Below are 57,337 nucleotides of genomic sequence, written 5' to 3'. Positions count from 1 at the left end.
GCGCAATCCATGCCGAAAGACAATATTGAACGCGCCATTAAAAAGGCTGCGGGCAATGATGGCGAGAACTATGATGAAGTACGCTATGAAGGTCGTGGTCCGGGTGGTGTATCGGTTATCGTCGAAGCGCTGACCGACAACCGCAACCGCACCGCTTCCAATGTGCGTGCAGCTTTCACCAAATCGGGTGGTGCTTTGGGTGAAACCGGCTCGGTTTCCTTCATGTTCGACCGCGTTGGTGAAATCATTTACAAGCCGGAAGTAGGCGACGCGGATGCGATCATGGAAGCTGCCATTGAGGCAGGCGCCGACGACGTTCAGTCAAGTGAAGAAGAGCATGTGATCATCTGTGCATTCGAAGACATTGGAGAGGTCTCCAAGGCGCTGGAAACAGCACTTGGTGAAGCCGAATCTATCAAGACCGTCTGGAAGCCGCAGAACAACACCAATGTGGATGAAGAAAAGGCGCGTTCCGTGCTCAAGCTCATCAACACATTGGAAGACGACGATGACGTGCAGAACGTTTATGCCAACTTCGAAGTATCTGATGAAGTGATGGCGAAACTCAGTGCTGAGTGATTCTTCATATAATTGATCAATTGAAAAAGTCCGGCTCAAACGAGCCGGACTTTTTTTATTGGTGGGTGCGCGCAAAATCAGCGCATAAAAAACCTCGCCGGAGCGAGGTTTTTTAAACTTTTGCAATTTCGGTTTTTGATCAGCGAAGCTGTAATGCCGAAGCTGCCCGAGGCATTTGAAATTAAATACCCAGATTGCCGAAGCGATTCTTGAACTTGGACAGACGGCCACCGCGGTCAAGCAAGGTCTGAGCATTACCGGTCCATGCTGGATGGGTGGTCGGATCGATATCGAGGTTCATCGTATCGCCTGCTTTGCCCCATGTTGAACGGGTCTGGTATTCTGTGCCATCGGTCATCACGACCTTGATGGTGTGGTAGTCGGGATGGATATTGGCTTTCATCGATATATTCCTGAAAGATTGATAGACGATCATGCTTCAATCCAGTATCAGACTGTAGCACTTTCGCCCAATGGCAGTTATGAAGGCGCACGCCAGAAGGCGACGGCTTCCAAAAGGGTTGGCGAGCCTATACATCAGCCATACGATAATAACAAGGCGCAATCGCAATAATGGTCGCAAAGCATCCGGAAAAAGTCAAGAAAATGTCAGAAGAAGTTAACAATAAGCCTAAGAGATCAGTAAAACCCCTGCGGCGTATGTTGCCATTTTTAGCCCGTTACAAGCTTCTGGTTTTGGGTGCACTGGTTTCTCTGGTTGCTGCTGCCACCACAACGCTGATGGTGCCGATAGCCGTGCGCCGTATGGTGGATAATGGTTTTTCGACCGATAATACCACTTTCATCAATAATTATTTCGGCATGTTGGTGGTGCTGGCGCTGATGTTGGCACTGGCCTCGGGCATGCGTTATTTTTTCGTGATTACGCTTGGTGAGCGTGTTGTGGCCGATTTGCGCAATGCAGTTTTTGATCATGTGACGAGATTGTCGCAGGATTTCTTTGATCGTTCCAATTCCGGCGAAATTGTCTCGCGTCTTTCTGCCGATACGACTCAGATCAAATCGGCAGTTGGCGCCACAGCATCGGTTGCGCTTCGCAATATTATCATGGGGCTTGGTGCGGTCGGCATGATGGTGGTAACGAGCCCGAAACTGTCGGCGTTGGTGATTGGTGCGATTCCATTGATCGTGTTGCCGCTGATTGCTTTTGGCCGCTCGGTGCGCCGTCGTTCACGTGCAGCGCAGGATATGCTGGCTCATGCCAATAGCTATGCCAGTGAACAGATCAGCGCCATGCGCACATTGCAGGCTTTCACCAACGAAAAAATGGTGATTGGCCGTTTTGCCAAGGCAGTGGAAAATGCCTTTGCAGCGGCACGTTCTTCCGTTTTTGCGCGCGCGATTCTCACTTCTTTTGCCATTTTTATGGTTTTTTCAAGCGTTGTCGGGGTGTTGTGGTTCGGCTCCAATGATGTGTTATCCGGCACGATGAGCGCTGGACAATTGGGGCAGTTTTTGCTTTATGCTGTCTTTGCTGCGAGTTCCTTGGGGCAATTGTCGGAAGTTTGGGGTGAGTTGGCGCAAGCTGCCGGTGCGACCGAGCGTCTGACCGAAATTCTGGACGAAGTGCCCGCTATTGCAGCCCCTCGTAACCCGGTTGCGCTGCCTGTTCCAGCCCTTGGTGAAATCAGCTTTGAAAATGTGGTTTTCCATTATCCGGCGCGTCCTGAAAAGGCAGCGCTCAGTGGCCTTAATTTCAGCGTGAAGTCTGGCGAAAGTGTTGCGATTGTAGGGCCATCGGGTGCTGGTAAAAGCACGATTTTCTCGCTTCTACTGCGTTATTATGATCCGCAATCGGGTGTTATTTGTGTTGATGGCGTGGCGCTTCCTGAAGCAGATCCGCTGGCGATCCGTGGCCGCATGGCGGTGGTGCCGCAGGATGTGGCAATCTTTGCCAGTACTTTGCGTGAGAATATCGCTTTTGGACGACCTGACGCTTTGGAAAAAGATATTATTGCTGCTGCCAAAGCAGCCTTGGCGCATGATTTCATCATGGCGTTGGAAAAAGGCTATGACACAATGGTGGGCGAGCGCGGCATGACCCTTTCCGGTGGTCAGCGTCAGAGAATCGCTATTGCGCGCGCTATCCTGCGTGATGCACCCATTCTGTTGCTGGATGAAGCGACTTCGGCGTTGGATGCTCAAAGCGAAATGCTGGTGCAGAAGGGCCTGGAGCATTTGATGTCAGGCCGCACCACTTTAGTGGTGGCGCATCGTTTGGCGACGGTGTTGAAAGCCGATCGCATTCTGGTGGTGGATGATGGCCGCATCATTGAAGAAGGCACCCATGCTTCACTGGTGCAAAAAGATGGCGTTTATGCCCGCCTTGCCAAGCTTCAGTTTGAAGCTGGTGCTGGCGTCTTCTCCAAGGAAAGTATTTTTGTCAAAGAAGATGCTGCCGTATAGTATAGTGCCTAAGCATTGCTGAAATAAAAAAAGCCTTGGGAGGTCACAACATTCCCAAGGCTTTTTTCATGTTCATCGTTCGGTGAGTTTCAATTCGATACGCCTGTTTCTGGCACGTGCATCACTATCATTCGAATCATCCAGTGGCTGATATTCGCCAAAACCAGCTGCAACCAACCGGTTGGCCGGAACACCATTGGCGATCAGATATTTGACCACCGATGTGGCGCGCGCTGAGGATAGCTCCCAATTGTCGCGGAAACGTCCGGTGCCGGAGAGCGGAATATTATCGGTGTGGCCGTCTACACGTAAAATCCAGTTGATGTCATCCGGAATTTCATTGTTGAGCGTGATCACCGCATCGGCAAGCTTTTTCATCTCAATGAGACCTGCCGGATTGATATCGGACGAACCCGTCGGGAAGAGCACTTCGGATTGGAACACAAAGCGGTCGCCAACAATGCGGATATTTTCTTTGTCGGAGAGAATCTCGCGCAACCGCCCGAAGAAATCAGAGCGGTAGCGGTTCAATTCCTGCACCCGTTGGGCTAGCGCCACATTCAACCGTTTGCCCAGATCTGCAATCTTGGCATTTGATTCTTTGTCGCGTGCTTCAGAGGCATTGAGTGCTTCTTCCAATGCACCGATCTGGCGTCTGAGTGCGGCAATCTGCTGGTTGAGAAGTTCTACCTGTGAGAGTGCGCGGGCGCTGATCTGCTTTTCCTGATCAAGATTGGCGTTCAAATCTCCAATTTTCTTGTCTGCTGCTGCCCCTGCACCGCTACCTTCATTGAGCAGGCTTTGCAAACGTGAGCGTTCGCTTTCAGCTGAAGAAAGGGAGGCTTGCAGATTGGCGATTGTGTCTTGCAAATCTTGGGCGTTGCCGCGTTCCAGGGACAAAAGCTGTGTCAACTCGTTGATCTGGCTGTTGAGGCGCGCCAATACATCATCTTTGTCACTGACTTCGCGGCTGAGCAAAAATTGCGCCAGCACAAAAACCGTGAGCAAAAACATGATCGCCAGCAGCAATGTTGATAGAGCATCAACAAAGCCCGGCCAGTAATCGACTTGCCGGTTTTGCCGGCGGTTGCGTGAAAGAGCCATCTTTAACGGCTCCCGCCCGAAGGATTACGGTTGGTTTCATTGAGCGCTTTGTTAAGCTTGTCTAATGTTTGGCGGATTGCCTGCTGGTCTTCCGCTTGACGTTCTGCCCAATCGCGCATCAATTGTTGTTCACTGCGCATATTTTTTACCAAAGCGTGGATGCCTTCAGCCAAGTTGGCAAGGGCCGCAGTGGTGCGCTGGTTCGGGCTGCCATTTTCCTGCATCGATTGCAGGCGGCTGGCAATGTCGCGGATGTCTTCGGTTGAACCTTGTGCATAAGCGCCACCTTGGTTCAAATCGGAACCTAAATCAGTGACCGAAGACAGCCAGTTTTCCAGTTCGGTATAGAAACGGTTTTGCGCGCGTCCTGCCTGCAAATCGAGAAAGCCCAAAATCAGCGAGCCGGAAAGGCCAAACAGCGATGAGGAAAAGGCGGTGCCCATGCCGCTCAAAGGTGCCTGCAAGCCTGCCTTCAATGCGTCCAGCACATCGCTGGTGCTGCCTGAAGCCGGATCAAGGGTTTGGATCGTATTGCCGATAGAGCCGATGGTTTCCAGCAAGCCCCAGAATGTACCAAGCAGGCCTAAGAATACCAGCAATCCGATGAAATAGCGGGAAATATCGCGGCTTTCATCAAGACGGGTGGCAATCGAATCAAGAATGGAGCGCATCGAGGTGGTGGAAAGCGCCATGGATTGCTGATGACTGAGCAATGCGCGCATCGGTGCGAGTAAAACCGGCGGTCGCGAAGTGTTGCCATCATCACCGCGGCGCAGTGAGTTGACCCAGCGGATTTCCGGCATCAGGCGAATGACTTGTCCGAAGGCCAGCAAAATGCCTGCGAGCAAAACGCCTAAGATCAGGCCGTTCAGGCCTGGATTGGTGACAAAGAACGTATGGATCTGGCGGGAGAGAACTGCTGCCAGAAATGCCACGATGATCAGGAAGATGATCATGGTAATCATCACCATCCGCGGCGTCGACATGGGGATGGATATATAATCCGCGTTGAAATTTCTGGTGAAACTTTGGGCCTGCTGGTCGCGCTTTTCAGCCTGCATCACTTATCTTCTCCACTGCCGTCCGATTCATTTATCTTGAAGCTAGCTTATAATTTATAGACTGTGAAATAGGGTAATCTTTTGTCGGCAATTATAAATGCCGGAAAATCAACATATGCATTTAATTTTTAAAAGAATATGGGCATTTAATTTGTCACAATTTTAAAATGCAAAATTGGGATTTCGCCGCAAACAAAAATCGTGTCTCTTAATCATATTCGCAATGAACAATGACTATAGGAAACTATGATTGACGGCTGTTGGTTTTCAGACAGCATGATGGCTGTAAATGCAGATCATCAAATCGTAGCTTTTAAATTTAAATTTTTATATCAAATTTTTAGCATTAAAAATGCCGGCCTCTCACGAAGCCGGCATTTTTAAACGACAAACTGACGTTGAAATCAGATTGGTTTTTTCAATGTGGCCATCAGTGCTTTATGAATGGCTTCATTACCTGCAACAATGCCTTTGGTGGCAAACATATCTTGTCCGCCGTTTTTGTCGGAGACAAAACCACCGGCTTCACGGATCATGAGAATACCTGCGGCCATATCCCAAGGCTGCAAATCATCTTCCCAGAAACCATCAAGACGACCGGCGGCAACATAAGCCAGATCAAGCGCTGCCGCGCCCATACGGCGGATACCGGCGGAATCCGCCATGATATTGCGCAGTTCCACCAGATAGTGGCCATGATGGCCGCGGCCGATATGCGGAATGCCGGTGCCGATCACGGCATCAACCATTTTACCACGCGCTGCGACACGCAAACGACGGTCGTTGAGGAAAACCCCGCCGCCACGTTCTGCGGTGTATAATTCGTCCATTGCCGGATTGTAAATCACGCCGGCAACGATCTGCCCCTGACGTTCAAGAGCAATCGAGACGGCAAACATCGGAATCCCGTGCAGGAAATTGGTGGTACCGTCAAGCGGGTCAATGATCCAGCGATGCTGGGCGTCACTGCCTTCAACTGCGCCGGTTTCTTCCATCAGGAAGCTGTAATCCGGCCGCGCTTTTTTCAGCTCGGTGAAGATGATCTGTTCTGCCTTGCGGTCTGCCTGACTGACATAGTCGCCAGGGCCTTTAAGCGAGACCTGAAGGTTCTGTACCTCACCGAAGTCACGGGCGAGTGAGCGTCCGGCCTTCATCGCGGCCTGAACCATAACATTGAGTACGGCTGAACGCGCCATGCCTAATCCGTCCTAATTTTCTGTTCTGATCAGTTTTGCGATCAGCGTGGCTGACTTAAGTCAGCTGGCTCGCTGATTATGCGCGGCTGATATAGGTTAATTCGTTGGTATCGACGATAACGCGTTCACCTGATTCAATAAAGGGAGGAACGAGAATACGGATGCCGTTTTCAAGAATTGCAGGCTTGTAGGAAGAAGCCGCAGTCTGACCTTTAACAACAGGATCAGCTTCGGTAATGGCCAGAGTGACCTGATCCGGAAGGCGGATACCGATCGGACGCTCTTCGTGCAATTCAACGGTGACCATCATGCCATCCTGCAAAAATGCAGCGCGGTCGCCAACGAAATCTTTAAGCAGTTCGAGCTGTTCATAGGATTCGGTGTCCATGAAAATCAGCGCTTCGCCTTGCTCGTACAAGAAGGAGAAGTCCTTTTGTTCAAGACGGACGCGTTCAACAGTTTCAGCCGCGCGGAAACGTTCGTTCAGCTTGGTGCCGTTGATGAGGTTCTTCAGTTCAACCTGATTATACGCGCCGCCTTTACCAGGCTTAACCGCATTGGTTTTAACTGCTACCCAAAGACCGCCGGCATGTTCAATAACATTGCCTGGGCGGATTTCATTACCATTGATCTTCATAAAATTGATCCGGAAATAGCGTGAAAGGGAAGTGCGGATTGCTAGGATAGGCCAATACCGCAATAATCGACTTTCCAAGACCACAAAAAGCGGATTTTGGCAAGCTTAAAGCATGTTTTAGCCAATTTGCCCCGCTTTTCGTGTGCTGGAAGGCTGGGTTTAAATCACGCAGCACAGAGGCTTATGCTTACTGGCGCAGGCCCTGGCTTAGCGTTCGGGCGCGTTCAATCTGTTCATCTTCCAAGCCATCCAGCATGGAATCAAGATCAAAGGCTGTGAGGCCTGAGCGGCGGGCAACAAAATACCAAGCCGCTGCCATCACCGTATTGCCATCGGTTCCCAGACCATCACGATAAAGGCGGGCAAGGCGCGCTTGGGCCGCGACATTGCCGTTGCGTGCCGCCTGCAGCATCCATTTGAAGCCTGCATCAAAATCGCGCTCGCCGCCACGTCCTTCCACCAACCATGTGGCCAGATCAAGCTGGGCCGTGTCGTAGTTTTTTTGTGCCGCACGCAACAAATAAACGCGCGCTTCTGCTTCATTCTGTTTGATAGCAGCGGTGCCATTCGCTAAAATCTGGCTAACAGCATATTCGGCATCCGACAGATTGTTTTGTGCGGCTTTTTGGAACCACGGATAGGCAGCTTCAATGCCCTTCTCACCGGGGTTATTCTGCATCAGAATTTGCGCATAATTAAATTGCGCCATGGCATTACCGGCAATTGCTGCCTTTTTCATCAATGCTTCAGCCTGTGTACGGTCAGCTTTCACATGTTTGCCATCAAGCAGCAGCACTGCATATTGAAATTGTGCATGCACATTATCTTGTGCAGCGGCTTTGCCATACCATTGGGCTGCCAGTTTCGGGTCAACCGGTACGCCCAGCCCGCGGGCATAAATTTCGCCAAGGAGTGTTTGTGCCGCAGCATCACCGGCTTCTGCACGGGGTTTGGCAAGGCTTAAAGCAGTAAGGTAAAGCCCGCGTTGATAGGCACCAAAAGCCGGATCAGCAGGACGCGCACCAAAGCGGCTCGGATCAATCTCAATCAGTTCATCGGTGGTTGCCGGTTGCGGCAGCATATTTGGGCGGTGGGTTTTTCCGTCCGCTTTTGCTGTTTTTGCAGGCATTGATGGTTCAACTGCGGCAAGGGACGGCACAGCCGCCATTGCCGCGACACTGATGAAGCTTAAAAGAAATGACCCGAATATCTTCATGTAATCAGCTCTCAAATTGAGGAGCGTGTTCATCCAGCAGGCGGTTGGCTTCTGCCACGGCTTCTGCCGGATTGTCTGCCTGAAACACGCAAGCGCCAAGAGCTACAAATTCAGCACCTGTTTCTGCGGCGGGAATAATGCTCTGCAAATCGCTGCCTGCCTGCACAATGGCTGGAATCTCAACCATTTGCGCCCACCATTCGCCAAGGCTCAGATTGCGGGGATGGGCATCCGGTTTGTTGTCGGCGCCGATCTTACCAAAGAAGACAAAGTCAGGCTGCAATTCGCCAATGGCCAAACAAGAATGGCGATCACGTAAATTGCCGGTACCGACAATGAGCTTTGGTGTGTAGCGCTCAATGGCTTCGGCAACGGTTTCCTTATTGCCTTCAATATGAAGACCATCGGCACCCACGCGCCCCGCAATACGGGTGTCATTGAGAATAAGTGCTGCCGCACCTGCTGTTTGAATAAGCGGCACAGTTTTTTCAGCAAAAGCCTGAAACTGTGTTTCATCCGCATTGGTGGTATCGAGAATAACACTGGCAACATCGCCGCCTGACAAAGCCTGTTCCAGCTGTGCGGTTAGTTTGGCAGCGTCGTTCAATGGTGGTGTCACCAGAACAACACGACAGCGGTTCTCAATAAGGTGGGTAGGGGCGTTATTTTTACTCATGGAACCAGCTTAAATCCTTAAATTTTGATCGAATTCGGGCATAGAGCAAGTCAATCCTATTGAACAGCCCCGATCATGTCTGTTGTCACTTTGTTATAATGTGGAAGGAAAGTTGATTTTCATAAACCCTAAACTGCCCCAATCCTGCGCTATATTAAAGTCACTGATATGTCTGCGATACCTGAATAATCAATGTTGTGCAAAGCAGTACGGCTTTTTTCAGGTGAAATTAATATTCGGATTGTCGTCACGCTTTCTGATTTTTGATGCGGGTGGAAAAAGTACGGTGGGTTTCACCGGTCTGACGATGACAATTTGAATTGATGGGGTAGGGATAATATGACTAATACTATTACCGGAAAACGGGACAGTCGTATTGATGTCTTCAGAGCGTTGGCATTGCTGACTATTTTCATCAATCATGTGCCCGGCACAGTTTATGAAAATTTTACGCATAAGAATCTCGGTTTTTCCGACGCGACCGAAGCCTTTGTGCTGATTTCCGGTATGGCCGTAGCCCTTGCATATGGCAATAAATTCATCTCCGGTAATCGTTTGCTGTTAAGTATCAAAATGTGGCGTCGTGCGGGTGTGCTTTATGTTTCGCATATGATGACCACTATGGTGACAATTGCGATTTTTGCCGGTGCCGCCATCCTTTTCTCGCGCCCTGAATTTTTAAATCAGATCAATATCGGCCCGTTGATGGAAAAACCGGCAGAAGCAATGACAGGTCTGGTTATTCTCGGTCACCAGCTTGGCTATAATAATATTCTGTCGATGTATGGGGTATTGTTGCTGATGACGCCTGTTTTATTAATTCTGGCGCGTATCAGTCTGCCGCTTTTGCTGGCTGTGTCGGGTGCTGTTTGGTTGGCTGCCGGTGTTTATCATATCGCGCCGCCAAACTTTCCTAATGATGGTGTTTGGTTTCTTAATCCGTTTTCATGGCAGTTTCTGTTTTCAATCGGTATTGCCGGAACCATCCATGTGCGTAATGGCGGTGAAATTCCGCTGCGCGGCTGGATGATCGTGTTGGCCGCAGCCTATCTGGTTTTGGCGCTGGTTTGGGTGCGCTGGCCTTTATGGGGCGTGGATGTGTCTTACGGCCTGCCGGCTGTACTCACCGGTTTCGACAAGACTTTCCTTTCATTGCCGCGTTTGTTGCATATTCTTTCCATCGTCTATTTGCTTGCGGCGATTCCGGCGCTCGCCAATCTGGCACGTACTGCCCATGATCATCCGCTGGCAATTATGGGCCGCCATTCGCTGCCGATCTTTATCGCCGGAACTTTGCTGGCAATGGTGGCGCAGGTGATGAAGCTGGTTAATCCGGGTGGTTTTTGGGATGACACCCTGCTGATTGCTGCTGGTATCGTGGCGCAATTTGCTTTTGCCTATTATCTGGAATGGCTCTCTTCACTGAAGCATAAGGCCAAAACCAATGCTGCACCCGCGATGGCGCAGCCTGTCAAGGTGAAGCCGGAGCTAAATGCAGAGCCAAACCCAAAGCCTGCCTTCGGAACGGTATGATAATGTTTTTCAGATGTTACTAATCGCTAAAATGAACGAATAAATTAACCCTCCGTTAATCTTAACGCGGTTTAATCACTGATATCCGGTTTGGCCGGATTTTGACTGAAGTGGTTTTACCACTTTGTCTGACGCCTCCCTGTTAAAACTTCAAGGGCCGCTTATGCGGCTCTTTTTTTATGTTTTTCATAGCATTAGCGAAATAGAATCGTTTTTTAACGATTGGTTACTTTTTTCGTCAAAATTTCTCTCCCTGTGGTTATTAACCCAAAATTAAACATATTGTTGCGCGACCGTGTATGAGTGTGCAGTTTGTGGTGGAGTTTCGTGTTGCAGCGGTTTCATCCGCATCCGCAACATGATCGAACAGCAGCTCAGACATTGGTTTTCGTGTCCGTCAGACGGTTTGGTTATGCTGAGTCGACATTGGTGGGCACTCATAAATATGGGCTTGGGCGCATTTTTTGATGCGAGCAGGTCGCGGGATGGTGGAAAAGTGATCACAGAGCAGCAATCATTGCATCAATCGTTGCCGGGCAATACAATCCGGTTGGCGGATCGCAAAGTCTATTCGGATTCTTTTCTGCCGTTTTACCGTGAAGGTATGGATTTGGTGGAAGAGGCGGCAAGCTATCTGGACGGAGATGGTCGTGAAGAATCACGCGGTCTTTCCAATGAAGCGGCTGCACTTTACGCCTCCGAATCCATGCGACTGACCAGCCGGTTGATGCAGATCGCTTCCTGGCTTTTATTGCAGCGTGCTGCGCGCAATGGTGAAATGTCGCGCGCTCAAGTGACTGCTGAAAAAAACAAGTTGCGCCTCAACACACCTTCCGCAGAACAAAGCATTGCGGGCTGGAGCGAAATGCCGGATCGTTTTGTCGATCTGATCGAGCATTCATTGCGCTTGCAGGAACGCGTGCGTAAAATCGATCAGGAAGTTTACGGTGAGCTTTTGTGTTTTCGTCCGCCTGCTCAGCAAAATCCGGTGTCGCAGCAGCTGGTTTTATTAAAAACAGCTTTTGGCGCTTCTTGATATTTTCAGATAGTTTGAGCGATCTTCGGTAATTTGTTTCTCTTTTGTTCACATTTGTGCTGTTAACTGAGTGCAATAGAGCTAGAGTGAACATATGAAACAGGCGATTCGCATCATTGGCATTGATCCGGGCTTGCGCAATACCGGTTGGGGTATTGTCGAGTCACTGGGTAATTCTTTGCATTTTATTGCATCCGGCACGATTAAATCCGATGCAAAGCTCGATCTGGCCTCGCGCTTGTGCCAGTTGCATGAAGGCTTGGCCAAAGTTCTGCACGAGCATTGCCCGCATGAGGCAGCCGTTGAACATACATTCGTCAATAAAGATGCGACTGCGACCTTGAAATTGGGGCAGGCGCGCGGCATTGCGCTGCTGGCACCGGCGCAGGCCGGATTGCCTGTGGCCGAATATGCGCCCAATGCCGTTAAAAAGGCGGTGATCGGCGTTGGTCACGGCGAAAAACAGCAAATTCACATGATGGTCAAAGTTTTAATGCCGCGCGCCCGTTTTGATACAAGCGATGCAGCGGATGCCTTGGCAATTGCCATTTGTCATGCGCATCATCGTGAAAGTCTGATTGGAAGCCTGCGGATAGCCGCAAGCGCTTGATTAAGGATTGTTGAATGATTGGCAAGCTTAAGGGCGTTGTGGATGAAATTGCCGAAGATCACGCCATCATTGATGTGCATGGGGTCGGCTATGTGGTTTTTTGCTCGGCGCGCACATTGGGCAATCTGCCCTCAACCGGTGAAGCAACCATTTTGCTGATTGAAACCTATGTGCGTGAAGATGCTTTGCGCTTGTTTGGTTTTGGCACTGCCTTGGAGCGTGAATGGTTTCGCTTGTTGCAAAGCGTGCAAGGGGTGGGGGCGAAGGTGGCGCTTGCGGTTCTTGGTGCTTTGACCCCGTCTGAACTTGCCAATGCGATTGCGCTGCGTGATCTGGCGATGTTGAGCCGTGCACCGGGGGTTGGCAAAAAAGTGGCCGAACGTCTGGTAACAGAATTGAAGAATAAAGCGCCGGCTTTTGCAGGTGAGGCATCCGGCTCGATGGGACTGAAACAAGAAATTGGCGAAGGCGTTGCATCCAGTGCAGTGAGGGATGCGGTGTCTGCCCTTGCCAATCTTGGCTATTCGCGCGAGCAGGCAGCCAATGCTGTGGCGGCAGCCATCAAACAGGTTGGTGATGATGCCGATTCGGCCAAACTGATCCGGTTGGGCTTGAAGGAATTGTCGCAGTGAGTGTTGATTTGATTTTCACTTCACGTGTAAGGCGTTAAGTATGGATGATACAGATCGTTTGATTTCGCCGGATAAACGTGGTGAGGACACTGACGTGGCCATGCGCCCGCAATCGCTTGACGATTTTGTCGGCCAAGCAGCGGCGCGTGCCAATTTGAAAGTGTTTATCGAAGCGGCGAAAGTGCGTGGCGAAGCACTTGACCATGTGCTGTTTGTCGGCCCTCCCGGATTGGGTAAAACGACGCTGGCACAAATCATGTCGAAAGAGCTTGGCGTGAATTTTCGCTCAACATCGGGGCCAGTGATTGCCAAGGCTGGCGATCTGGCAGCACTTTTGACCAATCTGGAAGACCGTGATGTTTTGTTTATTGACGAAATTCATCGCTTGAGCCCTGCGGTTGAAGAAATTCTCTATCCGGCAATGGAAGATTATCAGCTTGATCTGATCATCGGCGAGGGGCCGGCGGCACGGTCGGTTAAAATTGATCTCGCCAAGTTTACACTTGTTGCGGCAACCACGCGTTTAGGGCTGTTGACCACGCCTTTGCGTGATCGTTTCGGTATTCCGGTGCGGCTTAATTTCTATACGGTGGAAGAGCTGGAATATATTGTGCGCCGTGGTGCGCGCTTAATGCAAATGCCGATTGCCGATGATGGCGCGCGTGAAATTGCACGCCGCGCACGCGGCACACCGCGTATTGCCGGTCGTTTGTTGCGGCGTGTGCGTGACTTTGCGCTGGTGGCAAAAGTGGATGTCATCGACCATAAAATTGCCGATGAAGCTTTGTTGCGCTTGGAAGTTGATGAGCGCGGGCTCGACCAGCTTGACCGCCGTTATCTTGATATGATCGCGCGCAATTTTGGTGGCGGACCGGTCGGTATTGAAACCATTGCGGCGGGTTTGTCAGAGCCACGTGATGCGATTGAAGATATTATTGAGCCATATTTGATCCAGCAGGGCTTTTTGCAGCGCACTCCGCGTGGTCGTGTTTTGACTCATATTGCCTGGGAGCATATGGGCTTGCCGACACCAACGGATATGGCGCAGTCGCAATTCGGACTATTCCAGGAAGACTAAGCATGACCGAGACAAAATCAGCCAGTGAAACAATCAGTGAGGCGATTGCCGGTGAATTGCATGCAAACGGGCATCGTCTGTTGGCACGGGTTTATTATGCCGATACAGATTTTTCCGGCGTGGTTTATCATGGTCGTTATCTGGAATTTTTCGAGCGTGGGCGTACCGACTTCTTGCGTTTGAAAGGTGTGCATCACACCGAGCTTGCGGCAGGTTCGTTGGGTGAAGAACTGGTCTGGGTTGTGCGACGGATGGAGATTGACTTTAAATCTCCGGCAAAAATTGATGATCTGTTGCTGATTGAAACCAAAGTCGCCGATGTTAGTGGCGCGCGTATTCATATGCAGCAGAAAATCACTTGCGAGGGCAGGCTGTTATGCGCGGCTTTGGTTGAAGCGGTGATGATTACGAAACAGGGCAAGCCGCGCCGCTTTCCGGCAGAATGGCGAGACGCGTTTTTGGTATCCCAATAAGCGCAATTCGCGGTGCTGTATAAGCAAAACTTGCAAAGTGCTGGCTTCAGGCGACGATTTTAGAGTCAAAATGATTCAAAAATCACGGTTTTTTTCAAGTTAATGCGAATCGTAACCCATCTTTAACCATAATAATTCATTATTCATGCTGACGGAATCGGTTGGAATGAAGGTTTTTGCGTAACGCCTTCGTTTCACCAAAATTAACCGTAACAAGGCAATGGGTCAGTGAGGCTGTAGTGATGATGCGACAGTGGTCAGAAGTTGCTGCGGACGATGTTGGTTTTGCGTGCGGCGACTGCATACTGATTGTTTAAAGTTTGCGCAAAAAGAATTCTCACCCGTTTGATGCGGGATGAAACGAAGATGATTTTGCGAGCCGCCCGGTCAGATAAAGCCGGGCGTTTGGATTCGAGGACGGTGTACTTATGGAAAATGTAGCGCTCGCAGCTCCCACTGCTGATGTTACACTTTGGGGCCTGTTTATGCAGGCAAACTGGGTCGTAAAATTTGTGATGCTTGGTCTTCTGGCAGCTTCTGTCTGGACCTGGGCGATCATTATTGACAAGTCCCTCAGCTACACCCGCGCGCGCCGTGCGCTGGATCGTTTTGAGCAGGCTTTCTGGTCTGGTCAGTCACTGGAAGAGCTTTATCGCAATTTGGGCGAGCGAACGACCACGGGCATGAGCGCAATTTTTATGGCGGCCATGCGGGAGTGGAAGAAATCCTTTGAAAAAGGCGCCCGTTCCCCAATTGCATTGCAGATGCGTATTGATAAAGCCATGGATGTGGCGCTGGCGCGTGAAAACGACATTTTGGAATCCCGCTTGGGCTTTTTGGCAACCATTGGTTCGGCCGCACCATTTATCGGTCTGTTCGGTACGGTTGTTGGTATTATGAGCTCGTTCCAGGCGATTGCAGCTTCTAAAAACACAAACCTCGCAGTTGTTGCACCTGGTATTGCTGAAGCGCTGCTTGCAACAGCTATTGGTCTTCTTGCAGCTATTCCGGCGGTTATTGCCTACAATAAACTGTCGGGCGATGCGGCAAAAATCACCGGTAGGCTCGAAGGCTTCGCTGATGAGTTTTCTGCCATACTATCGCGCCAAATTGATGAAAAGCTCACACCTCGCAATTGAGGTTTTGTGAAAGCTTTCATGTGAAGACGTATTTGAAGTTCAGGAAATAATCATGGGCATGTCGGTTGGTAATCAGGGAATGTCAGGCGGGCGCCGCCGGCGCGGACGTAAGAAAGCTCTTATGAGCGAAATCAACGTCACGCCGTTTGTTGACGTGATGCTGGTGCTGTTGATCATCTTCATGATTTCGGCGCCATTGCTGACGGTTGGTGTGCCTATTGATCTGCCTGACACACAGGCTAAAGCCATGAATGCAGATACGCAGCCGATCACTGTTTCGGTTAATGATAAAGGCGAGATTTATTTGCAGGAAACTGAAGTAGCAATGGATGAAGTTGTTGCCAAATTGGAGGCAATTTCCAAGACCGGTTACGATGAGAGAATTTTTGTGCGCGGTGATAAATCCGCCGATTACGGCACCGTGATGAAGGTCATGGCACGTATTTCCGCCGCCGGTTTTAAAAATATCGGCTTGGTCACCCTCCAGGAGCAGGATAGCTGACGGTATCATGAAGGCCGGGCTCACATCCTCCGTGGTTATCCACGTTGCAATTATCGGTATGGGATTGGTTACATTCTCATCGCCGCGGGCGTTTGACGTCTCTGATTCAGAAGCTTTTCCTGTCGATATCGTGCCGATTGAATCGATTACGCAGGTTCAGCAAGGTGAGAAATCAGCACCTAAGAAAGAATTTTCTGCGCCAAAGCCTACCACGAAACCGCAAGCCGTTGATCAGGCTGAAAATGTCGGTGATCAGGACATTGATCTGAAAACGCCGCCACGACCAGATGAAAAACCGAAAAACGTGGAAACGGCAGATGCGGCAAAAGCCGAACCTAAACCTGCCGATAAACCGGAACTAAAACCTGAGCCGAAGCCTGATCCGGCACCAGAAACAAAACCACAGCCGGTGCCAGCCACTGAAGTGCAGCAAAAGCCTGAGCCGAAGCAGGAGGTTAAACCTGATCCGGTAGCAGAAGCCATTGACAAGCAGGCGGAAATCGCGCTCGACAATACGCCGAAACTGCCGGAAAATGTGCCGACCCCTCAGGCCAAGCCGCAGCCACCGCAGGCACAGACTGCCAAAACACCGGATCGTAAACCGGTTGAGGAACCTAAGAAGACTGCAAATAACAGCGCATCGTCACAGGAAAAAGACGCAATCGCTGATGAAGTGGCAGCCCTTTTGAACCGTGAAAAAGCAGCCGGTGGCGGTGCTAAACGCTCAACCGATCAGGCGTCGCTCGGTGCTAAAAAGACCACTGGTGGCTCGAAGCTGAGCCAGAGCGAAATGGATGCATTGCGCGGCCAGATCCAGCGTTGCTGGAACGTGCCTGCCGGTGTGGCCGATGCGCACGGTCTGGTCGTGACAGTGAAAATGCGTCTGACCGAAAGTGGCGAGATTGAAGGGGCACCTGTGGTGACTTCAGGCGGCGCTGATAGTGGTGTCGGGCGAGTGGCTGCTGAAAGCGCCAAACGTGCAGTGATGCGTTGCGCACCATATAATCTGCCACGCGATAAATATGATTCATGGGCCGATGTGATTGTGAACTTCGACCCGAGCGAGATGTTCTAAGTAAGCATAATGTGCTGCCGTTTTTGAAGAATGGCAGCAGATAGCGAATAACTGAGCAGTTGAAACGATTTTTGAAATAAGACAGATGAGGCCCCGGTCATCATGAAAAACAAGATCATGAAGATAAAAATACGGACGATCTTTGCAGCTGTCGCTGTAATGGTCACCGCCAGTATGGCCGCGACTTTGCCGGCACGCGCGGTTGTTGAGATCAATATTAACAAAGGTAATGTGGAGCCGCTGCCGATTGCTGTGACTGACTTTCTCTCCGGAGATCAGTTGGGTGCCAATATTTCGGCAGTGATTGCTGCTGATCTGGAGCGATCAGGTCTCTTTTTGCCAATCGATAAAAAAGCTTTTATCGAAAAAATTTCCAACCCGGATGCCGCTCCACGCTTTGAAGACTGGAAGGTCATCAATGCACAGGCTCTGGCCACAGGCCGTATCACCAAACAGCCGGATGGCCGTTTGAAAGCAGAGTTTCGTCTTTGGGATACATTTGGCGGACAGCAGCTCACCGGCCAGCAGTTTTACACCACACCAGAAAACTGGCGCCGAGTAGCGCATATTATTGCCGACGCGATTTATGAACGCCTGACCGGTGAAAAAGGCTATTTCGATACCCGCATCGTTTATATTGACGAATCCGGCTCTGCTTCCAAGCGCGTCAAGCGTCTGGCGATTATGGATCAGGACGGTGCGAATGTGCGCTATCTTTCCGACGGTCGCGATATGGTGCTGACACCACGTTTCTCGCCAAACCGTCAGGAAGTGACTTATATGTCCTTTAGCGGTGATCGTCCACGCGTTTATTTGTTGCAGTTGGAAACCGGTCAGCGTGAAGTAGTTGGTAACTTTCCCGGCATGACCATTGCCCCGCGCTTCTCGCCCGATGGCCAGAAGGTCATCATGAGCTTGTTGCAGGATGATGGCAGTGCCAATATTTACACGATGGATCTGCGTTCACGCACCACCACACGTTTGACCAATTCACAGGCGATCGACACTTCCGCATCTTACTCGCCTGATGGTTCGAAGATCGTATTTGAATCTGACCGCGGCGGCCGACAGCAGATTTATGTGATGGGTGCCGATGGTTCCAATCCGCAGCGTATTTCCTTTGGTAATGGTAGCTATTCCACACCGGTCTGGTCACCACGCGGCGATCTGATTGCCTTTACCAAACAGTCGGGCGGCCAGTTTTCCATTGGTGTGATGAAGCCTGATGGTTCTGGCGAGCGTTTGCTGACCACAGGTTTCCATAATGAAGGCCCGACATGGTCGCCAAATGGTCGTGTGCTGATGTTCTTCCGTCAGCCACGTGGTGCAGGTGCCAAGCTTTACACTGTCGACGTTACAGGACGTAACGAACGCCAGATCCAGACCCCGAATGGCGGTTCAGATCCGGCATGGTCGCCACTACTCGAATAGTCGCGGTCACAACTAAAAAAATCAAAGCGGGGTTTGTTTAAATTTTAGCCTAACCCCGTTTTTAAAAAGCTCAAAGTCTACGACAGTGCCGATTATTTTCTAACCATTGCGAACATGTAAGCGTTTGAGGCTTATATGCAACGCTTGCTAAAATGCGAACATTATTGAATAATGAAGGCCGTATTTGCTTTAAACAGGCCGTTTTTCTGCCTTAATTACCCTTCATGTGCAGATCGAAGCGCGACTGGATAAAGTAGTCGTAATAAAATGTTAACCTTACTTTTTCAGCATAATTTAACCTCAATATGATTATTGGGCTCTAACGCTGAAACATTAACTTTAAGGAGCTTCGGCCCATGCGCCGTTTCCAGTCGATAGCCCGTAGCCCGCTTATTATGGCTCTTTTCATGACACTGGCAGTTGCCGGTTGCGCATCAAAGAAAAACCTTCCCAACAATGCCGGTGACCTTGGTCTTGGCGGAGTGGCCACCCCTGGTTCCCAGCAGGACTTCACGGTGAATGTTGGCGACCGCATTTTCTATGATCTGGATTCGTCGGTTATTCGCGCAGACGCACAGCAGACCCTGACCAAACAGGCACAGTGGCTTGCTCGTTACCCACAATATTCGATCACCGTTGAAGGTCACTCGGATGAACGCGGCACTCGTGAATACAACTTGGCACTGGGTCAGCGTCGTGCAGCAGCTGCACGTGATTTCCTCGCCTCCCGCGGTGTAGCAACCAACCGTATGCGTACCATTTCTTATGGTAAAGAACGTCCGGTTGCAGCATGTGACGATATCTCTTGCTGGTCACAGAACCGCCGTGCGGTTACTGTCCTGAACCAGTAATTTAAACGGTCAGCTGTAAAAGCAGCTGGTTGTATGTGAATATGAGTGATAAAAAAGCGGCTCTTGAGCCGCTTTTTTATTTTTTACATGATTAAGTCGATGGCTAACAAACTTTAGCCGAATTCAACTTACTCATGATATGGAATGAAAGATCGCCGTTCATGAGCTGTTAATTTTGTGATTGGCGGTAATTTGAAACAATCAGTCCATTGCATGAGGCAAGCAGGGAATGAAAACTTTGACCAAACATATGACCATCACGGTGGCAATGCTGTCGCTTTTGGCCAGTAGCCCGGTTTTTGCCGCTGGCGCCGGCATGAGGGTGGAACCGGTTCGCGACGGTCTTGTTCAATTAGCACAGGCTGCTGATCCGCGCGTCAGCCAGTTGCAGGAACAGGTGCGTGATCTTTCCGGCAAGCTGGAAGAACTGAACTTCCAGATTCTGCAAATGCAGGAGCAAATGCGCAAGCAGCAGGAAGATAACGAATATCGCTTTGAAGAGCTGGAAAAGAAAAAACAGACTGACGCTGGCGGTGCATCCGGCAGTAAGGCAGCTTCTGTTGCTCCTTCCACACAAAAAGACATGGCGGCGGCATCGGAAGATGCCGCGTCAACCTCTGAAAAATCCACCGATGCAAATAGCGCCGATTCTGTGGCTATTGGTTCCAGTGCTGATCACTCCCAGCAAGGCAGTGGTACACCTCCACGCCAATTGGGTTCAATCCGCATGGATGCCAATGGCAATGTAATCGGCGAGACAATGGATGTAGAGCCGGAATCAGTGCCGGAAGAAGCTTCGCGCCTTGGTCGGGAAACGGCATCAATTGTTCTACCGGATGCTGATAATCCCAATGCACTTTATGAGGCGGCTTACCAATATATTTTGTCCGGCGATTATAAAGCAGCCGAGGCAGGATTTCGCGCCCATATTGATCGCTATCCGGCTGATCCGATGACAGCAGATGCGCGTTATTGGTTAGGGGAGGCACTCCTTGGGCAAAAACGCTTATCAGAAGCGGCAAGCGTTTTTATTGACACACAGCGCGACTATCCTGATTCGAAGCGTGGTGCAGAAAACATGCTAAAGCTTGGCATTACCTTGCAGGCGATGGGCAATCATGATGTAGCTTGCGCTACATTTGCACAAATTCCTTCGCGTTATCCAAGTTCAACTCCCGCGGTTATGGCCAGTATAGATAAGGCGAAAGCAGCAAGCGGTTGTTAAGTGCAGTTGCGTGACCATTATGGAAAGCATCTGCAACCAACTAAATCTGGAAAATGAGAAGGCAATTATTGCAGCTGTTTCAGGCGGCAGTGATTCAATTGCACTTCTTGTATTGTTGCAAGACTATTTGAACCAATTAGCAGTGACACAAGCCGTGCCGCAATTGGTGGCGGTGACTGTTGATCATGATTTGCGGGCAGAATCAGCGGCTGAAGCGCAAGCGGTTGCGCAATTTTGTGCTGAACGAAAAATCCGGCATATCACCAAGCTTTGGAACGCAGACAAACCTGTCACGGGAATTTCCGTCGCCGCACGCGAGATGCGTTATCATTTATTGATGGAGGCAGCACGTGAGGTTGGCGCTTCGATGACTTTTACCGGTCACAGTCAGGATGATCAGGTAGAAACTTATATCATGCGCCAATCACGCCAAACAGCTACGATGGACGGCAGCATGCCGGATATGCGCGGCCTTGCTGGTATGGCAGCTTTTAGTTTGCTTGCAAAAGAATTTTTGCTGGTGCGCCCTTTATTGCATATGCGCCGCGAAGCTTTGCGCGATCAATTGAGAGCCAGAAATATCGGCTGGATTGATGATCCAACCAATTTAGACATTCATTATGAGCGACCGCGCATCAGGCAAACCTGCAAAGAAAGTGAACATGTTCACTTTCTGGAATTAATCGGTCAGGCTGTGCAAAAACGGCAAAAGATTAATCAGCAGGCGGTTGATTATTGGGATGAGCATTCCGAGCTTTTGCTACAGGTTGCGCCTGATATAGCTTTGCTTGACAGGGAGCTTTTGGCTAAGCTGCCGCGAGAAGCAGCTTCGGTTTTTATTGGTTTTGTTCTGGCGCTGACAGGTGGCCGAAATCTTCTGATCCGCACACAAGATCGCAATCGCATTTTAAAACAAATGCTGGCAGCAGAGATGGCATCAAAGCGTATGAATTATGCTGGTTGCATTATTGAAACAGGTGTGCGCCATCATCGCATCTGGCGTGAGCAGCGTCATTTACCGGTGATTATTGTTGAGCCTCAATCTGTTGAATTATGGGATCAGCGATATTTGATTGAGAATAAGACAGATGAACCGGTAAAACTTGGCCCTGTCGGGATGCAAGATTTTCATGTTTTTTGCTTGAACTATGGTTTGAACCGACAGGATTTTTTCCAGCCTGCAGTCTTTTCTTCTCCCGGTCTTTATATAAAGAATCAGTTGTGCGCTTTACCTGCATTGGGTTTGGGTGGCGTTGAAATGGGTGATATTTCCGTCTCGAAACACTATGCATTGCTGGATAATGTGTTGACGGGGCATGATTTTATACTGGCAGAACGTTTTTATCGACACTTCAATGGCGATGAACTTAACCCTGTCGCAAATATTTGCAGAAAGTTTCATAAGAATCGACTTTGATTGTGCAGATTGCCTTGGCAATGCCGTTGTTCGACCCTATGTTACTGTTTGAATATTGTTCCGGATTGCAGGAACGTCGAGGTTATCGATTGGACCCGTTATGAACCCGAATTATCGCAACTTCGCCCTCTGGGCGATCATTGCTCTACTTTTAATCGCTCTGTTCAACCTGTTTCAGAGCCCCGGTCAGCGCACGGCATCGCGTGAAATTCCCTATTCGCAATTTATAGATGATGTGTCCAACGGACGCGTTAAATCTGTAACAATTACCGGCCAGCGCGTTTCCGGCTCTTACGGCGATAATAGTTCGACATTCCAGACCTACTCACCGGGTGATACTGGTCTTGTGTCGCGTTTGGAAGAAAAGGGTGTGACAATTACTGCGCGCCCTGAAAGCGACGGTTCCGGTTCACTGTTTGGTATTTTGCTGTCATGGCTGCCGATGATCCTGATCTTGGGTGTGTGGATTTTCTTCATGCGCCAGATGCAGGGTGGTTCACGCGGGGCTATGGGTTTCGGAAAATCAAAAGCAAAATTGCTGACCGAAGCACATGGTCGTGTGACCTTTAAAGATGTGGCCGGCGTTGATGAAGCCAAAGAAGATCTGGAAGAAATTGTAGAATTCTTGCGCGATCCGCAGAAGTTCCAGCGCCTTGGTGGTAAAATTCCGCGCGGTGTTTTGCTCGTGGGCCCTCCGGGAACCGGTAAAACCTTGCTGGCACGTTCTGTTGCCGGTGAAGCCAATGTACCATTCTTTACGATTTCCGGTTCAGACTTCGTGGAAATGTTTGTGGGTGTTGGTGCCAGCCGTGTCCGCGACATGTTCGAACAGGCGAAGAAAAATGCGCCTTGCATTATCTTCATCGACGAAATTGACGCTGTCGGTCGTCATCGTGGCGCAGGTCTTGGCGGTGGAAATGATGAGCGCGAACAGACATTGAACCAATTACTGGTTGAAATGGATGGTTTTGAAGCCAATGAATCGATCATCCTGATTGCGGCAACCAACCGTCCCGACGTGCTTGATCCTGCACTTCTGCGTCCGGGTCGTTTTGACCGTCAGGTTGTGGTGCCAAATCCGGATGTAACCGGACGTGAGCAGATATTGAAAGTGCATGTGCGTAATGTGCCTCTTGCTCCGAATGTCGATCTGAAAATACTTGCGCGCGGTACACCTGGTTTTTCCGGTGCTGATCTTGCCAATCTTGTCAATGAATCTGCTTTGATGGCTGCGCGTCGCAATAAACGTCTTGTCACTATGCAGGAATTTGAAGACGCAAAAGACAAGATCATGATGGGCGCGGAGCGTCGTTCTTCTGCAATGACGCCGGAAGAAAAGACGAATACCGCTTATCATGAAGCCGGTCATGCGATTGTTGCACTTAATGTGCCGAAAGCGGATCCGTTGCATAAAGCAACCATTATTCCGCGTGGCCGTGCACTGGGTATGGTGATGCAATTGCCGGAAGGTGATCGTTATTCGGTAACCTATACTTGGATGATTTCGCGCCTTGCCATCATGATGGGTGGCCGTGTGGCGGAAGAGCTGAAATTTGGTAAGGAAAATGTCACTTCCGGTGCATCTTCCGATATTCAGCAGGCAACCAAACTGGCCCGTTCAATGGTGACCCAATGGGGGTATTCCGACAAGCTTGGCTATGTAGCCTATGGTGAAAATCAGGAAGAAGTCTTCTTAGGCCATTCAGTGGCAAGAACACAGAATGTCTCGGAAGAAACCGCCCAGATTATTGATGCTGAAGTCCGTCGTTTGATTGATGAAGCTTATGCAGAAGCAACCCGTATCATGACAGAAAAGCGTGAAGACTGGATTGTTCTTGCTGAAGGTCTTCTCGAATATGAAACGCTTTCAGGTGATGAGATCAGAAATTTGTTGGCTGGTAAAAAGCCGAGCCGTGATGCTGGCGATGACACACCAACCCGTGGTTCAGGTGTGCCGAAGGCGGGCGCCACTGCTCCTAAAAAGGGTGGCGAAGCAGGCGATGAAGGCCATATTGAGCCGGAACCACAGCCAAACTAATTTAAAAAGGCCGGTTTATCCGGCCTTTTTTTATTGCCTGTTTGAATATGAAATCAGTTTTTATCTTTTTTTGTATTTTTGTCTTTACGGGCAGAGCGTTGATTAATATGAGTTTTATGAATGTAGGCGGTATTATTAAAGCAATTAATATAATTCCATACAATCATTGAAAAAGAGTGTTATTGCCGTTTTGCGGCAGTTCTGCGATAAAATGCGCAATTACTGACCGTTGATATTTCATCCGGCAGCACACGGGATAAGGCGAAATCATGAGTCGCAAATATTTTGGTACAGATGGTATCCGCGGAAAAGCCAATAGTTTTCCGATGACGCCCGATATCGCTATGAAAGTGGGCATGGCAGTCGGACATCTTTTCCGCAATTCCGGTCAGGCGCGTCGCGTCGTCATTGGTAAGGATACGCGCCGCTCCGGTTATATGCTGGAAAATGCGCTTGTCGCAGGTTTTACCGCCACCGGCATGGATGTGTTTTTGTTGGGGCCAATCCCGACCCCTGCTGTCGCCATGCTTTGCCGTTCATTACGTGCTGATATCGGTGTGATGATTTCTGCCTCGCATAATCCGTTTTATGACAACGGCATCAAACTTTTTGGCCCGGACGGTTTCAAGCTTTCAGATGCTCTCGAACTCCAGATCGAAAAAATGATTGATGAAGATATGAGTTCGCTTCTGGTCAGTCATGGCGATGTGGGTAAAGCCAAGCGCGTTGATGGCGATATTTACCGCTATATCGAATTTGCCAAACGCACATTACCACGCAACCTTTCTCTGGAAGGTTTGAGAATTGTTGTCGATTGCGCCAATGGTGCTGCCTATAAAGTAGCACCTGCTGCTCTTTGGGAATTGGGTGCTGAGGTCATTACCATTAATGACAAACCGAATGGCATCAATATCAATGAAGATTGTGGCTCGACCCATCCGATTGGTCTGATTCGCAAAGTTCATGAAGTTCGCGCCGATGTGGGTATTGCACTTGATGGTGATGCTGATCGTGTGCTTTTGGTGGATGAAACCGGAACCGTAATTGACGGTGACCAGTTGATGGCGGTGATTGCGCAGTCTTGGGCGCGTAGTGGTCGTTTGCAAGGTGGCGGCATTGTTGCCACCATCATGTCCAATCTTGGCCTAGAGCGTTTCTTGGGCGATCATCATTTGTCGCTGGCGCGCACCAAAGTAGGTGATCGTTATGTGGTTGAGCATATGCGTGCCAATGGTTTTAATGTTGGTGGCGAGCAGTCCGGACATATTGTTTTGTCGGAGTTTTCGACAACCGGCGATGGTCTTGTCTCAGCATTGCAGATTTTAGCCTGTGTGCAGGAAGAGGGACGACCTCTGAGCGAAGTCTGTCGCAAGTTTGAACCGGTGCCGCAATTGTTGAAGAATGTGCGTTTTAGCGGCGGCAAACCGCTGGAAAATAAGCAGGTGAAATCAGCGATAGAAGATGCGCAAAACAGATTGGGCGATAATGGCCGTCTGGTCATTCGTCCGTCCGGTACCGAACCTTTGATCCGTGTGATGGCCGAAGGTGATGACCGTCAACTGGTTGAAACAGTGGTCGATGACATCATCAATGTGATTTCTTCAATTAGAACAGCTGCTTGAATTGAAATTGATCAATATTTTTTAATTCGCCGGATGATCACTCATGTGATTATCCGGCATTTTTTATAGCTGTTGTCTATCAGTAAACCTTAATATTTATGGTAAAAAAACAAGGTTAAGCAGCGTTTAACTTTTTAACGGTAAGGTAGCCTCAAAATAGATTGTTGCATCGTTTCGCGATGTTACACAGTGGTGAGGCAGATATGAAACATACTCTGAAATATGGCTTAACGGTCACAATAGCATTAATTGGCTCCGCGAGTTTTTCAACGATCTCGCAAGCTGCAGATATCATTGAACCACCGGTCATTGAATTGCCCCCTCAGCCGGTTTCAACCGGTGGTTGGTATCTGCGTGGTGATGTCGGTTATTCGAAAACCAAGTATCGGGGTGCGAAGTTTCCGACCTACACGACAGATAATAATTGTGGTGATCCTTGTGTGATTCAAGGTGACGACGGCCATGTTTCAGGTAAATTGAAGGGTTCTTTCCTTGTCGGTGGTGGTCTTGGTTATCAAGTAACCGATTATTTCCGTACTGATCTGACACTGGATTATACCACCCGCTCATCTTTTGACGGAAGCCGTGGTACATGGTGCGGTGGCAACAGATGTAGTTCATCAGACAGCAGCAAAATGTCTGCCCTGTCATTGCTGGCAAATGCTTATATTGATATTGCCAATATTAACGGCTTCACCCCTTATGTGGGTGCTGGTATCGGTGGAACTTATGTCAAATGGGGTAATGTCATTCAGCAGAATCCAGGACAGGCCAATCCGATTGAGCTGGATGGTGCTTCTAACTGGCGTTTCACTTGGGCACTGATGGCCGGTGCATCATATGATCTGACACATAATCTGAAACTTGATGCCGGTTATCGCTTCCGTCATGTCAATGGCGGCAAGATGAGCGAAGGTGCATATTCAAATGGCCCTACCTATGACAAGGGCTTCAATATTCATGATGTTCGTGTTGGTCTGCGTTATCAATTCGACAATTGATTGTTGAACTGCATATACAAAAAAAGCAGGCCGTTAAGCCTGCTTTTTTTATGATTCGTTTTATTAGCGCCTGACAGCGCGTCCAATCGCAATCAGGATACAGGCACCAATAAAGCCGGCAATCAGATAGCCGATCCAACCTGTGAGAATAATGCCGAAAAGACCGAGCAGGAAATTGGCAACGACCGCACCGATGATGCCTAAAATAATGTTCATGAAAACACCGTTGTTGCTTTTCATGAACATTTCGGCCAGCCAGCCAGCCAGACCACCAATGATAATCGCTGCAATCCAGCCGATTTGTGCATCTTCCATGAAGTGTCTCCCGCTATTGTTGAATTAAGCTTGTTGTTTGAAGATAACGTAAGACCGGCATGTATGGTTCCCTCAGTTTTTAAATAAACTGCACTTATTGCGTAGTTTTAAATTATTTTATTAAGCATCTTGCGCTTGAGGTCTGTTTCCAGTATCTCGGTAAGTGGGCCACGTCTCCCCAACGAGACGCGTGCTATCTGTGAGGATAGGAAACAACATGACCACGATTACGAAGCCGGACACCCGTCCGCTTAATCCTAATTTTTCTTCTGGTCCCTGTGCAAAACGTCCCGGCTGGTCGCTTGACGCGCTCAGTGGTGCACCTCTTGGCCGTTCGCATCGTGCGAAAATCGGCAAGAGCAAGCTGAAACAGGCGATCGACCTTACCCGTCAAGTTTTGAACGTCCCTGCCGATTATCGTATCGGCATTGTCGCGGCATCTGATACCGGCGCTGTTGAAATGGCGCTTTGGTCTATGCTTGGCGCGCGCGGCGTTGACATGGTTGCATGGGAAAGCTTCGGTGCCGGTTGGATCACTGATGTTGTCAAACAACTCAAATTAGAAGATACCCGCGTATTTGAAGCGCCATATGGTGAAATCGTTGATTTCGCTCAAGTCGACTTTGATCGCGATGTTGTCTTTACCTGGAACGGCACCACTTCGGGTGTGCGCGTTGCCAATGGTGATTTTATTCCGGCAGACCGCAAAGGTCTGACCATTTGTGATGCGACTTCTGCTGCCTTTGCACAAGATCTCGCATTTGAAAAGCTCGATGTCGTTACTTTTTCGTGGCAGAAAGTGCTGGGTGGCGAAGGTGCGCATGGTATTATTATTTTGTCACCGCGCGCTGTCGAGCGTTTGGAAACTTATAAGCCAGCATGGCCGCTGCCTAAGATTTTCCGCCTCACGAAAGGCGGCAAGCTGATTGAAGGTATTTTTGCCGGTGAAACCATCAACACGCCTTCGATGCTCTGCGTTGAAGATTATATTGATGCACTGGAATGGGCGCAGAACATTGGTGGTTTGCAGGCTTTGATCGGCCGTGCTGATCGCAATTTTGCAGCGCTTGATGCTTTTGTTGAAAAGACACCTTGGATTGCCAATCTGGCTGTGAAGCCGGAAACCCGCTCCAATACCTCTGTCTGCCTGACCATTGTTGATGAAGCTGTGCTGGCACTGCCGGCCGATCAGCAGGCAGCTTTTGCCAAGGGCATTGTTTCTGTCCTGGAAAAAGAAGGCGTTGCCTTTGATATCGGTGCTTATCGCGATGCACCTTCGGGCTTGCGTATCTGGGTTGGTGCCACAGTAGAGACATCGGATGTCGAAGCTTTGACGCATTGGCTAGAATGGGCTTTCCAGAGCCAAAAAGCTGCCCTCAAGCAGGCTGCTTAATCAAGCTTTTCAAAAGTGGGATGGTAACTGAGTTGGGACTTTTATCATCACCGCTTTTTCTCACATTTCCTTATTTGCAAAAATTCAGTGATGGAGGCCATGATGGCACCGCGCGTATTGGTATCTGATAAATTATCACCAACTGCTGTTCAGATCTTTAAAGATCGCGGCGTTGAAGTGGACTATTTGCCTGATCTTGGCAAAGACAAAGAAAAACTGCTGGAAGTGATCGGCCAGTATGATGGTCTGGCGATCCGTTCCGCCACCAAAGCGACGGAAAAACTGATTGCTGCGGCAACCAATCTTAAAGTGATTGGCCGCGCCGGTATTGGTGTTGATAATGTGGATATTCCGGCTGCATCGCGCCGTGGTATCATTGTCATGAATACGCCTTTTGGTAATTCGATCACCACTGCGGAACATGCGATTGCATTGATGTTTGCAGTTGCCCGCCAATTGCCGGAAGCGGATGTTTCGACACGCGCAGGTAAATGGGAAAAGAACCGTTTTATGGGTGTTGAAATCACCGGTAAAACATTGGGTGTGATTGGTTGCGGTAATATTGGTGCGATTGTTGCTACCCGCGCCATTGGCCTCAAAATGAATGTGGTGGCTTTTGATCCGTTCTTGTCGGAAGGCCGGGCGAAAGAGCTGGGCGTTGAGAAAGTTGATCTCGACACATTGCTGGCACGCGCTGATTTCATCACGCTGCATACACCACTGACCGATAAAACCCGCAATATCATCAATGCGGAAAATCTGGCCAAAACCAAAAAAGGTGTACGCATTGTCAATTGTGCCCGTGGCGGACTGATTGTTGAAAAAGATCTGATCGAAGCATTGAAATCCGGTCAGGTTGCGGGTGCGGGTGTCGACGTTTTTGAAGTTGAGCCTGCAACCGAAAACGAACTTTTCAACCTGCCGAATGTTGTTTGCACTCCCCATTTGGGCGCTTCAACATCTGAAGCACAGGAAAATGTGGCTTTGCAGGTTGCCGAACAAATGTCGGATTACCTGATCAAGGGCGCTGTTACCAATGCGATCAACATGCCGTCGATTACAGCAGAAGAAGCACCGTTGCTCAAGCCTTTTGTCAAACTGGCTGAAGTGCTTGGTGCTTTTGTGGGGCAAGTGACCGACGAACCTATTCAGGAGGTTGAAATCCTGTTTGATGGTGCGACTGCCAATATGAACACCCGTGCTTTGATGAGTGCAGCATTGGCTGGTCTCATTCGCCCGCAGGTATCGGACGTCAACATGGTTTCGGCGCCGATTATGGTCAAAGAACGCGGCATTATTGTTTCCGAAGTGAAGCGTGATAAATCCGGCGTCTTTGACGGCTATATCAAGCTGACAGTTAAAACCACATTGCGCGAGCGCTCCATTGCGGGTACTTGCTTCTCTGATGGCAAGCCGCGCTTTATCCAGATTAAGGGTATTAATTTGGATGCGGAAGTTGGTCGTGATATGCTTTATGTCACCAATGTCGACATTCCGGGCATGATTGGTTTGCTGGGTACAGTGTGCGGCAAGCATAAAGTTAATATTGCAAACTTTGCTCTGGGACGCGATAAGCCGGGCGGTGACGCAATTGCATTGCTTTATGTTGATGGTCCGATTCCGCCGGCAATGCTGGAAGAACTGGCTGAACAGCCTGCCATTAAAGCAGCGCGTCCGCTGGAATTTAATGTTGAAGAAAACTGATTAAGAAATGAGAGACGGGATGGAACAATTTGTATGGCGCAACATGCGTGACACGGATGTGTTTGCTGTCACTGACGTCGCGAATAGTGTTCATCCCGATTTCCCTGAAGATGTTTCTGTTTTTCAGGATAGATTCGATCTTTATCCGGCAGGTTGTTTCGTGCTGGAAGCTGATAATCACATTGCCGGTTATGGCATCAGTCATCCGTGGGCTTTGAATGAAGCACCTGTATTAAACTCTTTATTGCAGGTTTTGCCCCAAAATGCTTCGAGCTATTATTTACATGATGTAGCGCTGACCGAAATGGCGCGCTCCGGCGGTAATGCTTCCAAATTATTGAAATTGATGGTGCAACAGGCACAAAATGATGGCTTTGACGCCATGGCGCTGGTAGCCGTCAACGGCTCGCGTCCGTTCTGGGAACGACAGGGATTTTCTGTTCGTGATGTGGCAGCACTTGCCCAAAAACTGAAATCTTATTCGGATGATGCGCATTATATGGTGCGTCTTCTCGACAATATTTAGATTTTTTTCTTCATTTAGCGCAATCAAGAGTCGCGCTTTTCTTAATCTGTCTGTATAGAGACGAGGGATCAGCACCTTGTTGTTCAAACCAAGTGTGCGTTGATCCTTGGATTTCTTTTTTCACGGGCAAAATCCGGACCAAGGAGTTTCTTCAATGGCAAATGTGGTTGTCGTCGGGTCGCAATGGGGCGACGAAGGCAAAGGTAAAATCGTCGACTGGCTGTCGGAACGTGCTGATGTCATCGTGCGCTATCAGGGTGGCCATAATGCCGGCCATACGCTCGTCATTGATGGCACGAGCTATAAATTGTCGCTGCTGCCTTCAGGGCTTGTGCGCGGTAAGCTCAGCGTTATCGGCAATGGTGTTGTGGTTGATCCGCACCATTTTGTTATGGAAATTGAAAAACTGCGTGCACAGGGTGTCGACATCAATCCTGAAGTGTTGCGCGTTGCTGAAAATGCACCGCTGATCTTGTCGATCCACCGCGATCTGGATGCGATGCGTGAAGGCGCGACCGAAGGTCTGAAAATCGGCACTACCAAGCGCGGTATTGGCCCGGCCTATGAAGATAAAGTGGGTCGCCGTGCGATTCGCGTCATCGATCTGGCAGAACCGGAAACATTGCAGCCGAAAGTCGAACGCCTGCTGGCGCACCACAATTTGCTGCGTCGCGGCATGGGACTGGAAGAAATTGCAGTTGAAACCATTCTGGAAGAACTGACTTCAGTTTCAGAACAGATTCTGCCTTATATTGATCAGGTCTGGCGCTTGCTGGATGAACGCCGCAAGGCTGGTGATCGTATTCTGTTTGAAGGTGCGCAGGGCGCGCTTTTGGACAATGACCACGGTACCTATCCGTTTGTGACTTCATCAAACACCGTTGCCGGTCAGGCTGCTGCTGGTTCGGGTCTTGGCCCAACAGCAATCGGTTATGTTCTGGGTATCACCAAAGCTTACACAACCCGTGTCGGCGAGGGGCCTTTCCCGACTGAGCTCGACGATGAAATCGGTCAGTTTTTGGGTGAAAAAGGCCATGAATTTGGCGTTGTTACCGGTCGTAAGCGTCGTTGTGGCTGGTTTGATGCGGTGATTGTGCGTCAGACAGTGCGCACTTCCGGCATTACCGGCATTGCATTGACCAAGCTGGACGTGCTCGACGGACTTGATGAAATCAAAATCTGCGTAGCCTATGAGCTGGATGGCAAGCGCATTGATTATCTGCCGTCTTCGATGGGTGCGCAGGCACGTGTGAAGCCGATTTATGAAACATTGCCGGGCTGGTCAGAAACCACTGCCGGTGCGCGCAGCTGGAATGAACTGCCGGCACAGGCCGTTAAATATGTTCGTCATATTGAAGAGCTGATCGGTGCGCCGGTGGCGATGCTTTCAACAAGTCCAGAACGTGAAGATACTATTCTGGTAACTGATCCGTTTCATGACTAAGATTGAGCCATGACTTCGATTAAAAGCCCCGTTTCAGAACAGAAACGGGGCTTTTTCTATAAAAAAATCCGGCTATCTGTCGTTTAAGTATGGTCGGCTCTTTGCTTTTGTTCAATAATTATGATTATTGGATGGTTTATCCCATATCTTTTACAGAGAGTTCGGGCTTGATAGCATGGCAGATTTTGTAGCGGTACTAAAGAAGACGATTGACGCGCAGGCAGATCCCACACCTGAATTGCGTCAACGCGTCTATGCAAAAGCACGCGCGACGATCGAGCAGAAACTGGTAACAGCCAATGCGCCTGAATCGGTTTCGATACGTCAGCGTCAGATGCTGGAAGATTCGATCAAAGAGGTCGAAGCATTTTATGCCCCAGCACCGGTTGTTGAACCAGAGCCGGAAATCGAGCCGGAAACCAAATTTGAGATCGAGCCGGAAATTACAAAACCTGCTGATCCGCTTGAGGACTTCTTAAGCGAAAGCGCATCAAGTGCAGAAAGCGATGAGGGGACTTTAACCGCCGCTCCTGATTTTACTGCCGGTAATCGTGATAAAGACCAAGACACAATTGCAGGCAATGGCTCATTGCCGGATGTCGATCTTGATAAAGATCGCTTGGCAGACAGTAGCTCCAAGCCGCGCTCCCCGCGTAAACCCGCTTTCAATGACGCATTGGAAGACAAGCGCACCCATAAAGGTTTGATCATTGGTTTGATTGCTGCATTTGTGATTGGTGGCGGTGGTTATGCAGCCTATGTTAATAAAGACACGTTGAGCGAACTGGCTTCAAGCCTTGGTCGTGGTGAGCCGGATGCACCTGTTGCAGGCGGTACAGATACACCTGCTACGACCGACAAGCCTGAGACAACCGATATTGGCGGTGGTACCGAGACCGGCACTGGCACTGAAGCGCCGGATGCACCAGAGCCAAAGCTGACACAACGTCTCTTGCCGGATGGCACGGAAGTGGATGAGGGCCCTGCGGGTGGTGTTGCTTCTGATCTGGCCGAAGGTAAATCGACTACAGCGCTGAACCAGAATTCAGCGACCGGTCAGGCTCCTGTCAGTTCCGGTGGTACCGAGCAAGCTGGTGCAGGTGTTGCGGTCGGACAAAAAGCATTCTTCTATGAAGAACGCTCCGGCGCTGAAGATGGCTCGGCACAGTCTGGTAGCGTTGTCTGGTCGGTGGTGCAGGATTCGCCGGGTGATGGTGAGCCGGAAGAGCCTGCTATCCGTGCGGAAGTCACCATTCCCGATACGCAGATGCGCATGCAGATGACTATCCGCCGCAATGCGGACAAATCATTACCTGCCAGCCATTTGATTGAGATGATGTTCTTTGTACCGGACGATTTCTCTGGTGGTGTCGTTGATAATGTTCAGCGTATCACCTTCAAGGATACAGAGCAGGCAGCCGGTAATCCGCTGATCGCGATCTCATCGAAGATTGCTGACAACTTTTTTATCGTAGCACTCAATGATGCACGTACTGCTGTTGATACCAATCTGTCGTTGATGCGTCGTTTACAGTGGGTGGATATTCCGATCACTTATCGCAATGGCCGCCGCGCGCTGCTGAGTCTGGAAAAAGGCGTACCGGGTGAGAAGGTCTTTAATGACGTGCTGAAAAGCCAGTAAGGTTTTTCAAGCTGGGTTGAGACAAAATAAAAGGCCGCGAAAGCGGCCTTTTTAATATGCGGAAATTTAAGAACAGTCAGGCTTTAAGCATTAGCCTGATTGCTGATTGCTCCCATCGCCTGATTTTGTGTAGCCTGATGTTGGCTGAGTGCTGCTGCTTGTACAGCTTCCTGCACTTTTTCAAAGGCGCGCACTTCAATCTGGCGCACACGCTCGCGGCTGATGTTGAATTCGGCAGAGAGCGCTTCAAGTGTCACCGGTTCGTCAAGCAGACGACGTGCGTAGAAAATACGCTGTTCACGCTCGTTGAGATTGCTCATTGCCTGTTCCAGCATCGCACGACGGTTTTCGAGCTCGTCCTGCTCAATCAGCATGGTTTCTTGACTGTCGCTGTTATCAACGAGCCAATCCTGCCATTCACCTGATTCGCCTTCAGAAGCGCGGATCGGCGCGTTGAGCGAAGCATCACCCGACAAACGGCGGTTCATCGACACAACTTCTTCTTCACTCACATTTAGCTTTGTAGCAATATGGGCAACCTGATCAGGGTTCAGATCACCGTCATCCAGCGCCTGAATTTTGCTTTTCATTTTACGCAGGTTGAAGAACAAGCGTTTCTGATTGGCGGTGGTGCCCATTTTGACAAGGCTCCACGAGCGTAAAACATATTCCTGAATGGAAGCCTTGATCCACCACATCGCATATGTGGCAAGACGGAAACCACGCTCCGGCTCAAACTTTTTAACGGCCTGCATCAGGCCGACATTGCCTTCGGAGATAACCTCACCGATCGGCAAACCATAACCACGATAGCCCATGGCAATTTTGGCAACCAGTCGCAAATGGCTGGTGACCAGTCTATGGGCAGCTTTCGGGTCGGCATGTTCATGATAACGCTTGGCCAGCATATATTCTTCTTGCGGCTCAAGCATTGGGAAACGACGAATTTCTTCGAGATAACGGGTAAGTCCACCGTCACCGGAAGTGATACTTGGAAGATTGACCTGGGCCATGAAGCACCCTCCTTCTTGGTTGCAGGCTCCCATTTGGCAAGCCCGGCTTACCGGTGCAAATTGCCAACCGGTTTTAGATTACAGTATAGACTGAAATCAGGCGAAAAAACGATTAAAAGAAATGCACAGTCTGTCACTCTTTCGTTAACGCTCACGTTTGACAAAAGTTCCATTGTTTTTGATTTTGATGAATAGACGGGAACAGTGTTCATACGTCACTGCTTGATATGACAGGTGAAGCCATATGTTTTGGTAAACTATACTTACAAGTAGGAATAAAAAAACTGCCTTCAAGGGATGAAGGCAGTTTTTAATTATCAACCGTGCTGATCTTTGCGGAATTGATCAATCAGATTTTGAAAGTCATCCGGCAAGGGGGCTTCAAAACGCATCAATCGCTCATCAGCGGGATGGGCAAAGGCGAGCAGACGGGCATGAAGTGCCTGACGCGGGAATTTCTGCACCGCTTCGCGCAGATCGTCCGGCAGCTTGTTGGCTTTGGTTTTAAAAGCCCCGCCATAATCATTGTCCCCGACAATTGGTGTGCCGGTATAGGTCATGTGGACACGAATCTGGTGGGTTCTGCCGGTCTCCAACTGGCATTCGACGACAGAGGCAAGCGCTGTGGCATCTTCTTTTGCGGCAAAGCGTTCCAGCACTGTGTAATGAGTCACAGCATAGCGTGCGTCTTCGCGATCTTCTTTGACGACCGCCTGCTTGGTGCGGTCGCGGCTGGAACGTCCAAGATAGGTTTCAATCGTGCCTTGCGGACGCTCCGGCAAGCCCCAGACAAGCGCCACATAGGCACGTTCCAGATCACCGGTCAGGCCGTGATCAGCAAATTGTGCCGATAAATGTTGATGCGTTTCATCATTTTTGGCAATCACCAGCACACCGCTGGTGTCTTTATCCAGGCGGTGGACAATGCCCGGACGCAACTCACCGCCAATTTGTGACAGATTATTGCCGCAATGATATATCAAGGCATTGACCAGGGTGCCGGTCATGTTTCCACTGCCCGGGTGGACGACAAGGCCGGCAGGTTTGTTGATGACAAGCACATCGTCATCTTCATAGAGAATATCGAGAGGAATATTTTCTGCCTGGGGTTTTGTTGATTGCACTTCGTCAAGCGTGATGGTGACAACCATATCTTCGCGTAACTTGTGTTTGGATTCGCGAATTGTGGTTCCATTTACGGTTACACGTCCGTCGGCAATCAGTGCCTGAATGCGGTTGCGCGACAGGTCAGGGGCAAGCTCTGCGCTCAGCCACTGGTCTAATCGTTTGCCAACGGCGTCTGCTCCGGCAATTATCTCTTTCAATCGTCTCGTCCCTTCGTTATCACGCGGCATGGGTGCATGAACCGGAGTTATTGAATGCAGGATCCAAATTATCCTCGATATCAGAATCAACACGATCCACGATATGAGGAACAGCAAGCTTATTATCCCGATCCCAATCAGGAGCCACCACTTGATCCGGCCATGGAGCGCGTGAGGCGCAAGATGATCCGGTTACTGGCTGTCTCAATCGGAGTTATGCTTATTGGTCTTATGGCTGTGCTTGCAGCCGTTGTCTACAAAATCAATAAAGCGCCTGACACGCCGGAGCAAGAGGATCTGCGCTCCGATATTCCTGGACAGACTACTGTGGTACCGGAAGAACCGTTCAAGATGATTGAAACGCAAATTACGCTGCCAGAGGGCACAAGATTGCTGTCTCAAAGCCTGTCCGGCAATATGATTTCGCTTGAAACCCTGCTTCCTGACGGCGGGACGGAAATTATAGTCTATGATTTCAAAGAATCACGCATCGCTGCGCGTATGATTTTGGGTAATGTAGAATAATCAATAGGCGTTTTTGCAAGCTGGTCGCTGAAAATGGTGAGTTTTGAGCGACGGCTTGTGTAAAAACTCAAAGAAATCAAAATAATCGGAAGAAAATGCATTTTTTTCCGATTATTTTTTCCAAAGCAGTTGCGCTTTGAAAATAAGCCGATTATATCGGCGTCACAGTCAAGTGATTGCCTCTCAAACGAAGCAGCTACTTTACTCACAAGCATCACAAGATGCGCGTGCGCCCATCGTCTAGCGGTTAGGACGCCGCCCTTTCACGGCGGAAACAGGGGTTCGATTCCCCTTGGGCGTACCATTTTCTTTCCTTTAAATTAAAGCCTGACTTTTTATCACAAGATTTTGTGTGACCTTGCACATTTAAAAGATTGTATAAAATATTGTGCTTGATATTCCCTTGAGCATATTTGCAACAAGCGGCGTGTCGGTGCATAATCCGGCCATGAACACAATGACCACATCAAACGATTACGAACAGCAGCTTCGGCAGGCAGGCGTTAGAATTACACGTCAGCGACGGATTATTCTGAATATTCTTTCTGATTCGGAGGATCATCCCGATGCGCTGGAAATTTTCCGACGTGCTGTGGAAATTGATAACAGCATTTCATTGTCGACCGTCTATCGCACCATGAAATTGCTGGAGGAGCAGGGGGCAATCCACAGGCATGCTTTCAATGGCGGGCCATCACGCTTCGAACATGCCGGCTCAGAACATCATGACCATATTATTGATATGGAAAGTGGTGACGTCGTGGAATTCCATTCGGAAAAGATCGAGCGCTTGCAAGAAGAGATTGCGCGTGAGCTGGGTTATGAAATTGTTCACCATCGGCTTGAGCTTTATTGCCGTAAAATTGCAAAATAAGTTTTCACATTATTGATGACATACGACGTTCTAACACTCAGTTGGGGCGAAGGGGCATTAAACCTTTTTCAAAGGTCGAAATGATTCTTGGCAATGGTCAGACGATAGGTGACACCCAATTCATTTTTCAAATATTCCGCTTTGCCATCAACCACGGAAGGAATAATGCGCTCTAAAACAGCAGAGCCAAAACGCGGCGGTGAACTTTCATCAATGGGGATGCTGTAAAAATCCGTTTCGTGCCATTCAAAGACGAGCTGATCATCGCCATTCGGTGTCTTGGCCGCTCTCATGCCAATGGTCACATGATTCTTGGATTGCGGATTAAGACCGCCATAGGATGTGGCATTGACGATCAACTCGTGCAGAGCCAAACCTAAATGTAAGGCGGCGCCCGGGAATAGATAAGGATTTTCGCCGGTGACGTGCAAACGACCGTCATTGATATGGGTATATTTTTCAACCTGTGAGCGGACGAGGTCGCGGAAAAGCGCGCCATGCCAATTGGAATCAGTCACCAAATCCTGAGACTGTGAAAGCGACTGGATACGCCCGCGGAATTTGTTCAGGAAACCGTCTATCGTATCCGTAAAGCGGGCGGTTTGTGCCGCAACACTTTGAATGATGGACAGAAGGTTTTTGGAGCGGTGGCTCACTTCCCGCAGTAAAGCTTTGAGTATCTGTTCACGCCGTTTTAATTCACTGATATCAACCATTGTCGTGAGAACACCGGCCAGCATACCATTGTCATGATAATCACAATCAATATAAAATTCATACCAACGTGAAGAATTACCGGTGTGAATGTTTAATTCCACCATTTGTGGCGTTGCAGTGGTGATCGCTTCTTCGCGCGCGGTTGCCAGTCTGGCCGCCGCTGCTTCACTCATCAGTGTTTGATCCGTACAACCATTAAACCATTTATCTTGCCATATAAGCGGCAGATTTTCCGACCATAAATATTCGAGGCTCGCTGATTGATAGAGGATGCATACGCGTGCATTTTTCATCGAACGGGAAAGCGAACGTAGTCGGGATAATTCACTTGGCTCTATAAGTTTAACTTGAACGCCTTCACTTGTGCCCCCCTCTTTCATAAGTGCAGTCATTCCACTTGTATTTGCTGTTGAGCTGAAACTATTTGCTCTCATTGCACTGCCTTGATGAAAAAGACTTATCTGCTCCATAGAAAGGGGCAAATATGTGTATTTTTATATAATTTTTTAAACTTTACGGATGATGCCTGCAACCAGCGATAAAACCAGCAATGCAAGGAATACAAAGAATAATATTTGTGCAATACCTGCCGAAGCACCAGCAATGCCGCCAAAACCCAGCGCACCTGCCACAAGTGCAATGACCAGAAAAATCATCGTATAATATAACATAGTGACGTCCTTTCCCGTTTTATTCCCCAAATGTTTCATTGGCTATAAAACGCAGTAAAATGACTTTGGTTCCTTGAAATTTTAATAAATGGATTATTGGTGTACAGCCATTGTCATATAAGAACGGTGGCCGGGCGCCGGAGAAAGCCGGCGCCGGACTTGATCAGACATCGGCATATGTCTGTTCGTTAAAGAAAAGTGCCTGACTGATAAGCGCGCGTACCATGTCCGGATTAAATGGTTTACTGACGAGAAAAGTTGGCTCCGGACGGTCACCGGTCAGAAGACGTTCGGGGAAGGCAGTTATGAAAATCACCGGAATAATGTCATTTTTGAAAATGTCATTGACCGCATCAATACCGGAACTGCCGTCTGCCAATTGGATATCAGCCAGCACCATAGCCGGTTTTTCGCGTTCATAGAGCGCTACCGCTTCGCTACGGGTTCTGGCAATGCCGACCACTTCATGACCAAGGCTTTGTACAAGCTGTTCGAGATCCATGGCAATGAAAGGTTCATCTTCGATAATCATCAGGCGTGTGGCCACCTGACGGGAGATTTCTTCGGAAGCCTGTTTCAGCAGTTTGCCGAGTTCTGTTTCGTCAATGTCGAGAATTTCGGCTGCCTCTTTTTCACTGAAGCCTTCAACGCTAACCAGCAAAAAAGCCATCCGCGGACGTGGCGCAATAGACTTCAGATTGGCGGCAGCGCGGTTTTCCCATCCTTGAGCGGAGGAGGAGGGACTAATATTTATGTTTGCCTGGTCAAACAATCGGGTGAACAAGCGGTAAAGCCCGATACGATCTGCGGAGGTTTCCGGGAACAGCGCGACATCTGCAATGAGCGCTTCTAACGTGGAAGCGACATAAGCATCCCCAGCCGTTTGTGTGCCTGTCAGTGCACGGGAAAAACGGCGCAGATATGGGAGATGAGGTGCGATTCTTGTAGAAAGGGGCATTATCAGACTCCTCAAAGGCCATTTAGGCTTGTATTATTGGCATTATTAGACGCATGCTGCATTAAATATTTGTTTCTTGGGGAACAATAAAGTTATTCATGCATTAAAGATTATGATTGCGGCATTTTCAATTAGCGGCCAAATTTATATTAAAACGGAACAGCAGAGCTTATGACCATAATTAAAAAAAGTCAGGCCACGGATGATGCGGCAAAAGAAACGCGCGTTTCGGCAGTTGAGGAATTAGGACCTAATTGTGAGGTTGGCAGCAAACTGCGCGCACTTTATGCCTCTATTCAGGATGAAACCATACCAGACAGGTTTTTGGACCTGCTGGAAAAGCTTGATGCTGCCGAACAAAAGTATCAGGATAAACAAGATCAAAGCGGGGGCAGCTGACAAATGGTTGATAGCGCATCGGTTTTTAAAAGAGACCTTCTGGCGGCGCTACCAAATTTGCGTGCCTTTGCAATTTCTCTGATAGGGCAGACTGATAAAGCAGATGATTTGGTACAGGATACGGTTTTGAAAGCTTGGGCCAAACAGGATAGTTTTGAATCCGGTACCAATATTAAAGCCTGGCTTTTTACCATTTTGAGAAATGAATTTTACAGTCAAATGCGCAAACGCGGGCGTGAAGTGCAGGATAGCGACGGCGTGTTCAGTGATAATCTGGCGGTTCATCCAGAACAATATGGCTCATTGGACATGAAAGATTTTCGTAAAGCACTTAATTTATTACCTGATGATCAGCGTGAAGCAATTATTCTGATTGGTGCTTCCGGTTTTTCTTATGAAGAAGCTGCGATTATCTGTGACTGTGCAGTGGGAACGGTGAAAAGCCGCGTATCACGTGCCAGAACGCGTTTACAGGAGCTGCTTGATATCAATGGACAAGCTGATTACGGACCTGATGCGGTATCGGCGCATGTGACAATGAAGAGTTTTGCATGAAATCTTATTAGCGGATGGACAATACCGCTTATAAACTTAAGTTCATAAAGAATTAAAATTTTACTGCTTGATAAAGTTTTATAAGTGCGCTCTTGTAAGTGAAAGAGCAATTCTGTTGTTTGGCATAGATTGTGTTTTTAGTATTATCAGCAGATATACAGCAAAAAATAAAAAAGAAATGGCGGGTTGCTGCAATCAGCATTTCTCTCGCACTGGTTTTGATATCTGCAACCAGCACTGTTTATTTGACGATTGGTGTAACCCGGCAAATTGATGATATCAAACATAGCTATGAGTTGTCGCAACAAGTAGATATGCTTATGCGTCTGGCATTCAATCTCGAGGCTAACCGCAAAGGTTATTTGCTGACACTTGAAGAGCCTTATCTCGATTCCTATCAATTTTCGTTGCGCTCGCTGCAAGAGACATTGGATGTTATCGAAAGCATTGTTGTTGATGATCGGGATAAGACAGCGCGTGTTACCGACATTAAAAATCTGATTGGCCGTGTTGATCAAGACGTACGCTATACAATTGATATGGCCAAAAATAAGCGGCTTGATGAGGCTTTGGATAGAGTCCGGCAGGATGAAGCCGCTATCTTTCTGGCACAACTTGATAAAGTCGTCTCGCTTTTTTTAAGTGATGAAAGTGTGCAGCTAGCAGAGCGTAATAAACAAATTGACCGCACCCGCAACATGTTGACCGCTACTTCAATGCTGGCACTTTTGTCGGCTGTGGTGCTTGTTGTCTTGTTGTTCAGCCGCTTGCAGCGTTCAGTGCGCCGTCTCAATGAAGGCCATATGGTGCTGCGTAGTGAAAATGAAGAATTGGAACAAAAAGTTCAACAACGCACCGCCGAGTTGCTACAGGAGCGGGAGGTTGCCGAGCGTGAACGCAGCCGTGTCGAGGTGCTTTTACAAGACAGCAATCACCGGATTGGCAATTCTCTGGCGCAGGTATCATCGCTTTTAAGCCTGCAAATGCGCCAAATTGATAATGATGATGCACGTAAAGCTCTGGATTCTGCGCGTGCGCGTATTCACACAATTTCCATTGCGCACCGTCGGTTGCGTTTGGGCAAGGATCTGGAAACCGCACGTGTTGATGAATTTTTGCATGCTGTGGTTCAAGATATTATTCAACAGTCGAATAATTTTGGCGATAAAATTAAATTTAAAACCGATTTTTCATCTCAAAGTTTTCATGCGCGCGATGTGACGACCATCGGGATTATCTTAGGCGAACTCGTCACCAATGCGCTTAAACATGCGTTTCATAACCGCAGCGCAGGTGAGGTTTATATCCGCTTTCAACCCGCTGAAGATGGCAAGTTTTGTCTTGTCGTCAAAGATGACGGCAATGGGTGGAACGGCGAAAAGAAATGTGCCGGTCTTGGGGCCATTGTCGTTGAGCAGTTAAGTCAGCAATACGGGGGCAAACCACATTATTCCGAAAGACATGAAAACGGCACAGCGGTAACTATTAAATTTACGAGCCTGAAGCCTGCCGAATAAATGAAAACGGCCATGCCGGAAAATCCATGGCATGGCCGTGCCGTTTTTTCATATTTTCATAATCGAGCTGGTTCAAGCGCGATCATTGTTTTTTTTATCACTCAGCAATGAAGTCAGTGCCATAGTTGCCAATGGCAAGGCAGCGGCCAATATCGGGCGTTTAAGCACAGCTTCAACGGCTGCAAGCGATGCAGTTGCCACGAAAGCTGATTTATCGGCTTCGAGGCGTTCACGCCGCTTCCGCTCAGCTGCTGCATTAACACTTTTGATAATGAGCCATGCCACCAATGCTACTATAAAAGCACCTGCTGCCATGATGAGAGCAGCGGCAAGTGGACTGCCGAGTGTTGACAGATAGATAAAACCTGCAAGCAAGAGAAAGACGAAACCAATTGCCGCAAATATGCCGATGATAGCACAGGTGATGAACCCGCGTTTGGCCTGTTGCGTGGTTTCACATAATTCTTGCTTAAACATGGATATGATTAAGGGCGACAATAAACGCAGCATGATCAGCGACGCAAGATTGCAAGCAGATAGCCGACACCAACAGCCGTTGCGAGAGATGCAATCGGACGCTCGCGTACGGTTTCCAGCAATTGGTCTTCAATATTTTGTGCGCATGACTTCAGCTCGCTCATGGTCGTTTCACCATGTTCTACCGCGTCTGCATAGACTTGCGAAGCATCACGCTTGGCATCGCGGAGTTTTTGTTGCCCCAGTTGGGAGATTGTTGCTGCAATGGATGCAATATCCTGCTTGAGCTGTTCAATCTGTTCCTGAAGATCGGTACTGCCGACATCTGTCATTTCTTCAACTTTCTGGGTGACCTTATCTGCTGCACGTGCCATGTTTTGGCCTCCATAAATGAATAAACTCTTTATTGTTAGCATGAGGCAATAGAATGCCAACATATACTATATGAGGAATAAGTGCTTTATTACTCTTTTAGTTAATGTCGTCATGACAAAAAAGTTCCCATAAATCTATTTTAATTAGGGCATAAACCAAAACATGACTTGCATAATCATGTTATTGGGGACTATTAAGGGGCAATAACTGTCTTTAGAGCTCTGTTATCCGGTGCGGCTGAAAGGCAGGGGATGAAACTAAGTGTTCAGCTAAGATTAATGAGGGTTCCTGTGTCTGTAACCATTAAACACGCAATGCAGCAGTTTGGTTTTATATTACTAGCCGCTGGTATTGCGAGCTCGCCGCTGTTGAGCGGTCAGGCTTTCGCGCAGGAAACCCCTTCTAGCTCATCCGGAAATACTGAAACTCCGGCGCCAGTTCAAACAGCTCCTGCACAGCCAGCTGCGACCCAAGAAGCTCCGTCACAGCCATCGGCTGCGCCTGCAGCGCCCGTTGCTCCTGCAACATCAGAGCCTGCAGCGGCACCAACAAATACGCCTGCATCCCCCGCTGCATCTGGTGCGCCGTCTGAAAATAATTCAGCGCAGCCATCGGCCACCGAGCCTGCACAGGGAAATATCCAGACTGGTGTTACTCCGCAGGCAACACCTGCAGATGTGACGCCGATTCAGGCTGCACCTGCTTCCGGAGATGAGCCAGCGCAGGAGCGTGATCATACGCTGCCGCAGGATCTTTCGCCTATGGGCATGTTTATGGCAGCTGATATCATTGTTAAAACAGTGATGGTTGGTTTGGCTCTTGCATCCTTGCTGACATGGACTGTATGGATTGCTAAATCCCTTGAATTGGCCATTGCACGACGTAAGCTGAAAAAGGTGATGAAAACCATTGGTCATTCAGCATCGCTTGCTGATGCAGCCCGTACCCTTGCCAGTGAAAAGAGCCCTGGTGCGATTCTGGTTCATGCAGCACAAGATGAAGTGGAAGCAAGTGCCCCAGCTGTCGTTCTTGCGGGCGGTGAGGGTGTCAAGGAACGTGTTGCTTCCAGATTGTCACGTATTGAAGCTGCTGCTGGTCGCAGACTTTCCAAAGGTACCGGCGCTTTGGCAACCATTGGTTCGGTCGCGCCATTTGTCGGTTTGTTTGGTACTGTTTGGGGTATCATGAACTCCTTCATCAGCATTTCGGAATCACAAACAACCAATCTGGCGGTAGTAGCACCTGGTATTGCGGAAGCATTGCTTGCAACGGCAATTGGTCTTGTTGCCGCTATTCCTGCCGTGGTTATCTATAACGTCTTTGCACGTTCCATCACAACATATCGTCAAACATTGGCTGATGCGGGTGCTGGTGTCGAACGTCTGGTCAGCCGTGATCTTGATTTTGCGCTGGCTAAACGTCGTGCACAGCTTTCCAAGATTGCAGCGGAGTAAGTTTCATGGCCGGAAAGTTACGCGATTTAGATGATGATCTTTCCCTGAATCACGAGATCAATGTTACGCCTTTTATTGACGTTATGCTTGTTCTCCTGATCATTTTCATGGTTGCTGCTCCCTTGGCAACCGTGGATGTGAATGTGGATTTGCCGGCATCGAATGCGGCCTCCCAGCCACGCCCTGATTTGCCGGTTTATGTGACGTTGAAAGATGACTTGTCACTCAATATTGGCAACGATCCGGTAAACCGGGAAGAAATCGGTGGTTTTCTGGACAAAGTTTCAGAAAATAATAAAGATACACGTATCTTTTTACGTGCCGATAAGGTTGTCGGTTATGGTGAGCTGATGCGCGTTATGAATTTGCTGCGTGAAGCGGGATATCTGAAAATTGCGCTGGTTGGTCTTGAAACTGTCAGTGCACCGGATAATTCAGTTCAAAACGACAATGCAGGTGAAACACCTGCCCCTGCTCTTAACGGATCGGGGACGAACTAATGCTGAAAATGCCGCCTGAACATCCGCGTATCAGACCGGTTTCCATGGACGATACCCGTTCAGGATGGGTGGATGCTGCGCGTTGGATTGGTGCTGGTGCCATTGTTTTATGCGCGCATGCCGCTGGTGCTTATGTCGTGCATTCAATGCAGCCTGAAGACGTCATGGATGGCTCTCCTCCCGCAGCGATCATGATCGAGTTTGAGCCGGAGCCTGAAGCACCGATAGCAGAAGACGAGGCTGATGTTGTGCAGCCTGATATGGTGCAGGAACTGGCTGAAGTGGAACCGGAACCAGAGCCGGAGGTTGAACCGGAGCCAGAGCCGGAGCCTGTCGTGGAACCGGAACCAGAACCCGAGCCGGAACCAGAAGAAATCACCCCTGATATTGTGGAAGCACCAGAGCCGGAGGTTGCTGTACCGCTTCCAGCTGAAAAACCGGTTGAACGCCCGAAACCTGTTGAGAAAAAACAGGAAAAACCAGTCGAAAAACGTGTTGAGAAACCAAAACCTAAGAAAACCGAAAAAGCACCTGACAACAGCAGAGCGGCAACACCGTCTGTTGCGGCCAAGGACGGCGCAAAAATTGCGGCCAACCGCAATGGTCAGTCTGCCGGCAATCCGGGTATTAGTTCGGACAAATGGGTCTCAAAATTGCAGGCGCATTTGGAACGTCAGCGTCGTTTCTTGTCACGCGGTATGGGATCGGGTGCCAAGGGCATTGTGAATATCAGCTTTGTGATCGATCCGTCCGGTCAGGTGCTTTCGGCACGTGTTTCCGGCTCCTCTGGCGATCCTAAACTTGATCAGCTGGCACTGCAAACTGTACAGCGCGCATCACCCGTACCAGCCCCACCGGCAGCGATGGCTAAATCGCGTATGCCGATTACAGTTCCGATCCGCTTTACCGGACGCAGCTAATGCAATTGAAATAACGCCTTGTGGCACTATTCGCTGGATAGTGCCACAGCCGGCAATAATCTTGAAGCTTTGCGGGCAGGCAGATAACCAAAGATCAGACCAGTTGCGAAAGCCGAGCCAAAAGCCAGTAAAACAGGGCTGAGGCTATATTGAATGGTCAGCCCCATGACTTCGGCGATAAAAGCAATCGTCAGGCCGAACATAACACCCAATACGCCCCCAATACTTGAAACGACCAATGCTTCAGTGATGAACTGCATAAGGATGTCGCGGCGTCTGGCACCTGTTGCCATGCGCACACCGATTTCACGGGTGCGTTCGGTGACACTCACCAGCATGATATTCATGACACCGATTCCGCCAACCAGCAGCGAAATAGCCGCAATAGAACCTAAAAAGATTTTCAGCGTATTCGATGTTTCGGTAACGGCATCACGAATTGAAGACATATTGGTAATCATAGTGTCTTCACGCTGATGGCGCTCATTCAGCAATGCCTGGATTTGATCTTGGGTTGCATCGATCAGTGCATCATTTTCCACTTGCACGGTAATGTTGCGGACATGTCTTTGACCAAACAGGCGCTGATTTCCGGTTGTTAGCGGCACAATGGCAATGTCATCCTGGTCATTACCACCCATGCCGCCGCCTTTTTCCGCCAGTACTCCAATCACCTGAAACGGAATTTTCTGCACCAGAATATATTTGCCGATCGGGTTTTCGCCATTGGCAAACAAGGTGTCTGCGACCGTTGAACCAAGAGCGATAACTGGCGCATAGGTATTGAGATCATTGTCATTGATGAAGTCACCCTGTTCCATTTTCCACGATTTGGATGTGGTGAAAGCAGGAACCGTGCCGGTCACAGAGGACTGGTAATCCACATTGCCATAGCGAAGCGTGACGCTGGCACTGGTTTCAGGAACAGCAAATTTGACATTGGGCAGTTGTTCAATCGCGGTTGCATCTTCGGGAATAAGCGTTGCAATGCCGCCGCTGCCACGGAAATTGGCCATGCCGGGACGAATCAACAACAGGTCGGAACCCATGGCATTGATTTGATCGAGAATCGATTTTTGAGCGCCGCCGCCAATGGCAAGCATGGCAACTACAGAGCTGACACCGATAAAAATACCAAGCAATGTGAGGATGGTTCGAAATAAATTGGCTCGAAGTGCACGCAAGGCCATTTTGATCGATTCACTTAAATCACCCAAACCAATCAGGCTTTTTTTATCCTGATGTTCGATAGATTGCCGGCTTGCTTCTGTCTGGATAATTACCGGCTTTATGGACTTGGTGGTATCGGCAAGAATATGGCCGTCTTTAATTTCAATCAGACGGTCTGCTTGTTCTGCCACTTCGCGTGAGTGCGTAATGACAATGATAGTGTGACCTTGCGCATGCATGGAGCGCAACAGAGCCATCACATCATCACCACTTTTACTGTCCAGCGCACCGGTTGGCTCATCGGCCAAAATGATGCGTCCGCCATTCATCAATGCACGGGCGATGGAAACGCGCTGTTGCTGACCGCCCGAGAGTTGGTTAGGCCGATGATCAAGCCGGTCGGCAAGGTTTAAGGTGGTGAGCAGTTCTTCAGAGCGTGCCTGTCTTTCGCTCAAAGACATACCGGCATAAATGGCCGGAACTTCGACATTTTCCTGCGCCGTGGCGGTGGGAATAAGATTATAATTTTGGAAGATAAAACCGAATGTGCGTCTTCTTAATGCTGCCAGTTCATCGGGGGCAAGATCAGCTACATCTTCACCTTCCAGCAGGTAATGACCGCTGCTTGGATTATCCAGACAGCCTAATATATTCATCAAAGTTGACTTGCCGGAACCGGACGCACCGATGATGGCGACAAATTCACCCGATTGGATTTCCAGCGAAATACCATGCAGTACTTCCACCGACAGATCGCCATTGTGAAAGGACTTGCGGATATTATTGAGTTTGATCAATGCAGACATGAGGCGGCTCCCTTAGAACATACCCGGTCTGAAATTATTTCTGCGATTGCCGGATTGCCCGCTTGCTGCATTGTTGATGATAACGGTTTCGCCTTCTTCAAGCCCGCTGATGACCTGCGCCTGAACACGGTTACGAATACCGACTTCAACGGTTTTTTCTTGTGTGGCACCAGAGGGTGTGACGACTGAAACTGTTGCACTGGACGAGCCGGTTTTACCATTACCGCTTGGAGCATCTTTCAAAGCGGAAACCGGCACTAAAAGAGCATCTTTGGCCGCATCATTAATGAAATAAACCTGAGCACTCATATCGATTTTGAGTTCGTCATCAGGGTTGGGCACGTCAAAAAGCGCATAATAAAGCACGACATTATTGAGCACTTCCGGAGTCGGTTTGATCTGGCGCAACTTGCCCTGATAGCGTTTGCCCGGTTGGCCGAGCAGGGTGAAATAAGCTTCCATACCAATTTTGAGGCGGCTGATATCGGCTTCGGACACCTGTGCTTCGACACTCAGTATGGTGAGATCGGCAACGGTCACAACAGTTGGCGCACTTTGCACGGCATTGAGCGTTTCACCTTCTTTAGCCGGCTGGTCGACGATGGTGCCATCCATAGGACTGTAAATTTTGGTATAGCCGAGATCGACTTTCTCGCTCTCGACTTGTGCCTGTTGTTGGCGAATTTGCGCGCGCAGCGATTTAACATCTGCTTCGGCCATTACCTGATCGGCATCGGCTTGTTCAACCGTTGCCTTTGAGACACCGCGTGTGGCGAGCAAAGCACGCTGACGATCAGCATTCAGTTTTTTAATCTTGGCTTGTGCTTCGCGGCTTATGAGCTGTGCTTCCAGATTTTCAAGCTGTGCACTGCTCATTTCGACGCGTTTTTCAATCGGAGCCGGATCAATTTCGGCCAATAACTGACTTTTTGTTACCTGATCACCGACCTCGACCTTGACCGATTTGAGCTGGCCGGAAACCTGTGCGCCAACATTGACACTGCGGAGCGCTTTTAATGTTCCAACAGCTGTAATGGCATTTTCAATGTCACCGCGCACGACTTTTTGGGTCAGTTGCGCCGTGCCTGTTCCTTGGTCCGCCCCTGAACTTTGCCAGTACCAAAATGCGCCACCTGCAACAATGACAGCGATCAGCAACCACTTAAGATAAGCGGGTTTACGTGATTTTCGATGTTTGTTCTGCGCTGTTTTCAGAGCAGGGGAAGGCGCAATAACTGGTTGATCATTCATCGGGTAGAAATAACCTTATGGATATTGAAATCGCTTCATAGCAGAGATAATGGCTATTAGAGGGTTCTGCATATGTTGCAAATATGAGCTTTTGGCACACCTTGGATGCGAATTTTGTTAATTTATTGATTTAATTGGTGGAAATTGAATTGTGAACTTAAGTTTAAATATAATTAATGTAGATTTTAAAGGCGAAACACCGGAAAAATGGCAAAATAAAGCTTTTTCCGGTGTTTTTATTTTATTGTAATCAGGCGGTACCGGTTGAACCAAAGCCGTTTGCGCCACGCCCTGTTTCGCTGACAGTGGTTTTTTCGACGATTTTCGGCTGGATGACGGGCGCAAAAACGGCCTGTGCAATACGCATGCCACGTTCAATGCGGAAATCATCATCACCAAGGTTGATCAGCAGGATTTTAATTTCGCCGCGATAGTCGGAATCAATGGTGCCAGGGGTGTTGAGGCAGGTGATACCGTGTTTAAAGGCGAGACCGGAACGCGGACGAATCTGCACTTCATAGCCTTCCGGAATTTCAAAAACGAGACCGGTTGGCACCAAAGCGCGACGACCAGGCAACAACACGATCTGGCGATCGGTCGGCACGGCTGCACGGATATCCATACCTGCCGAACCGCTTGTTTCATAGCTTGGCAGATCAAGGCCGACGGCGCTTTCAAGGCGAATAATATTGAGCGTCGGCTGCGACGCGGTGGTGGAGGTAGAATTGGTCATGGGGGAGGCCTTTCCATCAAAGGAGATGAACTTGAGGTCGCTCATAACGTATATAGCGCTAAACTTATATCAGAAAGACGCGCGAGGTGAAGAAAGCCCAGAACTTTTTTCATCTTAATTTTTTCTTGACCTGAATTTACATTATTTTTGCCATTTTTGTCTGGAAATTCTGACGTCAGATCATGCCGAGCGCCTTTTCAATCCTTATAAATCATGGGGCTTGGCGTTTTGTGCGAAGCATGATCTTATAGATGTGCTTTAATCTGGATCAAATCAATGTGCCGTTGGGCTGCTTATCTTGGACCTGAAGTCTATCTGGAAGATATTATTGCATCGCCCTGCCATTCGCTGATTGCGCAAAGTCATGAAGCAACGCAGGCAAAAACCCGCACCAATGGAGATGGTTTCGGGGTGGCTTGGTATGGCAATCGCATTGAGCCGGGTCTCTATCGTGATATTTTGCCGGCATGGTCGGATCAGAATTTAAAGAGCATTTCCCGTCAAATCCGTTCGCGGTTGTTTTTAGCCCATGTGCGTGCATCAACCGGCGGATTGACAAACCGTTCCAATTGTCACCCGTTTGTGTCGGGTCGCTGGAGCTTCATGCATAATGGCCAGATCGGGAATTTTGATCATTTGCGCCGCCGGTTGGAAGCGCATTTGTCCGATGATGTTTATAAGCTCAAGCACGGAACAACAGATTCGGAACTGATTTTTCTGCTGATGCAGGAATATGGCCTTGATCGACATCCGATGATAGCCTTACAAACAACCGTCAATCTGATTGTCGAGGAAGCTCAAAAAGCTGATGTTCCGCCGTTTTTGCGTCTGACAGCCGCTTTTTCCGACGGTAATCAGCTTTATGCCGTGCGCTATGCAACAGATAAATATGCGCCCTCACTTTACACCAAAGCGCTGTCGGCTGTGTCGGGTATGTGCGTGGTGTCGGAGCCTTTGGATGATGAGGCGGATAACTGGATTGCGGTACCCGCCAATAGTTTTTTGACTGTAACGCCCAATGAACAGATTGTTATACGTTCGTTTGCATCTGATATTTTGGCCAAAACCGCTTAATTTTTAAGCCGAACCAATCAAAACACCGGCGGCGAAAACGAGTGCGCCGCCAAGCACCACCTGAAAAGCTGCGCGCAAGAACGGTGTTTCCATATAGCGCTTCTGAATATAGGCAATCGCCCACAGTTCAATAAAGACGATGAAGATGGCGAGATAAGTCGCTGTCCAGAAATCGGTAATCAGATATGGCAGCGCATGGCCAAGACCACCGATGGTGGTCATGATACCGCTGGCAAGACCGCGTTTGATCGGTGAACCACGACCTGATAATTTACCATCATCGTGGGCAGCTTCGGTAAAGCCCATTGAAATACCTGCACCGACAGAAGCAGATAAGCCGATGAGGAAAGTTTGCCATGTGTCTTGGGTGGCAAAAGCGGCAGCAAAAATCGGTGCCAGAGTTGAAACCGAGCCATCCATCAAGCCAGCAAGACCGGGCTGGATATAGGTCAGGATCAGTTGCTTGCGCTCTGCTGCTTGTTCTTCATCCTGAACGTTTGTCGGGGTGAGTTCTGATTCCAGCTCAATGGCACGATGTTCGTGCTTTTTCTCATCCTGCGCCAAGTCACCCAGCAATTTACGGGTGCTTGCATCGGTCACATTTTTGGCGGCTTCAATGTAAAAGCGGTAGGCTTGCTCTTCCATCTGTGTTGCCATTGCGCGCACTTTTTCAATGCCGAGTGGGCGCACCAGCCAATCAGGTTTGCGGTCATAATAGCCACTGACATGTTCGCGACGGATGAGCGGAATATGTTCGCCAAACCGGCGACGATGTTGCTCGATCAAACTGTCGCGATGGCCATGTTCTTCTTCTGCCATTTGTTCAAAAATCTTGGCCGATTGTGGAAACTCTTCCCGCAAACCATCGGCATAAGCCTGATAGATGCGCGCGTCATCTTCTTCTGATGAAATGGCGAGTGCCAAAATTTCCTGTTCGGAGAGCGAGCTGAATGAACGACGGGATGGGCGGAGAAAACGTGAAAACATAATATACCTACAGTTTAGAATAATTCTAAACTAGTGATTGTTCGTCGTGATGTCAATTCTTGATGAGGGTTGCCTTTGGCATTTGGACATTTTCAAAACAGAAAAAGAAAAAGTCCGAAAACACACGTTTCCGGACTTTTCAGTTTTAATTCTGCATCAACAATTAGCTTGCGGCTTTAAGCTCCAGACGACGGGCATGCAGAACTGGCTCAGTGTAGCCGTTTGGCTGCTCACGTCCTTTGAACACGAGATCACAAGCGGCCTGAAAAGCGATCGACTTATCGTAGTCAGGCGCCATCGGGCGGTAAAGCGGATCGCCCGCGTTTTGCTTGTCAACGATGGCAGCCATGCGTTTCATGGTTTCCATTACTTGTTCTTCAGTGACAATATTATGATGCAGCCAGTTGGCAATGTGCTGTGCTGAAATACGCAATGTCGCACGGTCTTCCATCAAGCCGACATTGTTGATATCCGGCACTTTGGAACAGCCAACGCCCTGATCAACCCAGCGTACAACATAACCCAAAATACCTTGGGCATTATTGTCGATTTCGGCCTGAATATCTTCCGGTGTCCAGTTTGGACGGGTAGCGACAGGCACGGACAGAATGTCTTCCAGCTTCGCGCGCGGGCGCTTTTTCAACTCTTCTTGTACGGCTGCCACATCAACAGTGTGATAATGGGTGGCGTGAAGGGTTGCAGCGGTCGGGGAGGGAACCCAAGCGGTGGTGGCGCCGGCTTTTGGATGGCCGATTTTCTGCACCAGCATTTCAGCCATCAGATCCGGCATGGCCCACATGCCTTTACCAATCTGCGCGTGACCCGAAAGACCACAGGCCAACCCGATATCAACGTTGGAGGCTTCATAGGCAGCAATCCATGCAGACTGTTTCATGTCGCCCTTGCGGATCATCGGGCCTGCTTCCATCGAAGTGTGCATTTCATCGCCGGTGCGATCAAGGAAGCCGGTATTGATGAAAACAACGCGGTCTTTGGCTGCGCGGATGCACTCTTTGAGATTGATGGTGGTGCGGCGTTCTTCGTCCATGACACCCATTTTGAGAGTGTTCGGCTTTATGCCGAGCATTTCTTCGGTGCGGGTGAAAAGTTCGCTGGCAAAAGCCACTTCTTCAGGTCCGTGCATTTTCGGCTTAACAATATAAACCGAACCGGCGCGCGAGTTCATGTGACGACCATTTGGCCCCACATCATGCAGTGCAATCAAGCCGGTGAAGGCTGCATCCATGATGCCTTCCGGCACTTCGTTGCCTTGGCTGTCAAGAATGGCCGGATTGGTCATCAGGTGACCAACATTGCGCACCAGCATCATCGAGCGACCTGGCAAGGTGAGTGCGGAACCATCAGGAGCAGTATATGTGCGGTCGGCATTGAGACGGCGGGTGACTGTCTTGCCGCCTTTTTCGAAGCTTTCTTCCAGTTTGCCGTTCATCAGGCCGAGCCAGTTGCGATAAACGGTCACTTTATCTTCGGCATCAACCGCAGCAATGGAATCTTCGCAATCCTGAATGGTGCTCAGCGCTGATTCAAGCACTACATCGGCAATATGTGCCGGATCGGTTTTGCCGATCGGATGGTCTGCATTGATGATGATATCGGCATGCATACCATTTTTGGCAACTAGCACGGATGATGGGCTTGAAGCATCACCATTATAACCTTTGAACTGGCTGGCATCTGTCAAACCGGTTTCACCGGCAGATGTGGTGACAACAAGTTTGCCGTCTTTAATACTTAAAGCGGTAACATCAGCCCATTTGCCTTGAGCAAGCGGGGTGCTCTGGTCGAGGAAGTTTTTTGCCCATGCAATAACTTTGGCGCCGCGCTTTGGATTATAGCCGCCGGATTTTTCTGCGCCGTCATCTTCCGAAATTGCATCGGTGCCATAAAGCGCATCATAGAGCGAACCCCAACGCGCATTGGCGGCATTGAGCGCATAACGGGCGTTCATCACCGGCACAACCAGCTGTGGGCCTGCCAGTTCGGCAATTTCCGGATCAACATTGCTGGTTGAAACTTTGAAATCCTCGCCTTCCGGCAAAAGATAGCCGATCTCTTTCAGGAAGTCCTGATATTCGGCCTGTGTGTAGGCTCTGTCGCGATTGGCTTTATACCAAGCGTCGATTTTTGCCTGCATTTCATCGCGTTTTGCCAAAAGGCTACGGTTTTTCGGGCCTAAATCATGAATGATGGCCGATAAACCTTTCCAGAAAGCATCGACGGACACATTGGTGCCTGCAATTGCTTCTTTTTCTAAGAATTCAGCCAGAGCAGGGGCAACCCGCAGGTTTTCAATCTCGACATAATTGGTCATGACAGGCTCTCCGATATCAATGCTAAGATTTAACTTGTAAAAAGTCTTAACCACTTGAAGCGCTTCAGGAGCTTTTCGTCAATACGGTATAGATGAACATCATTTGTGCCATTATGGAATAAATAGCGTACCTATATATAAGTGATGTGCTGTTTCTGCTCTGTTATGATATGGCATTGCATTGAAAAGCGGGGTTTTTAAACAATTGCGTATTGATACAATTGAAGATGTGCAAGCAGGTTTGGAAGCCTTGCTACAGCTTGACCCGCGACTGCAATCTATTCGTGATCATGCGGGGCAACTGCCCTTACGTCGAAATCCGGCTGGGTTTGAAAGTCTGGCTTCAATCATTGTGGGGCAACAGGTTTCCATTGCCAGTGCAGCGGCGATTTGGGCACGCTTCAAACAGTATATTGATCCGTTGACACCGGAAAACTATCTGGAGCAGGGGGCGGACGTTTGGAAACTGACCGGTTTATCGCGCCCGAAGCAAAAGACATTTCATCATTTATCAAATGCACTGATTGAAGGGCAGCTTGATTTGCCGTCCTTAACGGCATTACCGGTGGATGAAGCGATGGCTAAGCTTACCGCCATTCACGGTATCGGCCCATGGACGGCGGAAGTTTATTTGCTTTTTGCCGAAGGGCATGTCGATATTTTTCCCTCCGGTGATGTGGCCTTGCAGGAGGCCGTGGCGCGTGCATTTGGTTTGGATACCCGCCCCAGTGCAAAAGAATTGAGCCTGTTGGCCAGCGCTTGGTCGCCTTGGCGCGGGATCGCGGCGCGTTTATTCTGGGCTTATTATGCGGCTTCAAGAGGCAAAGAAGCCGCTCCCGTTCTATCGGTTATGTGAGATTTACATCACTTACCCACATATCTGTGCGTGATTGCTGCCTTTTTTCGTTTTTTGCTTCACATTTCTGTAACAGCAGCCTTACATTATCACTTCAGGTTTCTGCTGGGGCGGTTCCTATTTAGTCCGTGGTATTTCGTGAGCCGTTCTACGTTTTATTTCTGCGCGTTTTTGTAAACCATCACGCTTCATTCAGCACGATGGCCAAATGCTTGATAGAACTGTAGGAGGTGTTACTTGACTATAGCTGTTTCTCCCAACGGCTTGCCGGCATTGGTGCTGAATGCGGATTACAGGCCGCTCAGCTATTACCCTTTATCATTGTGGTCATGGCAGGACGCGATCAAGGCAGTGTTTCTTGATCGGGTCAATATCGTTGCCGAATATGAACATGAAGTGGCATCGCCTTCCTTTTCCATGCGGCTGCCAAGTGTGATTTGCCTGAAATCTTATGTGAAGCCGCCGCGTTATCCGGCCTTCACCCGCTTTAATGTCTTCCTGCGCGATAAGTTCGAGTGCCAATATTGCGGCTCATCGCATGAATTGACGTTCGATCATGTTATTCCGCGTTGCCATGGCGGTGAAACCACATGGGAGAATATTGTGGCGGCTTGTTCGCCCTGTAATTTCAGAAAAGGCGGTGTGATGCCGGCTACAGCCAAAATGTGGCCGCGTCAAAAACCATATCAGCCGAGTGTGCAGCAATTGCATGCGAATGGGCGGATGTTTCCGCCCAATCATGTGCATCAAAGTTGGCTCGACTTTTTATACTGGGATGCCGAGCTGGAGCCTTAGTTCAATTTAAGCTTTACGGGTAGAAAACGCGCCAAAGAAACCGATGACCGCAAAAAGCAGGCTTGCTACAATATTCCAACCCGGAAATGACAGGCCGAGAAAGTGGCCGACCGCTTCATCACAGGCAGCAGGGCGGATCTTGTTGATATTGCCAAGCAGACTGCCAGCTTCAGTGGTGATTGACATTGATGCGGTGCTGCAATCAGCAGGGCCGGGCCAATATTTCAGCTCAACGCCGGTGTGGAAAATTGCAAGCATCAACCCGTAACTCATCAGCAATGCGCCAATCAGCAAAAGCACACGGGTCAGCACAGGTGACCACTTGGCTTTGGCGAAAAGAAACGCGGCAGCCATCAGCGGGATGCCGACATAATAAGGAGTGCGTTGTTCAAGGCACAATTTGCACGGCATAAAACCGCCCCAATGTTCAAATGCCAAAGCTGTACCGACTGTGCCAGCCATGCCAATAAACAAAATGGCAGCTGTCGCGGTCTGGATTTTATCCAGCGGATGATTGAGTGCTTTAAGGCTGAGGCTCATTTTTTTTGTACTCTTAATTATCAAGCGTGGAAATATTTTACCGCGAAGAAAAGTGCGATCAATATGGCAGCAGCAAGGCCAGCCAGCATTCCAAGACGTTTTTCGATAAAATCACGAATAGGTTCACCGTAGCGTTTTAAAAGCCAGGCGAGGAAAAAGAAACGGGCACCGCGCGCTACAATCGCTGACGCAATAAAAAGCCAGATATTTACACCTGCCGCACCGGACAGAATCGTTACCACTTTAATGGGCGGTAAATGCGCAAGGCCGGATGTGATCAGCAGTAGCAGAATCGTATCTGCACTGGTGGTGCCACGCAAATGTTCAAACGAATCCAATTTGCCATAAAGTTCGAGTACAGGTTTTGCGATCGCTTCATAAGCATAATGACCTAAAAACCATCCGGCTATGCCACCCAGCACGGATGCGACGGTGGCGATGAACGCATAACGCCATGCCTTATTCGGTTTTGCCAGTGCCATGGGCAGAAAAAGCACATCGGCGGGAATCAAAAAGACTGAGCTTTCAACAAAAGCGATGATCGCCAGCCAATATTCGGCTGACTTTCTGGCAGCAAGAGAGATTGTCCAGTCATAAAGGCGTCGCAGCATGGTATGGGTCTCGGATTGAAATCGTTTTTTCACCCCTAGTGAAAAAACGTGATGCAAGCAAGGAAAGCTTGATATGGTCGCCCTTGAAGGTCGAAATTTGTCCCCTATATATATAGTGTAGAAATCAGCCTCATAATCCGCAGTATTTCGATTCCTTGATTGGTTATGGTTTTGTGTTTCGATTTGGTTAATTTTGTTCGTTTTCCCTGTTGAAAAGAAAATTGTAATTTTTGTAAAATTGTCGTTGACAGTTTTAGATTGGTTGCCCTATAAGGCGAACAACGAGGGCGGCGGCGCTGCTAGCGGCAGACAGCTTCGT

General features: G+C 49.1%; 56 protein-coding genes and 1 tRNA gene (1 of these 57 cut by a window edge). 35 read left to right on the top strand and 22 right to left on the bottom strand.

Annotated elements, in window-relative coordinates:
• Window positions 1-579, top strand: partial view of a YebC/PmpR family DNA-binding transcriptional regulator gene (locus ACI0FR_RS10715; protein WP_404907409.1) — the 3' portion only. Its footprint begins 171 nt before the window's first position; the window shows 579 of its 750 coding nt (coding positions 172-750); its start codon lies beyond the left edge, outside the window; it ends in the stop codon at window positions 577-579.
• A 181-nt stretch (window positions 580-760) separates the two neighbouring features.
• Here ACI0FR_RS10715 and rpmE read toward each other — a convergent pair whose 3' ends face one another.
• Window positions 761-982, bottom strand: a complete 222-nt coding sequence (gene rpmE / locus ACI0FR_RS10710) for a 50S ribosomal protein L31 (RefSeq protein ID WP_374832276.1) — start codon at window positions 980-982, stop codon at window positions 761-763.
• Between the two features lie 203 nt (window positions 983-1,185).
• On the opposite strand from rpmE, the gene ACI0FR_RS10705 reads away from it, so the two are divergent.
• A complete protein-coding gene (locus tag ACI0FR_RS10705; RefSeq protein WP_404907516.1) occupies window positions 1,186-3,006 on the top strand; it encodes an ABC transporter transmembrane domain-containing protein in 1,821 nt (606 codons plus the stop codon).
• A 72-nt stretch (window positions 3,007-3,078) separates the two neighbouring features.
• Here ACI0FR_RS10705 and ACI0FR_RS10700 read toward each other — a convergent pair whose 3' ends face one another.
• The 6 genes from ACI0FR_RS10700 to ACI0FR_RS10675 all read right to left on the bottom strand — a co-directional run bounded on the left by ACI0FR_RS10700 (window position 3,079) and on the right by ACI0FR_RS10675 (window position 8,896).
• The gene (locus tag ACI0FR_RS10700) at window positions 3,079-4,110 is read right to left on the bottom strand and encodes a peptidoglycan -binding protein (protein WP_374832274.1); all 1,032 of its coding nucleotides are present in this window, start codon (window positions 4,108-4,110) and stop codon (window positions 3,079-3,081) included.
• 2 nt (window positions 4,111-4,112) lie between these two features.
• Window positions 4,113-5,096, bottom strand: a complete 984-nt coding sequence (locus ACI0FR_RS10695; RefSeq protein ID WP_404907514.1) for a MotA/TolQ/ExbB proton channel family protein — start codon at window positions 5,094-5,096, stop codon at window positions 4,113-4,115.
• 479 nt (window positions 5,097-5,575) lie between these two features.
• Entirely contained in the window at window positions 5,576-6,367 is a 792-nt protein-coding gene (locus ACI0FR_RS10690; RefSeq protein WP_374832272.1) for an inositol monophosphatase family protein, read from the bottom strand.
• A gap of 76 nt (window positions 6,368-6,443) precedes the next feature.
• Window positions 6,444-7,004 (bottom strand): elongation factor P, encoded by a 561-nt coding sequence (efp, locus tag ACI0FR_RS10685; protein ID WP_374832270.1) that lies wholly within the window; start codon window positions 7,002-7,004, stop codon window positions 6,444-6,446.
• Window positions 7,005-7,191: 187 nt separating this feature from the next.
• Window positions 7,192-8,220 (bottom strand): tetratricopeptide repeat protein, encoded by a 1,029-nt coding sequence (locus ACI0FR_RS10680; protein WP_374832268.1) that lies wholly within the window; start codon window positions 8,218-8,220, stop codon window positions 7,192-7,194.
• 4 nt (window positions 8,221-8,224) lie between these two features.
• Entirely contained in the window at window positions 8,225-8,896 is a 672-nt protein-coding gene (locus tag ACI0FR_RS10675) for a thiamine phosphate synthase (protein ID WP_374832266.1), read from the bottom strand.
• Between the two features lie 339 nt (window positions 8,897-9,235).
• On the opposite strand from ACI0FR_RS10675, the gene ACI0FR_RS10670 reads away from it, so the two are divergent.
• From ACI0FR_RS10670 to ACI0FR_RS10595, 16 genes are all read left to right on the top strand, one after another.
• Complete coding sequence (locus ACI0FR_RS10670; protein WP_404907406.1) at window positions 9,236-10,429, top strand: OpgC family protein; 1,194 nt, start codon at window positions 9,236-9,238, stop codon at window positions 10,427-10,429.
• Between the two features lie 529 nt (window positions 10,430-10,958).
• Window positions 10,959-11,465 (top strand): protease adaptor protein RcdA, encoded by a 507-nt coding sequence (rcdA, locus tag ACI0FR_RS10665; RefSeq protein WP_404907512.1) that lies wholly within the window; start codon window positions 10,959-10,961, stop codon window positions 11,463-11,465.
• Window positions 11,466-11,559: 94 nt separating this feature from the next.
• The gene (gene ruvC / locus ACI0FR_RS10660) at window positions 11,560-12,075 is read left to right on the top strand and encodes a crossover junction endodeoxyribonuclease RuvC (RefSeq protein ID WP_374832262.1); all 516 of its coding nucleotides are present in this window, start codon (window positions 11,560-11,562) and stop codon (window positions 12,073-12,075) included.
• Window positions 12,076-12,089: 14 nt separating this feature from the next.
• Window positions 12,090-12,707 (top strand): Holliday junction branch migration protein RuvA, encoded by a 618-nt coding sequence (gene ruvA / locus ACI0FR_RS10655; protein WP_374832260.1) that lies wholly within the window; start codon window positions 12,090-12,092, stop codon window positions 12,705-12,707.
• Between the two features lie 40 nt (window positions 12,708-12,747).
• Window positions 12,748-13,785, top strand: coding sequence for a Holliday junction branch migration DNA helicase RuvB (gene ruvB, locus ACI0FR_RS10650; protein ID WP_374832258.1), 1,038 nt, complete (start codon window positions 12,748-12,750; stop codon window positions 13,783-13,785).
• Between the two features lie 2 nt (window positions 13,786-13,787).
• Entirely contained in the window at window positions 13,788-14,258 is a 471-nt protein-coding gene (ybgC, locus tag ACI0FR_RS10645) for a tol-pal system-associated acyl-CoA thioesterase (protein ID WP_374832256.1), read from the top strand.
• Between the two features lie 428 nt (window positions 14,259-14,686).
• Window positions 14,687-15,397 (top strand): protein TolQ, encoded by a 711-nt coding sequence (gene tolQ, locus ACI0FR_RS10640; protein ID WP_374832254.1) that lies wholly within the window; start codon window positions 14,687-14,689, stop codon window positions 15,395-15,397.
• A 52-nt stretch (window positions 15,398-15,449) separates the two neighbouring features.
• The gene (tolR, locus tag ACI0FR_RS10635; protein ID WP_374832252.1) at window positions 15,450-15,899 is read left to right on the top strand and encodes a protein TolR; all 450 of its coding nucleotides are present in this window, start codon (window positions 15,450-15,452) and stop codon (window positions 15,897-15,899) included.
• Window positions 15,900-15,906: 7 nt separating this feature from the next.
• A complete protein-coding gene (locus ACI0FR_RS10630) occupies window positions 15,907-16,974 on the top strand; it encodes a cell envelope integrity TolA family protein (RefSeq protein ID WP_374832250.1) in 1,068 nt (355 codons plus the stop codon).
• A gap of 159 nt (window positions 16,975-17,133) precedes the next feature.
• Window positions 17,134-18,405, top strand: a complete 1,272-nt coding sequence (gene tolB / locus ACI0FR_RS10625) for a Tol-Pal system beta propeller repeat protein TolB (RefSeq protein WP_374832460.1) — start codon at window positions 17,134-17,136, stop codon at window positions 18,403-18,405.
• A 356-nt stretch (window positions 18,406-18,761) separates the two neighbouring features.
• Entirely contained in the window at window positions 18,762-19,256 is a 495-nt protein-coding gene (pal, locus tag ACI0FR_RS10620; protein WP_374832248.1) for a peptidoglycan-associated lipoprotein Pal, read from the top strand.
• A 229-nt stretch (window positions 19,257-19,485) separates the two neighbouring features.
• Complete coding sequence (gene ybgF, locus ACI0FR_RS10615; RefSeq protein ID WP_374832246.1) at window positions 19,486-20,481, top strand: tol-pal system protein YbgF; 996 nt, start codon at window positions 19,486-19,488, stop codon at window positions 20,479-20,481.
• Between the two features lie 19 nt (window positions 20,482-20,500).
• A complete protein-coding gene (gene tilS / locus ACI0FR_RS10610) occupies window positions 20,501-21,898 on the top strand; it encodes a tRNA lysidine(34) synthetase TilS (protein ID WP_404907402.1) in 1,398 nt (465 codons plus the stop codon).
• 100 nt (window positions 21,899-21,998) lie between these two features.
• Window positions 21,999-23,936 carry an ATP-dependent zinc metalloprotease FtsH gene (gene ftsH / locus ACI0FR_RS10605; protein WP_374832242.1) on the top strand — a complete coding sequence of 646 codons (1,938 nt, stop codon included), beginning with the start codon at window positions 21,999-22,001 and terminating at the stop codon, window positions 23,934-23,936.
• Between the two features lie 269 nt (window positions 23,937-24,205).
• The gene (gene glmM / locus ACI0FR_RS10600) at window positions 24,206-25,558 is read left to right on the top strand and encodes a phosphoglucosamine mutase (protein ID WP_374832240.1); all 1,353 of its coding nucleotides are present in this window, start codon (window positions 24,206-24,208) and stop codon (window positions 25,556-25,558) included.
• Between the two features lie 203 nt (window positions 25,559-25,761).
• Window positions 25,762-26,559 carry an outer membrane protein gene (locus ACI0FR_RS10595; protein WP_374832238.1) on the top strand — a complete coding sequence of 266 codons (798 nt, stop codon included), beginning with the start codon at window positions 25,762-25,764 and terminating at the stop codon, window positions 26,557-26,559.
• A 63-nt stretch (window positions 26,560-26,622) separates the two neighbouring features.
• On the opposite strand, the gene ACI0FR_RS10590 is transcribed toward ACI0FR_RS10595, so the two are convergent.
• Window positions 26,623-26,874 carry a GlsB/YeaQ/YmgE family stress response membrane protein gene (locus ACI0FR_RS10590; RefSeq protein ID WP_374832236.1) on the bottom strand — a complete coding sequence of 84 codons (252 nt, stop codon included), beginning with the start codon at window positions 26,872-26,874 and terminating at the stop codon, window positions 26,623-26,625.
• Between the two features lie 217 nt (window positions 26,875-27,091).
• Here ACI0FR_RS10590 and ACI0FR_RS10585 point away from each other — a divergent pair, with 217 nt between their 5' ends.
• From ACI0FR_RS10585 to ACI0FR_RS10565, 5 genes are all read left to right on the top strand, one after another.
• Window positions 27,092-28,267, top strand: a complete 1,176-nt coding sequence (locus ACI0FR_RS10585; RefSeq protein ID WP_374832234.1) for a phosphoserine transaminase — start codon at window positions 27,092-27,094, stop codon at window positions 28,265-28,267.
• Between the two features lie 102 nt (window positions 28,268-28,369).
• Window positions 28,370-29,971, top strand: coding sequence for a phosphoglycerate dehydrogenase (serA, locus tag ACI0FR_RS10580; protein ID WP_374832232.1), 1,602 nt, complete (start codon window positions 28,370-28,372; stop codon window positions 29,969-29,971).
• Window positions 29,972-29,978: 7 nt separating this feature from the next.
• Window positions 29,979-30,497 carry a GNAT family N-acetyltransferase gene (locus tag ACI0FR_RS10575; RefSeq protein ID WP_374832230.1) on the top strand — a complete coding sequence of 173 codons (519 nt, stop codon included), beginning with the start codon at window positions 29,979-29,981 and terminating at the stop codon, window positions 30,495-30,497.
• Window positions 30,498-30,651: 154 nt separating this feature from the next.
• Window positions 30,652-31,941 (top strand): adenylosuccinate synthase, encoded by a 1,290-nt coding sequence (locus ACI0FR_RS10570; RefSeq protein ID WP_374832228.1) that lies wholly within the window; start codon window positions 30,652-30,654, stop codon window positions 31,939-31,941.
• Window positions 31,942-32,116: 175 nt separating this feature from the next.
• Window positions 32,117-33,583: a transcriptional regulator gene (locus ACI0FR_RS10565; protein WP_404907397.1), complete on the top strand. Its 1,467-nt coding sequence runs from the start codon at window positions 32,117-32,119 to the stop codon at window positions 33,581-33,583.
• Between the two features lie 83 nt (window positions 33,584-33,666).
• Here ACI0FR_RS10565 and rpoH read toward each other — a convergent pair whose 3' ends face one another.
• Window positions 33,667-34,596: an RNA polymerase sigma factor RpoH gene (rpoH, locus tag ACI0FR_RS10560; RefSeq protein ID WP_374832224.1), complete on the bottom strand. Its 930-nt coding sequence runs from the start codon at window positions 34,594-34,596 to the stop codon at window positions 33,667-33,669.
• A 317-nt stretch (window positions 34,597-34,913) separates the two neighbouring features.
• Entirely contained in the window at window positions 34,914-35,951 is a 1,038-nt protein-coding gene (locus tag ACI0FR_RS10555) for an RluA family pseudouridine synthase (protein WP_374832222.1), read from the bottom strand.
• 24 nt (window positions 35,952-35,975) lie between these two features.
• On the opposite strand from ACI0FR_RS10555, the gene ACI0FR_RS10550 reads away from it, so the two are divergent.
• From ACI0FR_RS10550 to ACI0FR_RS10540, 3 genes are all read left to right on the top strand, one after another.
• Window positions 35,976-36,446, top strand: a complete 471-nt coding sequence (locus ACI0FR_RS10550; RefSeq protein ID WP_374832220.1) for a hypothetical protein — start codon at window positions 35,976-35,978, stop codon at window positions 36,444-36,446.
• A 229-nt stretch (window positions 36,447-36,675) separates the two neighbouring features.
• Window positions 36,676-36,750 (top strand) — tRNA-Glu (locus ACI0FR_RS10545).
• Between the two features lie 144 nt (window positions 36,751-36,894).
• Entirely contained in the window at window positions 36,895-37,320 is a 426-nt protein-coding gene (locus ACI0FR_RS10540) for a Fur family transcriptional regulator (protein ID WP_374832458.1), read from the top strand.
• Window positions 37,321-37,388: 68 nt separating this feature from the next.
• On the opposite strand, the gene ACI0FR_RS10535 is transcribed toward ACI0FR_RS10540, so the two are convergent.
• From ACI0FR_RS10535 to ACI0FR_RS10525, 3 genes are all read right to left on the bottom strand, one after another.
• On the bottom strand, window positions 37,389-38,330 hold the full coding sequence (locus tag ACI0FR_RS10535; protein WP_374832456.1) for a PAS domain-containing sensor histidine kinase: 942 nt from the start codon (window positions 38,328-38,330) through the stop codon (window positions 37,389-37,391).
• A gap of 213 nt (window positions 38,331-38,543) precedes the next feature.
• Complete coding sequence (locus tag ACI0FR_RS10530) at window positions 38,544-38,708, bottom strand: DUF1328 domain-containing protein (protein WP_374832218.1); 165 nt, start codon at window positions 38,706-38,708, stop codon at window positions 38,544-38,546.
• Window positions 38,709-38,871: 163 nt separating this feature from the next.
• Window positions 38,872-39,666, bottom strand: a complete 795-nt coding sequence (locus ACI0FR_RS10525; RefSeq protein ID WP_404907394.1) for a response regulator — start codon at window positions 39,664-39,666, stop codon at window positions 38,872-38,874.
• Between the two features lie 171 nt (window positions 39,667-39,837).
• On the opposite strand from ACI0FR_RS10525, the gene ACI0FR_RS10520 reads away from it, so the two are divergent.
• The 3 genes from ACI0FR_RS10520 (at window position 39,838) to ACI0FR_RS10510 (ending at window position 42,137) form a co-directional block, all read left to right on the top strand.
• Entirely contained in the window at window positions 39,838-40,065 is a 228-nt protein-coding gene (locus tag ACI0FR_RS10520; RefSeq protein ID WP_374832214.1) for a NepR family anti-sigma factor, read from the top strand.
• A 3-nt stretch (window positions 40,066-40,068) separates the two neighbouring features.
• Window positions 40,069-40,620: an RNA polymerase sigma factor gene (locus ACI0FR_RS10515; protein ID WP_374832212.1), complete on the top strand. Its 552-nt coding sequence runs from the start codon at window positions 40,069-40,071 to the stop codon at window positions 40,618-40,620.
• Between the two features lie 131 nt (window positions 40,621-40,751).
• Window positions 40,752-42,137, top strand: coding sequence for a sensor histidine kinase (locus ACI0FR_RS10510; protein WP_404907392.1), 1,386 nt, complete (start codon window positions 40,752-40,754; stop codon window positions 42,135-42,137).
• 72 nt (window positions 42,138-42,209) lie between these two features.
• Here ACI0FR_RS10510 and ACI0FR_RS10505 read toward each other — a convergent pair whose 3' ends face one another.
• Both ACI0FR_RS10505 and ACI0FR_RS10500 read right to left on the bottom strand, forming a co-directional pair.
• A complete protein-coding gene (locus tag ACI0FR_RS10505) occupies window positions 42,210-42,647 on the bottom strand; it encodes a phage holin family protein (RefSeq protein ID WP_404907390.1) in 438 nt (145 codons plus the stop codon).
• Window positions 42,648-42,649: 2 nt separating this feature from the next.
• Complete coding sequence (locus ACI0FR_RS10500; protein ID WP_374832206.1) at window positions 42,650-42,988, bottom strand: ElaB/YgaM/YqjD family protein; 339 nt, start codon at window positions 42,986-42,988, stop codon at window positions 42,650-42,652.
• Window positions 42,989-43,303: 315 nt separating this feature from the next.
• On the opposite strand from ACI0FR_RS10500, the gene exbB reads away from it, so the two are divergent.
• From exbB to ACI0FR_RS10485, 3 genes are read left to right on the top strand one after another with little or no spacing between them, the layout of a single operon-like run.
• Window positions 43,304-44,443 carry a tonB-system energizer ExbB gene (gene exbB / locus ACI0FR_RS10495; RefSeq protein ID WP_404907509.1) on the top strand — a complete coding sequence of 380 codons (1,140 nt, stop codon included), beginning with the start codon at window positions 43,304-43,306 and terminating at the stop codon, window positions 44,441-44,443.
• A gap of 5 nt (window positions 44,444-44,448) precedes the next feature.
• On the top strand, window positions 44,449-44,943 hold the full coding sequence (exbD, locus tag ACI0FR_RS10490; RefSeq protein WP_374832204.1) for a TonB system transport protein ExbD: 495 nt from the start codon (window positions 44,449-44,451) through the stop codon (window positions 44,941-44,943).
• The gene (locus tag ACI0FR_RS10485; protein ID WP_404907388.1) at window positions 44,943-45,863 is read left to right on the top strand and encodes a TonB family protein; all 921 of its coding nucleotides are present in this window, start codon (window positions 44,943-44,945) and stop codon (window positions 45,861-45,863) included. Before exbD ends, ACI0FR_RS10485 begins: the two co-directional genes overlap by 1 nt.
• A gap of 26 nt (window positions 45,864-45,889) precedes the next feature.
• On the opposite strand, the gene ACI0FR_RS10480 is transcribed toward ACI0FR_RS10485, so the two are convergent.
• The 3 genes from ACI0FR_RS10480 to dut form a co-directional block, all read right to left on the bottom strand.
• Complete coding sequence (locus tag ACI0FR_RS10480; RefSeq protein WP_374832200.1) at window positions 45,890-47,839, bottom strand: MacB family efflux pump subunit; 1,950 nt, start codon at window positions 47,837-47,839, stop codon at window positions 45,890-45,892.
• A 12-nt stretch (window positions 47,840-47,851) separates the two neighbouring features.
• Window positions 47,852-49,090: an efflux RND transporter periplasmic adaptor subunit gene (locus tag ACI0FR_RS10475; RefSeq protein ID WP_374832198.1), complete on the bottom strand. Its 1,239-nt coding sequence runs from the start codon at window positions 49,088-49,090 to the stop codon at window positions 47,852-47,854.
• 250 nt (window positions 49,091-49,340) lie between these two features.
• Entirely contained in the window at window positions 49,341-49,823 is a 483-nt protein-coding gene (dut, locus tag ACI0FR_RS10470; RefSeq protein WP_374832196.1) for a dUTP diphosphatase, read from the bottom strand.
• A gap of 276 nt (window positions 49,824-50,099) precedes the next feature.
• Here dut and ACI0FR_RS10465 point away from each other — a divergent pair, with 276 nt between their 5' ends.
• Entirely contained in the window at window positions 50,100-50,897 is a 798-nt protein-coding gene (locus ACI0FR_RS10465; protein WP_374832194.1) for a class II glutamine amidotransferase, read from the top strand.
• A gap of 3 nt (window positions 50,898-50,900) precedes the next feature.
• On the opposite strand, the gene mbfA is transcribed toward ACI0FR_RS10465, so the two are convergent.
• Complete coding sequence (mbfA, locus tag ACI0FR_RS10460; protein WP_374832192.1) at window positions 50,901-51,884, bottom strand: iron exporter MbfA; 984 nt, start codon at window positions 51,882-51,884, stop codon at window positions 50,901-50,903.
• 163 nt (window positions 51,885-52,047) lie between these two features.
• On the bottom strand, window positions 52,048-54,216 hold the full coding sequence (locus ACI0FR_RS10455; RefSeq protein ID WP_374832190.1) for a malate synthase G: 2,169 nt from the start codon (window positions 54,214-54,216) through the stop codon (window positions 52,048-52,050).
• A gap of 205 nt (window positions 54,217-54,421) precedes the next feature.
• Here ACI0FR_RS10455 and ACI0FR_RS10450 point away from each other — a divergent pair, with 205 nt between their 5' ends.
• Together ACI0FR_RS10450 and ACI0FR_RS10445 are read left to right on the top strand one after the other, a co-directional pair.
• Window positions 54,422-55,072 carry a DNA-3-methyladenine glycosylase family protein gene (locus ACI0FR_RS10450; protein WP_404907507.1) on the top strand — a complete coding sequence of 217 codons (651 nt, stop codon included), beginning with the start codon at window positions 54,422-54,424 and terminating at the stop codon, window positions 55,070-55,072.
• 237 nt (window positions 55,073-55,309) lie between these two features.
• Window positions 55,310-55,867, top strand: a complete 558-nt coding sequence (locus tag ACI0FR_RS10445; RefSeq protein WP_374832186.1) for an HNH endonuclease — start codon at window positions 55,310-55,312, stop codon at window positions 55,865-55,867.
• 6 nt (window positions 55,868-55,873) lie between these two features.
• Here the strand turns inward: ACI0FR_RS10445 and ACI0FR_RS10440 are convergent, their stop codons facing one another.
• Both ACI0FR_RS10440 and ACI0FR_RS10435 read right to left on the bottom strand, forming a co-directional pair.
• A complete protein-coding gene (locus tag ACI0FR_RS10440; RefSeq protein WP_374832184.1) occupies window positions 55,874-56,407 on the bottom strand; it encodes a disulfide bond formation protein B in 534 nt (177 codons plus the stop codon).
• Between the two features lie 20 nt (window positions 56,408-56,427).
• On the bottom strand, window positions 56,428-57,018 hold the full coding sequence (locus ACI0FR_RS10435; protein ID WP_374832182.1) for a YqaA family protein: 591 nt from the start codon (window positions 57,016-57,018) through the stop codon (window positions 56,428-56,430).
• Window positions 57,019-57,337: the final 319 nt, after the last annotated feature.

It is taken from the genome of Paenochrobactrum sp. BZR 201-1, assembly GCF_044987585.2.
In the GTDB taxonomy this organism is placed as follows: Bacteria; Pseudomonadota; Alphaproteobacteria; order Rhizobiales; family Rhizobiaceae; genus Paenochrobactrum; species Paenochrobactrum pullorum.
Note: the sequence above shows the minus strand (reverse complement) of the source record. Positions and strands in the feature narration are given on the sequence as shown.

Coding starts and splice junctions, on each gene's coding strand:
- rpmE (WP_374832276.1), bottom strand. CDS start 982: ATGAAAGCCAATATCCATCCCGACTACCACACCATCAAGGTCGTGATG.
- ACI0FR_RS10705 (WP_404907516.1), top strand. CDS start 1,186: ATGTCAGAAGAAGTTAACAATAAGCCTAAGAGATCAGTAAAACCCCTG.
- ACI0FR_RS10700 (WP_374832274.1), bottom strand. CDS start 4,110: ATGGCTCTTTCACGCAACCGCCGGCAAAACCGGCAAGTCGATTACTGG.
- ACI0FR_RS10695 (WP_404907514.1), bottom strand. CDS start 5,096: ATGTCGACGCCGCGGATGGTGATGATTACCATGATCATCTTCCTGATC.
- ACI0FR_RS10690 (WP_374832272.1), bottom strand. CDS start 6,367: ATGGCGCGTTCAGCCGTACTCAATGTTATGGTTCAGGCCGCGATGAAG.
- efp (WP_374832270.1), bottom strand. CDS start 7,004: ATGAAGATCAATGGTAATGAAATCCGCCCAGGCAATGTTATTGAACAT.
- ACI0FR_RS10680 (WP_374832268.1), bottom strand. CDS start 8,220: ATGAAGATATTCGGGTCATTTCTTTTAAGCTTCATCAGTGTCGCGGCA.
- ACI0FR_RS10675 (WP_374832266.1), bottom strand. CDS start 8,896: ATGAGTAAAAATAACGCCCCTACCCACCTTATTGAGAACCGCTGTCGT.
- ACI0FR_RS10670 (WP_404907406.1), top strand. CDS start 9,236: ATGACTAATACTATTACCGGAAAACGGGACAGTCGTATTGATGTCTTC.
- ruvC (WP_374832262.1), top strand. CDS start 11,560: ATGAAACAGGCGATTCGCATCATTGGCATTGATCCGGGCTTGCGCAAT.
- ruvA (WP_374832260.1), top strand. CDS start 12,090: ATGATTGGCAAGCTTAAGGGCGTTGTGGATGAAATTGCCGAAGATCAC.
- ruvB (WP_374832258.1), top strand. CDS start 12,748: ATGGATGATACAGATCGTTTGATTTCGCCGGATAAACGTGGTGAGGAC.
- ybgC (WP_374832256.1), top strand. CDS start 13,788: ATGACCGAGACAAAATCAGCCAGTGAAACAATCAGTGAGGCGATTGCC.
- tolQ (WP_374832254.1), top strand. CDS start 14,687: ATGGAAAATGTAGCGCTCGCAGCTCCCACTGCTGATGTTACACTTTGG.
- tolR (WP_374832252.1), top strand. CDS start 15,450: ATGGGCATGTCGGTTGGTAATCAGGGAATGTCAGGCGGGCGCCGCCGG.
- ACI0FR_RS10630 (WP_374832250.1), top strand. CDS start 15,907: ATGAAGGCCGGGCTCACATCCTCCGTGGTTATCCACGTTGCAATTATC.
- tolB (WP_374832460.1), top strand. CDS start 17,134: ATGGTCACCGCCAGTATGGCCGCGACTTTGCCGGCACGCGCGGTTGTT.
- pal (WP_374832248.1), top strand. CDS start 18,762: ATGCGCCGTTTCCAGTCGATAGCCCGTAGCCCGCTTATTATGGCTCTT.
- ybgF (WP_374832246.1), top strand. CDS start 19,486: ATGAAAACTTTGACCAAACATATGACCATCACGGTGGCAATGCTGTCG.
- tilS (WP_404907402.1), top strand. CDS start 20,501: ATGGAAAGCATCTGCAACCAACTAAATCTGGAAAATGAGAAGGCAATT.
- ftsH (WP_374832242.1), top strand. CDS start 21,999: ATGAACCCGAATTATCGCAACTTCGCCCTCTGGGCGATCATTGCTCTA.
- glmM (WP_374832240.1), top strand. CDS start 24,206: ATGAGTCGCAAATATTTTGGTACAGATGGTATCCGCGGAAAAGCCAAT.
- ACI0FR_RS10595 (WP_374832238.1), top strand. CDS start 25,762: ATGAAACATACTCTGAAATATGGCTTAACGGTCACAATAGCATTAATT.
- ACI0FR_RS10590 (WP_374832236.1), bottom strand. CDS start 26,874: ATGGAAGATGCACAAATCGGCTGGATTGCAGCGATTATCATTGGTGGT.
- ACI0FR_RS10585 (WP_374832234.1), top strand. CDS start 27,092: ATGACCACGATTACGAAGCCGGACACCCGTCCGCTTAATCCTAATTTT.
- serA (WP_374832232.1), top strand. CDS start 28,370: ATGGCACCGCGCGTATTGGTATCTGATAAATTATCACCAACTGCTGTT.
- ACI0FR_RS10575 (WP_374832230.1), top strand. CDS start 29,979: ATGAGAGACGGGATGGAACAATTTGTATGGCGCAACATGCGTGACACG.
- ACI0FR_RS10570 (WP_374832228.1), top strand. CDS start 30,652: ATGGCAAATGTGGTTGTCGTCGGGTCGCAATGGGGCGACGAAGGCAAA.
- ACI0FR_RS10565 (WP_404907397.1), top strand. CDS start 32,117: ATGGCAGATTTTGTAGCGGTACTAAAGAAGACGATTGACGCGCAGGCA.
- rpoH (WP_374832224.1), bottom strand. CDS start 34,596: ATGGCCCAGGTCAATCTTCCAAGTATCACTTCCGGTGACGGTGGACTT.
- ACI0FR_RS10555 (WP_374832222.1), bottom strand. CDS start 35,951: ATGCCGCGTGATAACGAAGGGACGAGACGATTGAAAGAGATAATTGCC.
- ACI0FR_RS10550 (WP_374832220.1), top strand. CDS start 35,976: ATGCAGGATCCAAATTATCCTCGATATCAGAATCAACACGATCCACGA.
- ACI0FR_RS10540 (WP_374832458.1), top strand. CDS start 36,895: ATGAACACAATGACCACATCAAACGATTACGAACAGCAGCTTCGGCAG.
- ACI0FR_RS10535 (WP_374832456.1), bottom strand. CDS start 38,330: ATGAAAAATGCACGCGTATGCATCCTCTATCAATCAGCGAGCCTCGAA.
- ACI0FR_RS10530 (WP_374832218.1), bottom strand. CDS start 38,708: ATGTTATATTATACGATGATTTTTCTGGTCATTGCACTTGTGGCAGGT.
- ACI0FR_RS10525 (WP_404907394.1), bottom strand. CDS start 39,666: ATGCCCCTTTCTACAAGAATCGCACCTCATCTCCCATATCTGCGCCGT.
- ACI0FR_RS10520 (WP_374832214.1), top strand. CDS start 39,838: ATGACCATAATTAAAAAAAGTCAGGCCACGGATGATGCGGCAAAAGAA.
- ACI0FR_RS10515 (WP_374832212.1), top strand. CDS start 40,069: ATGGTTGATAGCGCATCGGTTTTTAAAAGAGACCTTCTGGCGGCGCTA.
- ACI0FR_RS10505 (WP_404907390.1), bottom strand. CDS start 42,647: ATGCTGCGTTTATTGTCGCCCTTAATCATATCCATGTTTAAGCAAGAA.
- ACI0FR_RS10500 (WP_374832206.1), bottom strand. CDS start 42,988: ATGGCACGTGCAGCAGATAAGGTCACCCAGAAAGTTGAAGAAATGACA.
- exbB (WP_404907509.1), top strand. CDS start 43,304: ATGCAGCAGTTTGGTTTTATATTACTAGCCGCTGGTATTGCGAGCTCG.
- exbD (WP_374832204.1), top strand. CDS start 44,449: ATGGCCGGAAAGTTACGCGATTTAGATGATGATCTTTCCCTGAATCAC.
- ACI0FR_RS10485 (WP_404907388.1), top strand. CDS start 44,943: ATGCTGAAAATGCCGCCTGAACATCCGCGTATCAGACCGGTTTCCATG.
- ACI0FR_RS10480 (WP_374832200.1), bottom strand. CDS start 47,839: ATGTCTGCATTGATCAAACTCAATAATATCCGCAAGTCCTTTCACAAT.
- ACI0FR_RS10475 (WP_374832198.1), bottom strand. CDS start 49,090: ATGAATGATCAACCAGTTATTGCGCCTTCCCCTGCTCTGAAAACAGCG.
- dut (WP_374832196.1), bottom strand. CDS start 49,823: ATGACCAATTCTACCTCCACCACCGCGTCGCAGCCGACGCTCAATATT.
- ACI0FR_RS10465 (WP_374832194.1), top strand. CDS start 50,100: ATGTGCCGTTGGGCTGCTTATCTTGGACCTGAAGTCTATCTGGAAGAT.
- mbfA (WP_374832192.1), bottom strand. CDS start 51,884: ATGTTTTCACGTTTTCTCCGCCCATCCCGTCGTTCATTCAGCTCGCTC.
- ACI0FR_RS10455 (WP_374832190.1), bottom strand. CDS start 54,216: ATGACCAATTATGTCGAGATTGAAAACCTGCGGGTTGCCCCTGCTCTG.
- ACI0FR_RS10440 (WP_374832184.1), bottom strand. CDS start 56,407: ATGAGCCTCAGCCTTAAAGCACTCAATCATCCGCTGGATAAAATCCAG.
- ACI0FR_RS10435 (WP_374832182.1), bottom strand. CDS start 57,018: ATGCTGCGACGCCTTTATGACTGGACAATCTCTCTTGCTGCCAGAAAG.